The organism is Ralstonia mannitolilytica (assembly GCF_905397375.1).
Classification (GTDB): domain Bacteria; phylum Pseudomonadota; class Gammaproteobacteria; order Burkholderiales; family Burkholderiaceae; genus Ralstonia; species Ralstonia mannitolilytica.
Genome location: NZ_CAJPVG010000001.1, coordinates 229,642 through 286,078, shown reverse-complemented (window position 1 = coordinate 286,078; position 56,437 = coordinate 229,642). Strand labels below are relative to the sequence as shown.

The window sequence follows — 56,437 nt, the reverse complement described above, 5'->3', positions numbered from 1 at the left end:
GAACGATGACCGCCATCAGATCGGAACCGTGACGCCGGCGTATTGGGACAACCGCATCGAGGTGAACCTGCGCCACCAGTTTTTCTGCGCGCAAGCCGTGTTGCCCAGCATGAAGAAGCAGGGGCGCGGCGTGATCCTGAACCTCGGGTCGATCTCGTGGCACCTCGCCCAGCCGGACCTCGCCATCTACATGACGGCCAAGGCCGGCATTGAAGGCCTGACGCGCGGCCTGGCGCGCGATCTTGGCGGGTTCGGCATTCGCGTCAATTGCATCGTGCCCGGCGCGGTGCGCACGCCGCGTCAGATGGCGCTTTGGCAATCCCCCGAAAGCGAGGCCAAGCTGCTGGGCGAGCAATGCCTGCATGAACGCGTCGAGCCGGAACACGTGGCGCGCATGGCGCTGTTTCTTGCATCGGACGATGCCGCGCGCTGCACGGCACGCGAGTACTTTGTCGATGCCGGGTGGTACGGCGGATGATGGCGCCCATCATTCCGGAATGCGTCTGGCGCGTCGGTGCCACGCTGGGGGAAGGCGCGGTGTGGCACGCCGCGTCGCGCTGCGTGGTCTTTGTCGATATCAAGGGCAGACGGCTCTACCGATATGACACCGATACCGATGTGCGCCGCAGCTGGGTCGCGCCCGGCCAGATCGGCTTTGCGCTGCCCTGCGTTGACGGCAGTTGGGTCTGCGGCGTGCAGGGCGGTCTCTACCGGTTCGATTTCGCAAGCGGTACCTTCAGCCGCATGCTGCCCGTCGAAACCGATCGGCCGGGAAACCGCCTGAACGACGGCTATGTCGATCGCACCGGGGCGCTGTGGTTCGGCTCGATGGACGATGGGGAGCGCGAAGCGAGCGGGCAGCTCTACCGCGTCGGTCGGGATGGCCGGTTGAGCGTGCGCGATTCAGGCTACGTCATCACGAATGGCCCGACCGCGAGCCCGGACGGCCGCACGCTGTATCACACCGATACCTTGCAGCGCGTGGTCTACGCCTTCGACCTCGGGGACGACGGCAGCCTGGAACGCAAGCGCGTCTTCACCGCCATCGACGGCACCGGCTACCCCGACGGCATGGCTGTCGATGAAGAAGGGTGCGTGTGGATCGCGTTGTTTGGCGGAGGCCGGATCGAGCGGTTCTCACCCGACGGCCGATGCGTCGGGCGCGTCGCCTTTCCGTGTTCCAACATCACCAAGCTCGCGTTCGGCGGCGATGATTTGCAGACCGTCTATGCCACCACCGCACGAAAGGGGCTGACGTACGAGGCGTTGCAGAAGGAGCCGCTTGCCGGCGGCTTGTTTATGTTTCGCGCGCCGGTCAAGGGGCTGCCATCCACGGAATGTGCCGTGGACGTTTCCGCAGCGAAGCCCGATCAATCCTGACGGACGAGCCCGCGTGCCGCCAGGTTGCGATACAGGGCGCGGACACCGAACGTCCACGGTGCGATCTCCGTGGACAGGCGCACCGTGTTGACCAGTGCGCCGAGGGGCGGGGCGCTGATCGTCACGCGGTCGCCGAGGTGGTGCGTAAAGCCGGCGCCCGGCGCGTCGCGGTCCTTGATCGGCGAGAACATCGTGCCGAGGAACAGCATGAAGCCGTCCGGGTATTGATGGTGCGGACCACAGGTTTGCGCGACGAGGTCGAGCGGGTCACGGCTGATCTCGCTCATATGGCTCACGCCGTCGAGCACGAAGCCGTCGTCGGCGCCCTCAACGCGCAGCGATACCTGCGTCGTACGAATCGTGTCGATCGTGAAGTGCTCGTCAAACAGGCGCACAAACGGGCCGATGGCGCAGGAGCCGTTGTTGTCCTTGCATTTGCCCAGCAGCAGCGCCGAGCGCCCCTCGATGTCACGCAGGTTCACGTCGTTACCCAGCGCCGCTCCCACGACATGCCCGGCGCTGCTGACCGCCAGCACGATCTCCGGCTCCGGGTTGTTCCACCGCGAGGCCGGATGCAGCCCGACGTCGGCGCCGAACCCGACTGCCGACATCGGCTGCGATTTGGAAAACACTTCCGCATCGGGGCCGATACCGACTTCCATGTATTGCGACCACGCGCCACGGCGCTGCAGTTCTTCCTTGAGCCGCATGGCCGCATCGGAGCCGGGCTTGATCTTCGAGAGGTCGGAGCCCACCACGCCGACAATGGATTCGCGCACGCCGCGCGCCTTGGCCGGGTCGCCGCCGGCCTGTTCTTCGATCACACGTTCGATCAGGCTGACGGCGAACGTCACGCCGCACGCCTTGATCGCCTGCAAGTCATTCGGGGCGAGCAGGGTGGGCGTGTTGCTTGCACGATCGGCGGCCAAGGAACGTTCGACGAGCGCTTCGACGCGGCCCAGGTCTTCCCCGGGTGCCTGCCGGGCGATGGCCAGTGCGTCAGGATGCTCGAACAGATCCGACACGGTCGGCACCGCTTCCGTGATGTCGAAAACGACACCGTTGCGTACCACCACGACGGATGGCCCCTCGCCGTTGGCCGTTGTGCGCCACACTCGTCCGACGAGCGTTGCATGCTCAAGATCGTGCGGCAAGTAGTTGGCGATGTCGGTCATGTGCACTCCGTGAGTAGGACACCCCTGTTGCGAGGGAACCCGCGTGATCGTAGAGACGGCGATGCAGGGTGTCCAACAGCGTGACGCAATTTCCAACCTGTTGGACAATCTAGACACGCATGAACAAGGCAGGTTTCCAGTGAAGACAGACTATGAGGTGCCAGCGCTCAAGCGCATTCATGACGTGCTGGAGATACTCTGTGCGGCGACGTCCCCTGTGCGGCCGGCTGCGTTGGCGCAGGCGACGGGCATGTCCAGAAGCACGTTGTACCTGCTGCTGGAGTCGCTTGAAAAGCGCCGCTGGATCGAGAAGCGGGCCGACGGCTACCTGATCGGCTTGACGCTGTTTGAGCTGGGCAACGCCTATTTCCGCCACGACAGCTTGCTGGCCGCGTTCCGGCGCGAATCCGCCGCCTTCGTTGCCACGCACAACGAAGTCGTGCAGCTTGCTGTGCTCGACGGCACGGAGGTCGTCTATATCGCGCGGGAGGATGCGCCGCGGCCCGTCCGCCTGGTATCGGATGTCGGCCTGCGCCTGCCGGCCCATTGCTGCGCGCTCGGCAAAGCGCTGCTGGCGAGCCTCGATGACGAAGCGGTGTGTGCGCTGCTGCCGGCGCGTCTTGCCGCCATGACGGAGCGCACCACCACGCGCCGCGCCGATTTGCTCGATGAGCTTGAGCGCATTCGCGTGCGGGGCCTGGCGACGGAGCGCGAGGAGGTGGTGGCGGGGCTGGCCTGCTTTGCGGCGTTTGTAGGTGTGACGCCGCTCGGCAAGCGCGTTGCGGTGAGTTCCAGCGTGCCCGTCAGCCGACTGGACGCCCGCCGGGAGAGGCGCCTTGTCGTCGGTGTTGCAGGCATGGCGGACCGCATCGGCCGCGCGCTCGCGCAGGCATAGCGGCGGGCTGCTGCGTGGCCGGTTCCGCTATGATCGCCACTCCTCTTTTTTCTTTCCTCTTTTCCTTTGGCGCGTAGGCGTTTCTCATGACCACCGGCACCACTCCTCCTCGCATGGCCGATGTTGCGCGCGTTGCCGGCGTGTCGAAGATGACCGTGTCACGGGTGCTGGCAGGCGGCAGCGTGTCGCCCGAAACCCGCGCGCGCGTGCAGGAGGCCATCGACGCGCTCGGCTACGTTGCCACGGCCGCAGCCGGGATGCTGTCCAGCGGCCGATCGGAATTCGTCGCCGCCCTGGTGCCTTCGCTGGCCAGTTCCAACTTTGCCGATACCGTGCGCGGGCTGAGCGATGCGCTTGCGCCGCATGGTCTGCAACTGCTGCTGGGTGATACCGACTACCACCTCGATCAGGAGGAGGCGCTGGTGAAGTCGCTGCTGCGCCATCAGCCGCGTGGCATTGCCTTGACCGGTCGCCACCACAGTGCCGGCACGCGGGCGTTGCTGGAGCGCGCCGGCATCCCGATCGTCGAGATGTGGGATCTGCCTCAGCGCCCGATCGACAGGGCGGTTGGGTTCTCGAACGCCAAGGCGTCGCTCGCGATGGTGCATCACCTGCACAAACGGGGCTACCGACGCATCGGCTTCCTGTGCGGCGCCAGCGAACTGGACCGGCGCGGCACCGACCGCATGCGTGGATACGTCAGCGGAATCAAGGCGCTTGGCCTGGGCGAGCCGCGCGTGATCCGCCTGGGCGAATCGCCCATCACCATGAGCCACGGCGGCCCCGCGATGGCCGCTTTGCTGCAAGCGTGGCCCGATACCGATGCCGTGATGTGCGTGAGCGACATGTCCGCATTCGGCGCCATCATGGAATGCCACCGGCGCGGCATGTCCGTGCCCGGCGACATTGCCGTTGCGGGCTTCGGCAACTTTGAAGTCGCGTGGTGCTGCCATCCGACCATCACGACGATTTCCGTCGATGCCTATGGCATCGGCCTGCGCACGGGCGAGGTCTTGCTTGATGCGCTCGGCGTTGGCGAGGCCACGGGCGCCCCCAAGCTCTCGCACATCGACTTCAGCGTGGTCGAACGCGAGAGCGCATAGCGGGCGGCCTCATGCGCAGCGTCAATGCGAGTGCCGTGGATTGCCGCGCGTCTCGATCACGTTCAGATACAGGGTTGCCGGCTCCAGGCATCCGCCCGTCGAAAGCTGCCCGACAAACTGCCGATAGATTTCCTGCCAAGGCGTTTGCGATTGCGGCACGCTGAACGTGGCGGTCTCACGCCGGCGCTCAAGCTCTTCCGCGTCCACCAAGACATCGACCTTGCGGGCGTTGAGGTCCACACGGATGCGATCGCCCGTGCGCAGGAGCGCCAGGCCGCCACCCGCGGCCGCCTCGGGCGACATGTTCAAGATGGACGGACTCGCCGAGGTGCCGCTCTGCCGGCCATCGCCCATGCACGGCAGCGATTCGATCCCCTGCTTGACCAGCGCCGCCGGCGGCGCCATGTTGACGACCTCCGCGCTGCCCGGATAACCGACCGTTCCGCAGCCGCGGATGACGAGGATGCAGCGCTCGTCGATCGCCAGCGCCGGATCGTTGATGCGGGCGTGATAGTCCTCTGGGCCATCGAAGACGATCGCGCGCGTCTCGAAAACATTCTCCGCGCCCGGTTCGCTCAGGTAGGTCTGCCGGAATGCCTCGCCCACCACCGACATCTTCATGATGGCGCTGTCAAAGAAATTGCCCGACAGCACGATGAAGCCCGCACGATGCTTGAGCGGCGCGTCCACAGGGAAGATGACATCGCGGTCGGCGTCGGGCGCGGCATCCGCAATCGCGCCGATCGTGCGGCCAGACACGGTGCGGCAATCGCGCCGCAGCAACCCGCCCGCGTCCAACTGGCGCAGCACGGCGGGCACGCCGCCCGAACGGTGGAAGCTCTCCCCCAGATATTCGCCGGCCGGCATGCAGTTCACCAGTAGCGGCACCGATTCTCCGTGGCGCTGCCAGTCTTCGAGGCTGAGTTCCACGCCCATGTGGCGCGCGATTGCGATGAGGTGCGGCGGGCAGTTGGTCGACGCGCCAAGCGCCGAAGCCACCATGATGGCGTTCTCGAATGCCGCGCGCGTCATGATCGTCGAGGGGCGGATGTCTTCACGCACGAGGTCGACGATGCGCTTGCCGGTGGCATAGGCCATCTGCCCGCGCTCGCGATACGCCGCCGGAATGCTCGCGCACCCGGGCAGCGACATGCCCAGCGCTTCGGCCAGGCTGTTCATCGACAGCGCCGTGCCCATCGTGTTGCAGTGGCCGATCGACGGCGACGAGGCGGTGGTCAGCTCCATGAAGCCTTCGTAGTCGATGTCGCCGGCAGCCAGCCGGTTGCGCGCATGCCAGATGACGGTGCCGGAGCCGACCCGCTTGCCTTCGTGCCAGCCGTCCAGCATCGGCCCGCCAGACAGGACGATGGCCGGCAGGTCCACCGTGGCGGCGGCCATCAGGCAGGCGGGCGTGGTCTTGTCGCAGCCGGTGGTCAGCACAACGCCGTCGAGCGGGAAGCCGTGGAGGATCTCGACCAGACCGAGATACGCGAGATTGCGATCGAGCGCAGCAGTCGGGCGGCGACTCTGCTCGGCCAGCGGGTGAACCGGAAACTCCATCGGAATGCCGCCCGCGTCGCGTATGCCGGCCTTCACACGCTGCGCCAGCTCGATGTGGTGCCGGTTGCACGGCGCCAGATCGCTGCCCGTCTGCGCGATCCCGACGATCGGCCGGCCTGACTGCAACTCTTCGCGCGTCAGGCCGTAGTTCATGAAGCGTTCTACGTAGAGCGCGGTCATGTCGGCGTGGCTCGGGTCGTCGAACCACAGCTGGCTGCGCAGTCTGCGTGGAGCTTGGGTGGGCATGGTGTCTCCGTCGTTGTGTGGCCGGGCTTCCCTCTGCGGGGGTGTTGGCGTGGCGATACACCAGCGTCCGCCGCTTGATTGGTACCGGTAACAACGAATGGTAGACCGGGATCACGACGCAGGCAATCAGCGGCGGGACCCCATTACCGCAGAGGGTGGCGCCGCAGTGCTCTCGGTGCCCGCTGCACCCGTTACGCTGCCTGCTGCGCCACGTCGTTCCTCAGCAGCCCGCGTGTGCGCTGGTTGGCCGAGGCTTACTTGCTGAGTTCGTGCCCGATGACGGCACCCGCGGCCGCACCGCCGATCGTGCCCGCCGGGCTGTGCGTCAGCTCATGGCCGGCCACGCCGCCTGCCACCGCACCGCCCGCCGTACAGCCGGTCAGCGTGGGCGCGAGCACGGCCAGGGCGCACACCAGTGCTGTTTTCCATGTCTTCATGATGCCCTCCGGAGAAGCCGGCCAGATGCAGCAGCCGGCATATCCGCAGGCGAGCAAAGCGCGTGCCGCCCTCACATGAACAGCGGCGACAGCGACAGGTGCGACAGGGCGATCACGATCACCTGCGCAATCACCAGCAGGATCAGCGGCGAGAGATCGAGCCCGCCCAGCGGCGGCACCACGCGGCGGATCGGGCGCAGCAGCGGATCGACCAGCGTGTTGAGGACGGCGCCCATGGGAGAGTGCGGCCCAACCCAGGACAGCACGGCCGAAGCGATCGTCACCCACACCAGCACGTTGAAGGCCCACTTGAGCACCGTGAAGAGCGCCGCCACAAAGCCCATCGGCAGAAACGCCATCGGGCTCAGGCCCACCGAGGCCAGCAGCAGAAGCAGATACACCAGCGCCGTGGCATAGGCGGCCACCAGGCACGACCAGTCGATGTAGCCAGTGGCGGGAATCACCCGGCGCAGCGGATGCACGAGCCACCCCGTCAACTGGAAGATGGCTTGCGACAGCGGATTGCGCGGCGACAGCCGCACCGCCTGCGTCCAGGCGCGCAGCAGCAGCGCCGCGCCAAAGAGCGTGAAGATCGTGTCGAGCAGAAAACGCGTGATATCGCCGAACATGCGTCCGGATCTCCTATGGTCAGGTGGGCCAAAGCGTGAGGCAAAGGTGGCGCCCCGGGGGCGCGGTATTGTCGCACGGGATCTTTGCGGAACGCCCGTGCCGACACCCGCGTCATGATCGCCTTGCTGCCCATCCTCCGGACGCGAATGCCGGCGCGGCGGCCGGCCCTTCTGAGACAGCCCTGTCCGGTGCCGCCTGCAGAGCGGGCCTGCGCCGGCGAGCCTTGATGGCGTCCGGCACGGATGCTCGACCTGTGCCGGCCCGCTCGGCTGCGCCTTGACGACTTCCTGACCGACGTCGTTGCTGCGTGGCGGCCGCGCTTACAAGCCCGCCACCGGGAAGCTCGCCTGCCAGACCGCGCCCTGTACGTTCACCGCTTTCGGGATCAGCTTCTGCTGCAGGAACAGGTCGGCGATCTGCTGCTGTGACGCCACGATCTGCGGGGTGACCGGCGTTACGCCATAGGGCACGCGCCGCAGCCACGTTTCCACCACGGGTTGCTCGATGCCCAGCTTCGGCGAGAGCAGCGCTGCCGCTTCCTGGGTGTGCTGGTTCACCCACAGGCCCGAGGTGCGCAACTGCGCCAGGATGGCATTCACGGCGCGCGGATGCGTCTTCACGAAGTCCGGGGTGGCCTCGTAGAAGTTGAACACCGGCAACTCGCTGAAATCGCCCAGCGTGCGCGTCTTCAATGCCTTTTGCGCCAGCGCGTAATACGGATCCCACACCACCCACGCGTCGACGGCGCCGCTTTCGAAGGCGGCACGTGCCTCGGCCGGCGGCAGATAGATCGGCTGCACGTCCTGTACCGTCAGGTTCGCGCGCTTGAGCAACTGCACGAGCAGGTAGTGCGAGCTTGAGCCCTTCTGCAGCGCAATGCGCTTGCCCTTCAGGTCCGCCACGCTGCGCGCGGGTGAGCCGTCGAGCACGAACAGCGCCTCGTTCGTCTTGCCGCCGGGCTCGGCCCCCACGTAGACGAGGCGCGCACCTGCCGCCTGCGCAAACACGGCCGGTGGAGCGCCGGTATAGCCGAAGTCGATGCTTCCCGTGTTGAGTGCCTCCAACAGTTGCGGCCCGGCGGGAAATTCTTTCCACTCGACCTTGTAGCCGAGTTCGGCCAACGGTTTGTCGAGCGAGCCCTGCGCCTTGAGCACGGCGAGCAGGCCTGCCTTCTGAAAGCCGATGCGGACCGTTCCAGCCGGGTCTGCGGCATGTGCGAAGCCGGCGCTCAGCGCGAGGCCGGCGCCCAGCAGTGCGGCGAGCCAGCGTCGTCGCGCAGGCGATGCAGCGGTGTGGTGCGATTGGGTTTGCATGGTTCCTCCAGCGAGTTGGGTGGCGTGCGGCCGATGCTACGGACCGCGCGCGTGCGAAGGAACGAACAAGATTGCATGTGCATAGACGCCGGCAGGGTCAGCGTTTCACGGCGGTAGCGGCAAGCTCCGCCAGATAGGCCCATGGATAGACGCCGCGCGCATGTCCATCGCTGAACACCAGTTGCACGCCGTAGCCCACGGGCTCAATGCGGGTGATGCGCACGTCGGCCGGCGCGCGGATCGGCATGCCCTGGTGGCGCTTGAACTGGCACTCGGCGCATCGGCAGGCCCGGCGCAGCGCAGTGTGGTCGAGCGCGACGGACGCCCCGGGCCAGTGCACGCGCAGGGTGTGTGTGGCAACGTCGTTGTTGATGCGTTCAGGGGCTTGCACGGGTGCCCTCGAACTGTGCCAGCGCGATGCGCACGGCTTTCACCACTTCCGGATCGCCGTCGCCTTCCGCACGGCGCAGGGCGGGCACGGCCGCGGCTGAGCCCGTTTCCCCGAGCGCAAGCGCGGCCTCCTTGCGCAGATTGCTGATCGGGTGGACGAGCAGCGCAGCGAGCGCCTCCACGGCATGCGCGGCGCGCCAGCGGCCGAGCGCGCGTGCAGCTTGCAGGCGGACTTGCCAGTAGTCATCGGTCAAGGCCTCCACCAGCGTCTGCGTGACGTGTGCGTTCGGTGCCAGCGCACGCAGCTTGCCGAGCGTGCCGGCGCTTTCCTCGCGCACGCGCCACGCGGTGTCGCGCAATGCGTCGAGCAGCGCGGGGAGGACCGATGCGTCCGCCGCAAGGCCGAGGGCGCCGACTGCGGCACGCCGTACCTCGGCGTCGTCGTCCTGGCGGGCGCGCTCGGCCAAGGCCGGCAGCGCCGCCACATGCTTGCGCCAGCCGAGCACGGCCACCGCTTCGCGGCGCACGGCGGCATCCGCGTCCTGCAAGGCTTGCAGTGCCGGCGCGTCGCTCTCGGGCACGCGCAGTTCACGAAGCCCGCGCAGGGCGGCGGCGCGCACGAACGCGCTTGCGTGGTCCACGTAAGGCAGCAGCGCGGGGGCCGAGTCCGCCGATTTCAGTTCACCGAGGCCGAGCGCCGCCGCCTCGCGCACGGCGGCATCGTCGTCTTCCAGCGCGCGGGCGAGCGCGGCGACGGTGTCCGGCCGTTCCCACGTGGCGATGATGCGCGCGGCTTCCAGCCGGACTTCGGGCGCGGGGTCGTGTGCAAGCAGCGCCGTCACCTCGGGCAGTGCGTCGGCGTCTTCCTCGTCGGCCAGTTGCAGCAGGGCGATGCGGCGTGTGGCGGCATCCGCATCGTGCAGGCGCGCCAGGATCGTTGTCGTCATCGGCGCCTCAACGCAGCAAGTAGGGGATGTCGACCTTGACCGCGCCGGTCGGACAGTCCTGCTCGCAGGGCATGCAGTACCAGCACTCGTCGAACTGCATGAAGGCCTTGCCCTTGGTCAGGTCGATGGCGAGCAGGTCGAGCGGGCAGACGTCGACGCAGACGGTGCAGCCCTTGTCGGCAATGCACCGGGCTTCGTCAATGGTGACCGGCGCGCTGCTGCGCGAGGCGATGTCGTGTGGGGTGTGGGGCATGGCGATGGCTCAGGCGGCTTGCGGAATGCGCAGGTGCGCGTACGAATCGGTGCCGTGCACGTCGACCGGGATGACGTACGGCTCGATGGCCTGCTTGCGGCTGGCCATGTGGCCGTGCGCATCCTTGTAGAGGCGCGTGTGGCAGAACCAGTTGGCGTCGTCGCGCTCGGGGTAGTCCACGCGATGGTGGTACAGGCCCCAGCGGCTTTCGGTACGAAAGAGCGACGCGCGCGCGGCCATCTCGGCGCAATCGCGGATGAAGCTGACTTCCATCGCGCGCATCAGCTCGTGCGGATTGCGTGCGTGCAGGTGCGTGATGTCTTCGGCAATTTCGTCGAAGCGCCGCAGGCCGATTTCCATCTTGCGCGTGACCTTGGGCGGCTGCAGGTAATCGTTCACCATGCGGCGCAGCTTGTATTCCACTTGCGCGGGCGCGAGGCCGTGCTCGCGTTGCAGCGGCGCAAAGATGCGCGTGCGCTCGCGTTGGATCTGCGCGTCGTCGACGCGGGCGTCGCCTTGCCGGCCGGCGATGTAGTCCGCCGCGTTCTGCCCCGCAAACCAGCCGTACGTGAAGGCGCCGAGCATGTAGTTGTGCGGCACGGCGGCCATGTCGCCCGCTGCGTAAAGGCCCGGCACGGTGGTTTCCGCGCGCGCATTCACATACACGCCAGACGCGCTGTGCCCGCTGCAGAAGCCGATTTCCGAGATGTGCATCTCTACCATCTGCGTGCGGTAGTCGGTGCCGCGCCCCGCGTGGAAGCGGCCGCGGCTCGGGCGCTCGTTGGTGTGCAGGATGGTCTCGATGGTCTGGATGGTTTCTTCGGCCAGGTGGTCGAGCTTGAGAAACACCGGCCCCTTGCCGCCTTGCAGCTCCTGGTAGAACTCCCACATCATCTGGCCACTCCAGTAGTCGCACTGGATGAAGCGCTCGCCGCGCGCGTTGGCGGTGTAGCCGCCCAGCGGGCCGGTCACATACGCACAGGCGGGGCCGTTGTAGTCCTTGATGAGTGGGTTGATCTGGAAGCATTCCAGGTTGGAAAGCTCCGCGCCCGCGTGATACGCCATCGCGTAGCCATCGCCCGCGTTGGTGGGGTTTTCGTATGTGCCCATCAGGTAGCCGGAAGCCGGCAGGCCAAGCCGCCCGGCGGCGCCGCAGCTCAGCACCACGGCCTTCGCGCGCACCACGAGAAAATCCGCCGTGCGGCAATCGAAGCCGAGCACGCCGCAGGCGGCCCCATCGGCATCCGTCAGCACGCGCGTGACGACGATGCGGTTCGTGATCTCCACCCGCGCACGCTTGAGCTGCCGATACAGGACCTTCTTGATGTCGTGCCCCTCGGGCATCGGCAGCACGTAGCTGCCCATATGGTGGACCTTCTTGACGGCGTAGTCGCCGGTCTCGTCCTTCTCGAACTTCACGCCCCAGCGGTCAAGCTGCTCGATGGTGGCGAAGCTGTGCTGCGCATAGGCATACACGGCCGACTGATCGACGATGCCGTCATTGGCCAGCGTGATCTCGCGCGTGTATTGCTCCGGCGTGGCATGCCCGGGAATGACGGCGTTGTTCAGCCCGTCCATGCCCATGGAGATCGCGCCGCTGCGTTTCACGTGCGCCTTGTCGATCAGCAGCACACGCAGCGCGGGGTTGCGTTCTTTTGCCTTGATGGCCGCCATCGGGCCGGCCGTGCCGCCGCCCACGACGACGAGGTCGTACTCCAGTTCCAACGTGTTCATACGGTGCCTTGCAGAGAAAAGACCGATTGCGCCGATGCGGCCACCTGCCGGTCCAGCCGAAGCCGGTACTGGAAGGCGTCGCCACGGAAGCTGAGGCGTTCATAGTCGATGGGCGTGCCATGCGCGTCGTGCGTCAGGCGCTCCACGCGCAGCAGCGGCGCACCGGCGCCCGTGTCGAGCGCGCAGGCGGTCGCGTGGTCGGCGAGCGCCGCATCGATGGCCAGCGTGGCATGCCCGAGCGCCACGCCCGCGTCCTGCTCCAGCACGAGAAACACGTCGCGCGTCACCAGGTCGGCCCTGGCGACGATGCGGCCGAGCGCTTCAGGCAGCCACGTCACCTCGAGCGACACCGGCGCTTGATCCAGCAGCCGCACGCGGTGCAATTCGGTGACGGGCGCGCCGGGTGCGAGGCGCAGCGCCTGCGCGACGTCGGCGGGGGCCGGCACCGTCTGCAGCTTCAGCACGCGGTTGCGGATCGCATGGCCCTGCGCGGACATCGCCTCGGCAAAGCCCTGCAGCGCCGTCACGTTCTGGAACGCCTTGGGCTGGCTCACGAACGTGCCCTTGCCATGGCGGCGGTAGATCAGTCCTTCGTTCTGCAGGTCGGCCAGGGCCTGCCGCACGGTGATGCGGCTGGCGCCAAACTGCGCACCGAGCGCCGCCTCTGAGGGCAGCAGGGATGCCGGCGCGTACAGGCCGCTGACAATGCCCTCGCGCAGCGCGCCCTTGATCCGCTCATAGAGCGGCGGGGCCGGCAGGCGAGGGGAGGATGGGGATGTCGTCATCGGGGGCGAACTCGTTATGACAAGTGGGTGCGCCCAGTCTAAAAAGCCGGCGTTGGCAGGGGAACGAAGCTTTTTCGATATGGTTCTGCGGTTTTTGCGAGCGAAACCCTGCCGGGTTTTGTGCGTTGCACGATGCTGCAGTCGGGCAATCGATATCAAAACCGATATCCGTCGTGCCAGAAAAAAGCATTAGACGGTTATGTCTCGCTGTCCATAACATGGCTCAGCACGAACGGCAGCAACGCAGGCAGGGTTGCCGCTGAAAAAACAAACGTGCGCAGCCGCAGGCAGTGACGGGCTGCTTCCACCATAAGAGGAGAGACGCAATGGCAACAACGCGCGCTGATCGCGCCCGACGTACCGTGTTGACCTTTCTCGCCACGGCCGGCGTGCTGTTGGCAACCGGCGCCGGGTCTGCAGCCCACGCGGCGGACAAGGCCTTCACCATGGGCTTTGCCCAGGTGGGTGCCGAGAGCGAATGGCGCACCGCCAATTCGGAGTCGATCAAATCCGCCGCCAAGGCGAACGGCGTGACCCTGAAGTTCTCTGACGCGCAGCAGAAGCAGGAAAACCAGATCAAGGCGATCCGCTCGTACATCGCGCAGAAGGTGGACGTGATCGCGTTCTCGCCGGTCGTGGAATCGGGCTGGGACACCGTGCTGCAGGAAGCCAAGGCCGCCAAGATCCCGGTCATCCTGACCGACCGCGGCATCGACAGCAAAGACCCGTCGCTCTACACCACGTTCATCGGCTCGGATTTCGTGGAGGAAGGCCGTAAGGCCGGCCGCTGGCTGCTGGAGAACTACAAGGGCAAGGGCGACGTGAACATCGTCGAGTTGCAGGGCACCGTCGGCTCGGCGCCGGCCATCGACCGCAAGCGCGGCTTCGAAGAGATCATCAAGGCCGACCCGCGCTACAAGATCATCCGCTCGCAAACCGGTGATTTCACCCGCGCGAAGGGCAAGGAGGTGATGGAAGCCTTCCTCAAGGCCGAGGGCAAGAAGATCAACGTGCTGTTTGCACACAACGACGACATGGCGATCGGCGCCATCCAGGCGATTGAAGAGGCAGGCCTGAAGCCGGGCAAGGACATCACCATCATTTCCATCGACGGCGTGAAGGGCGCGTTCGAAGCCATGATGGCCGGCAAGCTGAACGTGACGGTGGAATGCAGCCCGCTGCTCGGGCCGCAGTTGATGGAAACCGCGCACGCCGTGCTGGCGGGTAAGCCGGTGCCCAAGCGCATCGTCACCAAGGAAGGCATCTTCCCGATGGAAGTGGCGGCCAAGGAGTTTCCGAACCGCAAGTACTGAGGCTGCGCGGGTTCGCAAGCCCTTTGCTGAACAGGCGCAACCGGCACGGTGGAGGCCTTCCGCCATGCCGGTTGCGCCACGTTAACAGGTGACACCCATGCCGGACCACGTTGACCAAACCGCCGCGCACGATGCACGCGGCGCGCTGCTGCACATGCGCGGCATCTCCAAGAACTTTCCCGGCGTGCAGGCGCTGGCCGGAGTCGATTTCCGCCTGTTTCCCGGCGAGGTGCATGCCCTGATGGGGCAGAACGGCGCCGGCAAATCGACGCTCATCAAGGTGCTGACCGGCGTGGAGGCGCCGGATGCGGGCGAGATTCTGCTCGGCGGTCAGCCCATCGCGCCGGGCTCGCCGCTGGAAGCGCAGAAGCTGGGCATCAGCACGGTGTACCAGGAGGTAAACCTCTGCCCGAACCTCACGGTGGCGGAGAACATCCACATCGGCCGCTTTCCCATGCGCCTGGGCAGCATCGACTGGCGCGCCACGAACCGCGCTGCCCAGGCGCTGCTGGCCGACCTGAACATCCACATCGACGTCACCCTGCCGCTGTCGCTGTACCCGGTGGCCATCCAGCAGATGGTGGCGATTGCGCGGGCGCTCTCCACCGAAGCGCGCATCCTCATCCTCGACGAACCGACCTCCAGCCTGGACGACGACGAAGTCGCGCGCCTGTTTGCCGCCATTCGCACGCTCAAGGCACGCGGCATGGCCGTGCTGTTCGTCACGCATTTCCTGGAGCAGACGTACGCCATTTCGGACCGCATTACCGTGCTGCGAAATGGCCGGCTGGAAGGCGAGTACGCCGCGCGTGACCTGCCGCAACTGCAACTGATCAACAAGATGGTCGGGCGCGACATCGACGCCAGCCGCTTCGCGCGTACCGAGGTGCCGCCCGTGGACGACACGGCGCCAGCATTCTTGAGCGCGCGCGGCATGGGCCGCCGCGGCGTCGTGCAGCCGCTCGACCTGGATGTGCGCCCGGGCCAGGTGCTGGGTCTGGGCGGGCTGCTCGGCTCGGGCCGCACCGAGACCGCGCGCCTGCTGTTCGGCGTAGACCGCAACGATGCAGGCTCGATCAACGTGCAAGGGCAGTCCCGCCAGTTCAGCTCGCCGCGTGACGCGATCCGCCAAGGCATCGGCTTCTGCCCGGAAGACCGCAAGACCGAAGGCATCATTGCCGAGCTGTCGATCCGCGAGAACATCATCCTCGCGCTGCAGGCCAAGCGCGGCCTGTTCCGCTATCTGCCCAGGAAGCGCCAGCGCGAGATTGCGGACCAGTACATCGCCCAGCTCGGCATCAGGACGCCGGATGCGGAGAAGCCCATCGGCCAGCTCTCGGGCGGCAACCAGCAGAAAGCCGTGCTCGCACGCTGGCTGGCGACCGACCCGGCCATGCTGATCCTGGACGAGCCGACCCGTGGCATCGACATTGCCGCCAAGCTCGACATCATGGACCTCGTGACCGCGCAGTGCCGCAAGGGCATGGCGATCCTGTTCATCTCCAGCGAACTGCCCGAGGTGCTGCGCGTGAGCCACCGCCTGGCGATCCTGCGGGACCGCAAGAAAGTGGGCGAGCTGGCAGGCGAAGACATGACCGAAGACAACCTGTGCCACGTGATTGCCGGCGGTGAGCTGCCCGCCAAGGCACCGCCCAGCGCGTCTGCCACCACCGGAGGCGCAGCATGACGCAACGCTCCCGCATGCACGCGCTCGCCGGCCACCGGCTGTTCTGGCCCTGCGTGACGCTGATCCTGCTGTGCGTGCTGAACACGTGGTTCAACCCGCATTTCTTTCACCTTGAGATCCGCGGCGGGCACCTGTACGGCAGCGTGATCGACATCCTCAACCGCGCGGCACCGCTGATGCTCGTGTCGCTGGGCATGACGCTGGTGATTGCCGTGGGTGGCATCGACATTTCGGTCGGTGCGGTGGTCGCCATCTCGGGCGCGATTGCGGCATCGCTCATCGGCGGTACGCTCGTCGTCCAGAACGGCATGCCGGTGTATGTGACCAAGGTGCCGCTGATGCTCGCGCTGCTGGCCGCGGTGGGCGCCGCGCTGGTGTGCGGGCTGTGGAACGGCATGCTGGTGGCCGGCGCCGGCATGCAGCCCATCATCGCCACGCTGATTCTGATGGTGGCCGGGCGGGGCGTGGCGCAGCTCATCACCGGCGGGCAGATCATCACCGTCTACTACGAGCCGTTCTTCTTCGTGGGCAATGGCTACCTGTTCGGGCTGCCGTTCGGCCTGTACATCGCCGGCGCCGTGCTGTGCCTGCTTTTGCTGCTGATGCATCGCACGGCGTTGGGCCTGTTCATCGAAGCGGTTGGCATCAACCCCGTGGCGGCGCGGCTTGCGGGGCTGAACACCAAGGCGCTGCTGTTCGGCATCTACGGGTTCTGCGGTGCCATGGCCGGCGTGGCAGGGCTCATCATCTGTTCCAACGTGAAGAGCGCCGATGGCAACAACGCGGGCCTGCTGCTCGAGCTGGACGCCATCCTGGCCGTCACGCTGGGTGGCACGTCGCTCGCGGGCGGCAAGTTCAGCCTGTGGGGCAGCGTGGTCGGGGCGCTCATCATTCAAACGCTCACGTATGCGATCTACTCGATGGGCGTGCCGCCGGAGGTCAACCTGGTGGTGAAGGCCGTGGTGGTGTTTGCCGTGTGCCTGGCGCAATCGGCGGCATTCCGGGCGATGGTGTTTCAACGCCGCGTGGGGGCGCAGTCATGAGAATCAATCCACGGCGCTTGCCGTTCTATGTGACGTTGTTCCTGTTCGCGCTGCTGTTCGGTTTCGGGTCTGTCACGTACACCGGGTTCTTCAGCGTGCAGGTGTTCCTGAACCTGTTCATCGACAACGCCTTCCTGATCGTCGTGGCCATCGGCATGACGTTCGTCATCCTGTCGGGCGGCATCGACTTGTCGGTGGGGGCGGTGGTGGCGCTCACCACGATGATCTCCGCCGCGCTGGTCGAGCACCATGGCTGGTCGATCGGTGCCGTGGTGCCGCTGGTGCTGGTCGCAGGGACGCTGTTCGGCCTGATGATGGGCGTGCTGATCCAGGTGTTCCGCATCCAGCCGTTCATCGTCACGCTGGGCGGCATGTTCCTGGCGCGCGGGCTGTGCTACCTCATCAGCATTGATTCGATCAGCATTACGAACCCCACCTACACCGCGCTCTCGCAGCACAAGATTTTCGTGGGCGGCGGCAACTACGTGTCGCCCAGCGTGGTGACTGCGCTGGCGGTGTTTGCGGCTGCCGTGTGGCTTGCGCACTGCAGCCGCTTTGGCCGCACGGTGTATGCGCTGGGCGGCAACGAGCGCTCGGCCTTGCTGATGGGCCTGCCGGTCGCGCGTACGCGCATCCTCGTCTATGGGCTCAGCGGGTTCTGTTCGGCACTGGGTGGGGTGCTGGTGACGTTCTACATGCTCTCGGGCTACGGGTTGCATGCGCAGGGCATGGAGCTGGATGCCATTGCGGCCACGGTGGTGGGTGGCACGCTGCTGACCGGCGGCGTGGGGCTGATCAGCGGCAGCGTCGTCGGCGTGCTGCTGTTGGGGGTCATCCAATCGCTGATTACGTTTGACGGCACGCTCAGTTCGTGGTGGGCGCGCATTGCCATCGGCGTGCTGCTGTGCATGTTCTGCCTGATGCAGCGCTTCCTGGGCCGTGCGCAGCGGGGCACCGCGCTGCCGCCCGCCGGCCCGCACAGGCCGGCGCATCGCTCCGATGAGGCCCGCAAGGACGCGCCCGCACCTGCTGTCCTGATGCAGTCGCACGCCATCCCCCCCGTTCAACTAGCGCGGCGGACGCCGCGCAATCGCCGCCGCAGACCTAGATGGTGCCCTGCGCCGCTGGCATTGACGGCTCCGGTCACGTGCCGCTTGCACATCTGCGTGGGTCCATCATGGATGAGGCATTGCGCGGCATGGGTTTTGGCCCCAATCTGGGGTCCGAAGCCATCCGGCCGCTCCATAGGCGTCTGGACGCAACCGATCCTGCTATCTTCAGGCGCCCGGATGCAGCCGGCCATCCCGACGTCCGCACAAGGAGACACCACGTGACCGTTCACCTCGATCTGGACGCCTACTTCCACCGCATCCGCTGGGGCGGCCACACGCGCCCGACCTACGAGACGCTCGCGCAACTGGTGCGCGCGCACATGCGGTACATCCCGTTCGAGAATCTCGACGTGCTGCTGGGGCGGGGCATCCGGATCGACCTCGAAAGCGTGCAGGACAAGCTCGTGCGCGCGCGTCGCGGCGGCTACTGCTTCGAACATGCGACGCTGTTTGCGGCCGTGCTCGAGCGCCTCGGTTTCCAACCGGTGCGCCATTCGTCGCGCGTGATCCTGTTGTCGCCGCGCGCGGAGGCGCCGCGCACGCACATGTTCCTGACGGTTCCGCTGCCCGAAGGCACCTTTGTCGTCGACCCCGGCTTTGGGGCGCTGGCGCCGCGCGTGCCGGTACCGCTCGTCGACGGCCAGGAAGCCAGCATCGATGGCGAGCGGCACTGGATGGTGCGCGACGAAGGCCGCTGGATACTTCGCGCGCAGGTGCGCAGCGATACGCCGGTCGATGCCTGGGTGACCACGCTCGAAGAGGACTACCCCATCGACTTCGAGATGGCGAACCATTACACGTCCACGTATCCGGCCTCGCCGTTCAAGAACCGCATCCTGATGCGCTCGCTGACCGATGAAGGCCGCGTGACGGTGATGAACCGCGACGCCACCATCTGGCGCGCAGACACGCCGCACCGGTTCGAGCTGGAAGACCGCCGCGCGCTGCGTGGCCTGCTGGTGGAGTATTTCGGCATCGATCTTCCGGAAGTCGAGCACATGCGCGTGCCCGGCATTCCGGAATGGGCCTGAGCTGCCGCCTAGCCGTTGCGGAACAGGAAGCTGTAACCGTTGAGCGCCGGCACGCCACCCAGGTGCGCATACAAGACGCGCGAGCCCGCCGGGATCTCGCCACGGCGGATCAGGTCGATCATGCCCTGCATCGATTTGCCCTCGTACACCGGGTCCGTCAGCATGCCTTCCGCGCGGGCGCACAGGCGGATTGCGTCGAGCGTCTCCTGCGACGGCACGCCGTATTCCGGATACGCGTAGCGTGTGTCGAGCACCACGTCGGCGTCTGTCATGTCGCGGCCGAGGTCGACCTTGTCGGCAGTGTTGCGCGCAATGCGCAGGATCTGCTCGCGCGTCTGCTCCGGCTTGGCCGAGGCATCGATGCCGATCACGCGGTCGGCGCGCCCATCCGCCGCGAAGCCCACCACCATGCCGGCCTGCGTGCTGCCCGTGACCGAGCACACGATGATGTAGTCGAACCGGAAGCCAAGCGCCTTCTCCTGCTCGCGCACTTCCTCCGCAAAGCCAACAAAGCCGAGCCCGCCGAGCGGATGATCTGATGCGCCGGCCGGGATCGCATACGGCTTGCCGCCCGCGCGGCGCACGTCTTCGAGCGCCTGCTCCCAGCTCTGTTTGAACTCGATGCCGAAGCCCGCATCGACGAGGCGCACATCCGCCCCCATGATGCGCGACATCTGGATGTTGCCCACGCGGTCATACACGCTGTCGAACCAGTTCACCCAGTTCTCTTGCACCGTCACGCAGCGCAGGCCGAGGTGCGCGGCCACCGCCGCCACCTGCCGCGTGTGGTTCGACTGGATGCCGCCGATGGTGACCAGCGTGTCGCAACCCTGTGCCAGCGCCTCGGGGATCAGGTATTCCAGCTTGCGCGTCTTGTTGCCGCCGAAGGCGAGGCCGCTGTTGCAGTCTTCCCGCTTGGCGTAGATCTCCACCTTGCCGCCCAGCTGGGCTGACAGGCGCGGCAACGCCTGGATGGGCGTCGGGCCGAACGTGAGCGGATGGCGGGGAAAGCGTTGCAGATTCATGCGCGGACTCCGGTGGAATGGATGCCCCCATGCTAGGGAAGAACGCGAGAAACAGGGTTGTGAAGATTCACGCCATGGCGCATCATGGCACGCAGAATTGGGTACGCTGGTATCTGAAATTGTGTTCAGGCGATCTTTATGGCAACAAAATTGCGTGCAGGACCGAAAGCGGCATCGGGTTCCGCCAAGTCCGCCGCCGCAGTAGCGCCCGAGCTGGATCGCACGGACAAGGCCATCCTGCGCGCCTTGCAGAAAGACGCGTCCATCAGCAACGTCATGCTGGCCAGGCGCGTGAACCTGAGCCCCGCTGCGTGCCTGCGCCGCGTGGAGCGGCTCAAGGCCGCGGGCGTCATCCGTGGGATGGTGGCGCTGCTCGATCCGAAGGCGCTGGGGGCAGGCACGGTGGTACTGATCGGCGTGGTGCTTGACCGCTCCACGCCGGAGTCCTTCGCTGCTTTTGAAAAGGCCGCGCAGACCATCTCCGGCTGCATGGAGTGCCACCTGGTGACGGGGGAGTTCGACTACTTCCTGCTGATCCGCACGCGCGATTCCGAGAGTTTTACGCGGCTGCACGCGGAGCAGCTGCTGTATTTGCCGGGTGTGCGCCAGGTGCGGTCGTTTATGGGGTTGCGGGAGGTGGTGAGCCGGACGGAGGTGGTGGTGTGAGCGCCTGCACCGCCCGTACCCGATTCAGCGTGTGAATCGGCCAACCGGGTGGTCGCTGCCTTGCTGTCCACATCCGGGCAGGCTGCCCCGTGGCCTCGCCACTACCCGCGCATGCGCAGCAGATCGGCGTACGAGATCAGCTTGCGCTTGCCGGGGCTCAGTGCCTTGCGCTTGGGCCGGACCGGCTTCTTGCGTTCGAATTGCGCTGCGGCGCGTGCGTCTTCCTGCGCGTGGATGCTGGCCGCCTTGGTTTCGGCCTTCAGGCGATCGGCCTCCAGCCTCGCAGCCACGCGTTCTTCGCGGGCCACGTCTTGCGCGGCAGACAGGATCTCGGCCCTCAGTTCATCGCGCCGTTGCTTGGCAGCCGCGCGGGCTGCCTGCAGTTGCGCCTTCTTCTGCCGCAGCCATTCCTGCCGGCTCACGGGCGCAGGGCGCGCTTCTGCCGGCACGCTCAGGCGCAGGGCGCGGCTGGCCGCGGCCTTGTCGATGCGCACCGTGCGCCACGGGTTGTGCTTGGTATCACTCATGTCCGTCGCGTGCCTCGACAGTGCATCAGTGGGGATGGATCTCTGGGCATCATCCCGCCAAACCTACCATAGGACTTCGCGTTGCGCTGCCCTCCGCCGTCATGTCATGCGGGCGTCACGCAGCCGCGTCAGGCACCCGAGGTGCGACCCCGGTGCCGAATACGCAACCCAATTGCGCCGCCGTTGGCGCAAAATAGCGGTTTGGGCGCGGCTGCGCCCCCCCTTGCACACCTTGGAGACGGTATGAACAACGTTGCCGAATCGGCCCTTTCGATCGAGAAAAACCCGAACTGTGTTTCGCCGGATGCGCGCGCGAGCCTGCTGGAGAATCCGGCCTTTGGCCGCGTGTTCACAGACCACATGGCCACCATCCGCTACACCGAGGGCAAGGGCTGGCACGATGCCAAGATCGGCGCGCGCGGCCCGATCCCGTGCGATCCGTCCACGCTGGTCCTGCACTACGCGCAGGAAATCTTCGAAGGCATGAAGGCCTACCGGCTGCCGGATGGCGGCGGCGCGCTGTTCCGCCCGGAAGCCAACGCTCGCCGTTTCCAGAACTCGGCCAAGCGCCTGGCGATGCCTTCGCTGCCCGAAGACCTGTTCCTGCAAGCCGTGCGCGAACTGGTGAAGCTCGATCGCGACTGGATTCCGTCGGGCGAGGGCTCGGCGCTGTACCTGCGGCCGTTCATGATCGCGACCGAAGTCGTGCTGGGCGTGAAGCCGTCGGCGGAATACCTGTTCTGCGTGATCGCATGCCCGGTCGGCGCGTACTTCAAGGGCGGCGCATCGGGTGCGGTCACGATCTGGGTGTCGGACAACTACACGCGTGCCGCGCCCGGCGGCACGGGCGATGCGAAGTGCGGCGGCAACTATGCAGCGAGCCTCGTCGCGCAGGCCGAAGCCGCGCGCGAAGGCTGCGACCAGGTGGTCTTCCTCGATGCCGTGGAACGCAAGTGGATCGAGGAACTCGGCGGCATGAACGTGTTCTTCGTGTTTGACGATGGTTCGCTGCAGACGCCGCCGCTCACCGGCACGATCCTGCCGGGCATCACGCGCGATTCGCTGATCACGCTGGCGCGCGGCATGGGCCTGACCGTGCGCGAAGCGCCGTACTCCATCGACCAATGGCAGGCCGACGCCCAGAGCGGCCGCCTGCGCGAAGCCTTCGCCTGCGGCACCGCGGCGGTGGTCACGCCCATCGGCAAGGTCAAGGGCCGCAAGCACAACTTCACGATCGGCAACGGCGGGGCCGGCGAGTTGACGAGCAAGCTGAAGGCCGCGCTGGTCGACCTGCAGAATGGCCGCGCGCCGGACCCGCATGGCTGGATGGATCGTCTGTTCTGAACGGGATGGCGCTGCGCAACGATGACGGAGTCGCTGTCTCTCGATGCCGCTGAGGTGTGGGTCGACACACCCGACGGCCGCCTGTATGCCAAGCAGTGGGGCGACGTCACTGACGACGCAGCCCCGCCGCCCATCGTGCTGCTGCACGATTCGCTCGGCTGTGTCGAACTGTGGCGCGATTTTCCGCAGCGCCTGGCGCTGGCCACCGGACATGCGGTGATTGCGTATGACCGGCTCGGCTTCGGCCGTTCCGATGCGTTTGCCGGCCGGCTTGGCGCCGGCTTCATCGGCGACGAAGCGCGCGGCGGTTTTGCCGCGCTCATCGACCAGCTTGGCGTGCAGCGTTTCATCGTCTTTGGCCACAGCGTGGGCGGCGGCATGGCGGTGTCGGTCGCTGCGGCCTATCCCGATCGTTGCGTGGGGCTGGTCACCGAATCGGCGCAGGCCTTTGTCGAAGAACGCACGTGCGAAGGCATCCGCGTGGCACAGGCGCAATTTGCGGCCCCGGGCCAGATGGCGCGCCTGGAGAAGTATCACGGCGACAAGGCCGAATGGGTGCTGGACGCGTGGGTCAGCACGTGGCTGTCGCCGGCGTTTGCGTCGTGGTGCCTGGACGATGCGCTGCTCGGGGTGCGCTGCCCCGTGCTGGCGCTGCATGGCACGGAAGACGAGTACGGCTCCACCGCGCAGCCCGAGCGCATCGTCACGCTGGCCGGCGCGCCCGCCACACTGAAACTGCTGCCGCGTTGCGGTCATGTGCCGCATCGCGAGCAGGAAGCAGCGGTGCTGGAAGCCGTCAGCAGCTTTCTCGCCGAGCGCGTGTAACGCACGCCATTTCCTGCGCGGTTGCTCTCCTGCGGCGCACCAAAAACGAACGACCGTCAGAAAACCCGCAGTTTCAAGCACCACCGCTTCCCCAGCCGGCATGCGGCCGGCCGGCGGCCTTTTCGTTTGGAAGGCTGTGCCTAGATCCGGACGTTGGAGCGTTCTTCTTGCGCGCCTATAAAACAGGCGTCGGGCACGACCCCGGCGGCGCACGCATGTGTGCACACAAGCCAAGCCATCAAGCGGGGCAACCAGGAGGAAGACAATGGCAACACCCGGCATGGCCGCGTCCCTCGAATGGACCGACGGCAAGCGCTATCTGTGGATGCTCGGCGCACTGACCATCACGCTGCCCATCGTTGCGGCCGTCTCGGCGCTGGCAACGGGGTGGCATCCGCTGTGGTGGGCCGGGCCGTTCATCGTCTTCACGATCATCCCGCTGCTCGATTTCCTGATCGGTGACGACCCGGACAACCCGCCGGAAGACGTCGTCCCGGCGCTGGAGCAGCAGCGCTACTACCGCCGCATCGTCTACCTGGCCACGACCGTGCTCTACGTGAGCTTTGCCGTGGCGATGTGGGTGCTGCGCACGTACGAGCTCACCTGGTACGACTACATCGCGTTCGCGTTTTCGGTGGGTGTGGTGACGGGCATCTCGATCAATACCGCGCACGAGCTGGGTCACAAGACCGACCGCTTCGAGCGCTGGCTGGCGAAGATCACGCTCGCGCCCGTGGCCTACGGGCACTTCTATGTCGAGCACAACCGCGGGCACCACGTGCGCGTGGCGACGCCGGCCGATCCGGCAAGCGCGCGCTATGGCGAATCGTTCTGGGAATTTCTGCCGCGTACGGTGGTGGGCAGCGTCAAATCGGCATGGGCACTGGAGAAACGTCGGCTGGAGCAGCATGGCCACTCGGTGTGGTCGTGGCGTAACGATGTGCTCAACGCCTGGGCGATGACGGCGCTGCTGTGGGGCGTGTGCATCGCGTTCGTGGGCGTCAAGGTGGTGCCGTTCCTGATCATCCAGGCGATCTACGGGGCGTCGTTGCTGGAGGTGGTGAACTACCTGGAGCACTACGGCCTGTGCCGCCAGCAGTTGCCCAGCGGCCGCTACGAGCGGTGCACGCCGCAGCATTCCTGGAACAGCAACCATGTCGTGACGAACCTGTTCCTGTATCAACTGCAGCGGCATGCCGATCACCACGCCAACCCGACGCGCTCATTCCAGGCGCTGCGGCACTTCGAGCATTCGCCGCAACTGCCAGCCGGCTATGCCGCGATGATCCTGATCGCCTATGTGCCGCCGCTGTGGTTCCGGGTGATGAACCCGCGCGTGGTGGCGCACTACAACGGCAACATGTCGCTGGCGAACATCAAGCCGTCGATCCGCGACAAGGTGCTGGCGCAGTATCCGGCACGCGCATAAGCGCCGTCGCGGCGCGCTGGCCGCGCCGCCTCGCAGCGTCTATCCTTTGCAGCAACCGGGCACGCCCCGGCTCGAGAGGGAGGGCGCCATGGACATCCGCGCCGGCGGCATCGTATTCGCATGGACATGCTGCGCGGTGGCCGCGCACGCCGACGACACCTTGCAGAATCGCGGCAACGATCCGTTCTTCCAGATATCGTCTGGCGTGGCCAACTGCCCGGAACCGGCCGGCCCGCGCATCACCGAGGCGGAATGGAAGCGTGATTCCCACCACCGCATCGAGCACGGCAACCATTGCTGGATCGAGGGCCGCTGCCGCCTGCCCAACGCCTTTGCCTACGACGACGAGATTGCCGAGACGGCCAAGCGGCGCCTGCAATGGATATCAGCCAATGTGCCGGGCTGGCGGCAGCACACCACGTTATGGGTGACGGTCTGGCAACGCTGGGTGCTGGTGCAGGGCTGCGTGGCACCGGGGTATTCGCTGGCGCCGTTCATGGCGGCGTTGCGCGAGGTGCCCGATGTCGAGCGCTTCATCAACGAGACGACGGCGCATCCTGGGCGCGGCGTGCCGTATGCGCTGTTCCGAAGCGGGACGCCCGCCTCGGGCAGCGCGAAGGCGCCTGGGCCGCCGCCCGCGAAGCCCTCAGCCGGAAGCGCTATGCAAACCACCCCAGCGCCAGCGCCAGCGCCGCCACGGCCGGCACGGTCTGCACCAGGAGAATCCGGCGGTTGACCGTGATGGCGCCCCAGACGCCCGCCACGGCCACGCACAGCAGCCCGAACACTGCGAACGATGCATTGACGGCCGGGTCCGGCGCCACCAGCCCGATGACCAGCGCCGCCACAAGGAAGCCGTTGTACAGGCCCTGGTTGGACGCCATCGCCGCCGTCTCTGCCGCCTTCTCCGGCGTGATGCCGAACACCTTGGGGCCGCGCGTCTTCCACAGCACCATTTCCAGCACGACGATGTAGACGTGGATCAGCAGGACCACGAGGTAGGCGATCAGGGCAAGCGTTTTCATCATGACGGGCAGTGTGGATGGCGGATCACGCATCATAAAAGGTTGCCCCGATGACTTCTACGGCCGGGCGCTGAAAACTTCATCGTGACGGGCTATCCTGTGCGTTTTCTCTGCACGCGTTTCAAAGAGGAGCCATCGCATGACCGCAACGCAAGGATCCATGATTTCGTTCAAGCGCCCGGACGGGCAGGATGTCCAGGGCTACCTGGCCAAGCCGGCCAAGGCGGAGGGCGCCCCGGGCATCGTCGTCATCCAGGAGTGGTGGGGCCTGAACGACCAGATTCGCGGCGTGGCCGACCGCCTTGCGCGTGCCGGTTACGTGGCGCTGGTGCCCGATCTCTACCGCGGCAAGATGACGGTGGAGGAAGAAGAAGCCCACCACCTGATGACCAACCTCAACTTTGGCGACGCGGCCACGCAGGATGTGCGCGGCGCCGTGCAATACCTCAAGCAGACCTGCGCACGCGTCGGCGTGACGGGCTACTGCATGGGCGGCGCGCTGACGCTCCTGACGCTGAGCAACGTGCCGGAGGCGGACGCCGGCGTGGTGTGGTACGGCTATCCTCCGCTCGAATACATCGACGCCTCGAAGATCAAGGTGCCGGTGCAGGGCCACTGGGGCACGCAGGACACGGCCTTCAAGATCGAAGGCGTCGATGCGTTGGAAAAGAAGCTCGTCGATGCCGGCGTCGATGTCGATTTCCATCGTTATCTCGCGCATCACGCATTCGCCAATGAAACGGCCGTGGGCGAAAACCGCATCGCCATCACGCAATACGACCCGGTGTGGGCGCAACACGCCTGGGACCGCGCGCTGACGTTCTTCGGCCGCACGCTCTGGTAAGCCCACACAGGACGGCGGGTTTGGCGGTACGGCGCGATCACGAAATGCTGCAATTTCGCATGTGGGCTGCGCTGTTGCCGCCGCTATAATTCACGGCGCTGCCGCAACAACGGCAGCTGGGTTTAGCAGCCTATTCTTACCGTATGGCCGGACGGCCGCCTTGTGCGGCTTTTTTACGTCCGTGCTCGCGCACGCTTGTACTTTGGCGGGCCGGGCAGGGGACCTTCGGGTCGCCGGCGTCCTACGGGCCGGTCTGCTAACCCTGTCGTCGGGCCCGCCACCCTCGTTTAGCAGCGACTAGTCGGGCCTTTTGCAATCCGTAGGAGGCTCCATGACTGTTGTATTCAGCGGGCGTCGCCCCGCGTCTTTTCCCTCTCCACCTTGGCTGTGCCCCGCTCCATTGCGATTCGGGAGCCGCCAATGACACTCACCAAACGCCGCGTCTACCTTGATGGTGCGCTGGAAGCGCGAGCCTTCCTCTGCCGAACGCAGGCCTACGTGCTCGAGTTCGGGCAGCATCGGCCACGTCTCTTGCGGCAGCAACTGATGGAGTACACGGGGGGCGCATATCCGCCCGCATTTGCGCGCGGGTTTGTCGACATGATCGGCGCATACGTGTCGCTGGCACTTGAGCGTAGCGATATCGATCCGGCCACGTGGGAATTGATGGCCGAGGTCGAGCGGTTGCCTTAGAAGCCCAGCGGCAGCGCCGCAATCAGCCGCCCAGAATGCGCCGCGCCGCGCGATCCCCCCACCACGCCGCTTCTTCAAAAACCGAATAGCCGGACAGGTCCGCATGCGCGTAGTGGATCGGCCCGGCGCTTTCACGCAAGCGCGCAATGCCGGGTCGGGAGAGGAAGCCGGGTGTGGGAATCGCCATCGCATGGCCGCGTAGCGTCAGGTCGGCCCGGCGGATCTGCGTGCGCAGGCGGATGCCGTACACGGTATCCAGATCGGCCAGCGCGCGATCGAGCAGCGCTTGCGGCGATGCCTTCAGCAGCCATTCACGCGCGGCCTTCGGCGTCATGTCCGACAGCGCCACGTAGGCGGTGAACACGCTCTGCGCAGGCGGCCCGACGCGAATGTCCTGGTGATTGGCCACCACATAACCCAACCCCGTACCGCGATACACCACGTTGTCCCACGCCAGCGGCGTGTCGTCGTGTTCGGGCGGGAAGCCGTCGATGAGCAGGTTGGCAAGCAGCCACGGCGCGGTTTCGGGCCACTCGGCGGCGGGCACATCAAAGCCGTCGACGATGTGTTTGGCAACGTGCAGCGGCATCGCGCTGACCACGTGATCGGCCAGCAGCCGAACGACGCGGCCATCCGCTTGCAGCACATCGGCCAAGACGCGGGCGCCGGCCTCGGTTGTGGTGCCGATGCGCGCGACGCTGCCCGGCAGCAGGCGGCCGGGTTCATTCAGGCCGGCGGCTTCGAACAGCCGCTCCGCCATCCAGTCCAGGCCCTCTGGCCACGTGAGCACGGTGCCTTGTTCGGCATTGCTGGCCATGCCGCCTCGGCTGGCGAAATAGGCAATGCCGGCCCAGGCGGAAACGTGATCGGCGGTGACGCCGTAATCGTCGCGGCAGCAGTAGTCGGCATACCAGTGCAGCGTGGCGGCGCGGTAGCCCTCGCGGTGCAGCCAGTCGCGGAAGGTGAGTGCGTCGAGCGCGCGCCACGCCGGGTCTGCGGACGAGAGCGCGGTCGGCACGACAAAGACGCGGCGGCCGTCGGCGCCGATGGTCTGGCGCAGCCGGTCGATGTGGGCGAAGAACCGTGTGTGCTCGGCGCGTTCCGCTTCGGTAATGCCTTCACGCGGCACGAAACCGTCTTGCCAGCGATTGCCGAGCCACAGGCGTTCATCGGGCGCGTGAACGAGCACGCGTTCGTCGTACGTCGGGCGCAGGGCAAACGGGTCGCGCTCGATCACGCCAAAGTCGGCCAGCATCTCGCGCACGTGCGTCGATTCCATCGACGGCAGCGGCAGGTAATGCGCACCGGTCGGGAAGCGCTGCGTACCGAAGGCGCCGCCAGCGGCATTGCCATAGCGCTCCGGGCCTTCTACGACCACCGCGTCGCGCCGGCCGCTTTTTGCGAGTCGCCAAGCACAGCTCAATCCGCCGATGCCGCTGCCGCAAATGGCAACGCCCACGCGCCGCGTTTCCGATGGTGTCGGCAGCGCGCGCAGGCCGCGCAGCCGATGGCCCGCAGCCTGGCCGGGCATGCGCACGTTGGGCGTGATTTCGGTAAAGGCGCGAAAGCCTGCCCACGAACCGGCACCCGCCGCAGCCACACCGGCCGCAGCTGCACCCACAAGAAAGCTGCGTCGCGTTGCCATCAGCGCAGCACGCCGTGCCAGTCTTCTTCGAAATACCGCACCAGCGATTGGTTGTTCAGCCGGTTCGGTTCCACCTGCGGGTGCGGCATGTCGGGCGCGAAGCTGAACATCTGGTGCGTGGTGTCGGCGTCCAGGAAGCGCGTCGGCACGCGGTACGACGTAGGCGGTTTGAAATCCGCGCGGCCCGGTGCGGCCAGGATGAAGCCCCATTCGCCAAACGACGGCACCAGCGCGTGGTAGGGCCACGTGCGATAGCCGGCTTCCTTCAGCGTCGCATCCACACACCAGTACGAACGCGGCGCGAAATAGGGCGACGTGGCCTGAATGACGACCAGGCCTGTATCCGCCACATGGCGCGACAGCAACCGGTAGAACGGCACCGAATACAGCTTGCCGATGCTGAAGTTGGACGGGTCCGGAAAATCGACGATGGCCACGTCGAACATGTCGGTGGCCGTCTGCATCCATTGCGCTGCATCGGCGTTGACCACGGTCACGCGCGGGTCGCTGAACGCATGCTGATTGAGCGCGACCAGTGCCTCGGCGTGCGAGAACAGGTTCGTCATGCGCGGGTCCAGGTCGACCAGCGTGACGTGCTCGATTTGCGGGTACTTCAGGATCTGCCGCAGCGCGAGGCCGTCGCCGCCGCCCAGCACCAGCACGCGCCGCGCACCGCGCACCGATTCCAGGGCGGGCAGCACCAGCGCTTCGTGATAGCGGTATTCGTCGCGTGAGGAAAACTGCAGGTTGCCGTTGATGTACAGGCGCAGGTCGTCTTTCCAGCGCGTCACCACCAGCCGTTGATACGGCGAGGAAATCGCGTGGATGATCTCGTCGCCGAAGAGCGCGCGTTCCGACCAATGCGTGAGTTTGTCCGATGCGCCAAAGCCCGCAAGCAATGCCGCTGTCACTGCGCCGGCGCGCCACGCCATCGCCGTGCGCATGCGCGCCGTGAGCGCCAGCTCGGTGCGGAAGTGCCACAGGGTCCAGACCGCAATCGCCGTATTGAACAGGCCGAAGAGGAAGCCGGTACGCACCAGCCCCAGGCGCGGCGCCAGCACCAGCGGAAACAACAGCGACACCGCCAGCGCACCGAGGTAGTCGAACGTCAGCACGCGGCTGACGAGATCGGAAAACTTGGCCTGCCGGCGATGCAGCATGCGCATCACCAGCGGGATCTCCATGCCGACCAGCACGCCGATCACCGTGACCAGCGCGTACAGCACCAGCCGGAACGGCGCCGATTCCAGCGCAAACAACGCAAACAGCGCAGCAGCGGACACGCCGCCAAACAGACCGACCAGCAATTCCAGATCGACAAAGCGGGCGAGCAGCGCGTCGTCGGCCACGTAGCGCGAGAGCCATGAGCCGATGCCCATGGCAAACAGATAGGCGCCGATGATGGAAGAGAACTGCAGAATGGAATCGCCCAGCAGATACGAAGCCAATGCCCCGGCAATCAATTCGTACGCCAGCCCGCACGAGGCCACCACGAAGACGGCGAGGACCAGCAGGGCATTGCCGCGGCCGGCTGGCTGCTTGGGTTCGTATGTGGCGTCAGGCTGCGGCGTCGACATGCTGCGAAGATGGAAAATGAACGGGCGTTAACAAACGGCGGATGCCAAGGCGAGCGCGATTGTGCCGCCTTTTTTCCCGGCCTGCGAGCCGACCGGTGCAGGGCCGCATCGGGGGGTACGCAAGCGGCGCATCAGCCGCTATAGTGGCGCCACCCAAGTACTGCACGGCCCCTTTCCATGCCTGACATGACCGCTTCCGTGATCGCCTATGCCTCGCACCTGCTGGCGGGCGCCGTGGTGTTTTCCGGCTTCTTCTTCGTCTACCTGCGCCTGACGCCGTATGACGAGTTCAAGCTGATCCGCGAAGGCAATATCGCCGCGGCGCTGTCGCTGGCCGGGGCGTTGCTCGGCTTCGTGCTGACCATCGCGTCGAGCATCACGCATGCCGATGGCCTGGTGCCGTTCCTGTTCTGGGCGGTGATGGCGTCGGTGGTGCAGCTGATCGTCTTCCTGGTGCTCACGCGTCTGATGCCGGACTACCGGCTGCAGATCGAGCACAACAACATCGCCGCCGGTATGCTGTTTGGCGTGAGCGCGCTGGCCGTTGGCGTGATCAACGCGGCATGCCTGTCGTGACCTTGTCCTGATTGTTCCTGCCCCGCGAATCATCGCGAAGGAGTTTGCTGTGAGCCTGTCCAGTTTCATCAAGAAGCAGTTCATCGACATCCTGCAATGGACGGAAAGCGAAGACGGCGTGCTCGCCTGGCGCTATCCGATGCAGGACATGGAAATCCAGAACGGCGGCACCCTGGTCGTGCGCGACTCGCAGATGGCGATGTTCGTCAACGAAGGCCAGATCGCCGACGTATTCAGCGCGGGCACCTTCAAGCTGACCACGCAGACGCTGCCCGTTCTCACGTATCTCAAGAACTGGGACAAGCTGTTCGAGTCCCCCTTCAAGTCCGACGTCTACTTCTTCAGCACCCGCCAGCAGCTCGGCCGCCGCTGGGGCACGCCGCAGCCCGTGACGGTGCGCGACAAGGATTTCGGCATGATCCGCTTGCGCGCGTTTGGCGTGTACGCCTACCACGTGGCCGACCCGAAGCTGTTCTATCAGCAGGTGAGCGGCACGCGCGACATCTACACCGTGGATGAAGTCGAGGCGCAACTTGCCCCCGTCATCATGGGTGCGATGGCCACGGCGTTTGGCGAATCCGGTGTGCCGTTCCTGGACCTGGCCGCCAACCAGATGCTGATGTCGAACAAGGTGCGCGAGGCGCTGCTGCCGCAGTTCACGCAGTACGGCCTGGCGCTCGACAGCTTCCAGGTGTCCAGCGTCACGCTGCCGGACGAACTGCAGGCCGCGCTGGACCGCCGCATCAGCATGGACATGACCGGCGACATGCAGCGCTTCACGCAATACCAGACGGCCGAATCGCTGCCGCTGGCGGCACGCAACGAGGGCGGCATCGCGGGCACGGGCGCCGGCCTGGCAGCCGGCTTGGCGATGGGCCAGGCGATGGCCGACAGCCTGCGCACGGCGGTGCAGGGCAACGCCGGCGGTGCGGTGGCTCAACCTGCCGCTGCCGCCGCACCCGCGGCTCCTGCAGCGGATGACCCCACCGCGCGCCTGGCCAAGCTCAAGGAACTGCTCGACAAGGGCCTCATCACGCAGGCCGACTTTGACGCCGGCAAGGCTGCTGTGCTCAAGGCGCTGACCGGAGGCTGAGCCCCGGCCCCGCTGATCGGATGACCGGGCGGCATCGCAAGCCGCCCGTTTTTCTGCGCAATCTTTTGCGCAATCGAACGACCTGACCATGTTTCATGCCAACTGCCCGGCGTGTGGCGCGCCGGTGGAACTGAAGTCTGCCGCGGCCGTCATGGCGGTGTGCAGCTTCTGCAAAAGCACGCTCCTGCGCGACGGCGAGACGCTTTCCGACATCGGCAAGATGTCTGCCGTGCTCGAGGACTACGCACGCGTGCAGATCGGCACCACCGGGCGCTACAAGAACAAGGCGTTCACCGTCGTCGGCCGCATCCAGCTGCGCTACGACGCGGGCTTCTGGAACGAGTGGTATGTACTGTTCGACGACGGCACCGACGGCTGGCTGGCCGAAGCGTCCGGGCAGATCACGATGACGTTCGCGCGCGGCACGCCCGCCAATGCGGTCGCCTTCGAGGCGCTGCGTCCGGGGCAGCTGTACGACGCCGAGGGCAAGCAGTACGTGTTGTCCGATGTGCGTGAAGCCGATTGCACCGGGGGCCAGGGCGAATTGCCGTTGCGCGTGGGCGAAGGCTGGCATGCACGCGTGGCCGATGGCCGCAGAGAAGACGCTTTCATCACGCTGGACTACTCCGACGGTACGGCGCCAACGCTCTACGTGGGTGAAGCCACCACGCTCGAGGTGCTCAAGTGCCAGCTTCTGCGCACCGACGCCGAGATCAAGGAAACCGCGGGCCGCGTCCCGGGCAAGCTCACGAATCTCGATTGCCCGCAGTGCGGCACGTCGATCCCGTTCAGCCCCGGCGTGACCGGCCATGTGCTCTGCCCCGGCTGCGGCGCGGCCATCGATGCGGCCACGCCGCGCGGCGACATCATTGCGCGCGCGCGCTCGGTGCCGCAGGTCGCCACCACGCTCGAGCTGGGCGACAAGGCGCTCATCGACGGCCTGCAGTGGCAGGTGATCGGCGTGATGCGTCGCACGGTCGTCGACGGCGGCGGCGAATGGTTTGAATATCTGCTGTACACGCCCAAGCGCGGTTTCAGCTGGATGATCGAAGCCGATGACGGCTGGTTCCGCGCCAACGTGCTCGACCGCTGGCCCACCCAGCGCGACGGCCGCACCGCGGTGCTCGACGGCAAGGTCTACGCCCGCGATGAGGATTACACCTCGCGCGTGACGTATGCCGCTGGCGCCTTCAACTGGCGTGTCCGATCGGGTGACCAGACGCGCGTAGTCGAATACACCGCAGGCGAGGAAAGCCTCGCGGCGGAGAGCGACGCGCATGAGCTGACGTGGTCCAAGAGCACGCCGGTCAGCGCCGCGCAGATCAAGGCGTGGTTCGGCAAGGTGGTCGCCGAGCCCGACAAGGCATCGTCGTCGAACTACATGACGGTGGCGGTGGTCGCGTGCGTGCTGCTTGGTCTGCTGAACCTCGTGCCGTTTTTCATGGCGCCGGGTTCGGTGTTCGGTATCACGTTCTTCGCGGCGCTGCTGTTGCTGGTGCCGGCGTGGCTGGTCGCCAAGATTGGGGGCGGGGAATGAAGAACTGGTTCGTTCTCTATGCCGTGGCCGTGGTGATCGGCGCGACGTATATGGACTGGAAGGCCGGCTTTGCCGCGCCGCGCACGCCGTCGTACGGCAGCAGTAGCACGGGCGGGTCGTCCTATTGGGGCGGTTCTTCGGGCGGTAGCGGCTATGGCGGCGGTTTCAGCGGGGGCCACAAGTGACGCGGACCGACGCAGCGCTGTCTGCGGAGGAGGCCTCCGCCGCCGTGGGCGAGCATCTTCTGCTCGATCTTTACGGCGTGGCACCGGCGCTGCTGCGCGATGCGGCGGCGCTCGAAACCGCGCTGCGCGATGCGGCCGATGCGCTCGGCGCGACCATCCTGCATGCGCACCTGCATCGCTTCGATTCCGTGCGCACGGGTTTGCCCGTCGGCGAGCAGGGCGGCGTGACAGGCGTGTTGCTGCTCGCTGAGTCGCACCTTTCGATTCACACCTGGCCCGAGCACGGCTTTGCCGCCATCGACGCATTCATGTGCGGCACCGGCACGACGCATGCCGCGCGCGCGGTGTTCGAGCGCGCGTTGGCACCGCAACGGGTTGATGTGCGCATCGTTCGTCGCGGGACAGCGCCCGCGTCAAACTGAGTTACACCGGCTGGCCGTCGAATATCACGCGATTGCGCCCCAGCCGTTTGGCCGCCAGCAGGGCGGCATCGGCACGCATGATGAGGTCTGCGGGCGTGCACGCGTTCTTCCCCGGCTCGCAGCTTGCCAGACCCACGCTGATGGTGCAGCGGATGTTGGCTTCTGGCGTGGCGATCTCCAGCGATTCCACCGCGCTGCGAAGTCGTTCGGCAATGCCGGCGGCCTGCAGTGTGGTCGTATCCGGCAGCACCACCAGGAATTCCTCGCCGCCGTAGCGGCCCACCGCGTCGGCGGGGCGCGAATTCACGCGCATGGCGCGTGCGATCTCAACCAGGACGGCATCGCCGGCGGGGTGGCCGTAGGTATCGTTCACGCGCTTGAAGTGGTCCACATCCACCACCAGCAAGGAAAGCGGTTGCCCGTGCAGCATGGCGTGGCCGCATTCGCGCGTGAGCAGCTCCATCGCAGCGCGCCGGTTCCAGATGCTCAGCATCGGGTCGGTCAGGCTCTCGTGGCGTGCCACCTGCAGCTCGGTCAGGATGGAGCGCTGCGTTTCGCTCAGCTCGCGCTCGCGAAAACCCGATTCCACCCAGCTGGCCAGGTCATTGAGCAGTTCCCGCTCGGCCTGTTCAAATGGCCGCGGCTTCTGGTCGATCACGCAGAGCGTACCGACGGCATAGCCGGCCAGATTCTTGACCGGCCGCCCCGCATAGAAGCGGATATGCGGCGCGCCGGTCACGAGCGGGTTGTCGGCAAAGCGCGGGTCGGCCTGGGTGTCGGGAATGACCAGCATCTGCTCTTCGGCCACGGCATGGCCGCAGAACGAGATGTCGCGCGGCGTCTCACGCACGCTCAGGCCGATGCACGATTTGAACCATTGACGCTGGGCGTCGATGAGCGACACGAGCACGATCGGGGCGTCAAACACGCGCTTGGTCGTGCGCGTGACGCGGTCGAACAACTCCTCGTCGGGTGTAGAGAGCAGCAGCATGTCTTGCAGCGAGGCAAGACGTTCGGGTTCGTTCTTCGGGATGGGAGCGGGTTTCATGCGCAAGGGGCGCCGGCCGGGCCGGCGCGCTTGAAACGGGCAATGGAAAAGGAGGAAGGATACGCCACGCGTCGCAGGCTGTGGGCCCGTGTCGGATGATTTAGCGGCCCACCATGTTCTCTGGCCGCACCCACGCATCGAACTGCTCGGGCGTGACATAGCCGAGCGCCAGGGCGGCTTCGCGCAGGCTGGTGCCTTCCTTGTGCGCCTTCTTGGCGATCTGCGCCGATTTGTCGTAGCCGATATGCGGGTTGAGCGCCGTCACCAGCATCAGGGAGCGCTGCACCAGCTCGTCGATACGGTCGCGGTTCGGTTCGATGCCCACGGCGCAGTGGTCATTGAAGCTGCGCATACCGTCGGCCAGCAGGCGCACGCTATGCAGGAAGTTGTAGGCGATCATCGGGCGGAACACGTTCAGCTCGAAGTTGCCCGAGGCGCCACCGACGTTGATGGCGACATCGTTGCCGAACACCTGCGCGCACAGCATCGTCAACGCTTCGCTCTGCGTGGGGTTGACCTTGCCCGGCATGATGGAGGAGCCCGGCTCGTTCTCGGGGATGGAAAGTTCGCCCAGGCCGCTGCGCGGGCCGCTGGCCAACCACCGGACATCGTTGGCGATCTTGGTGAGGCTGGCGGCCAGCGTCTTCAGCGCACCGTGCGCGAATACGAGGCCGTCGGCCGACGCCATGGTCTCGAACTTGTTTGGCGACGTGACGAACGGCAGGCCGGTCAGTTGCGCCAGCTCTTCGGCCACCTGCTCTGCATAGCCGGCCGGCGCGTTCAGGCCGGTACCCACAGCCGTGCCGCCCAGTGCCAGCTCGCACAGGTGCGGCAGCGTGGCGTTCAGGTGCGTTTCGTTGTGCTGCAACTGGGCCACATAACCGGAGAATTCCTGCCCGAGCGTCAGCGGCGTGGCGTCCTGCAGGTGCGTGCGGCCGATCTTGATGATGTCGTCGAAATCCGCCGCCTTCCGGGCGAGCGTTTCACGCAGCGTGCGCAGCGACGGGATCAGGTGATGCGTGATGGCCGTCACGGCGGCCACATGCATTGCGGTCGGGAACACGTCATTCGACGACTGGCTGCGGTTCACGTCATCGTTCGGGTGAACGAGGCGGGCTTCGCCGCGCTCGCCGCCGAGCAGTTCGCTGGCGCGGTTGGCGAGCACCTCGTTCATGTTCATGTTGGTCTGCGTGCCCGAACCGGTTTGCCACACCACGAGGGGAAACTCGTTCGGGTGCTTGCCGGCAATGACTTCGTCGGCAGCGGCAATGATGGCGTTGGCCTTGTCGGCGGGCAGCAGCCCGAGGCGCTGGTTGACGGCCGCGCTGGCACGTTTGATGCGAGCAAGCGCGTCGATCAGTTCGCGCGGCATGCGGTCGCCCGCGATGTCGAAGTTCTGCAGCGAGCGCTGTGTCTGGGCGCCCCACAGGTGATCGGCCGGGACTTCAATCGGGCCAAAGGTGTCGCGTTCGGTTCGGGTGGTCATGGCAAGGAGGAAGGTGACTGGGACGAACGCTCCAGTATAGGCAGGCTCCAGAGCCCTTGTTGGCGACAGGGCGGATGGACGAGGGGTCGCGCCGGCCGGGAACATCGTTTGCGGGCGCATCCCAGGCGCGCCACAATGGCGGTTGCGCCGCACGTACCGACCCGCCCATGTCCACTTCCGTTTCCGTCGACAAGTCGCTTCAACCGCTGCTCTGGCTGGTGGCCATCGGGCTGTTCATGCAGACGCTGGATTCCACCATCGTCAACACGGCGCTGCCCGCCATGGCGCGCAGTCTGTCGGAAAGCCCGCTGAAGATGCAGTCGGTCATCATCGCCTACACGCTGACGACCGCCATGCTGATGCCCGCGTCGGGCTGGCTGGCCGACCGGTTCGGCACGCGCCGCATGTTCTTCGTGGCCATCTTCCTGTTCACGATCGGGTCATTGCTGTGCGCCGAGTCGCGCAGCCTGACCATGCTGATTGCTTCGCGCGTGGTGCAGGGCGTGGGCGGTGCGCTGCTGATGCCGGTCGGGCGGCTGACGGTGCTGCGCGTGGTGCCGCGCGAGCAGTTTCTGCCCGCCATGAGCTTCGTCACGATCCCGGGGCTGATCGGCCCGCTGATCGGCCCGACGCTCGGCGGCTGGCTGGTGCAGGCCGTGTCGTGGCACTGGATCTTCCTCATCAACATACCGGTCGGGGTGGTGGGCGCGCTGGTCACGCTCAAGGTGATGCCGGACGTGCGGGCCGACGACGACAGCCGCTTCGATTGGTCGGGCTACCTGATGCTGGCCTTCGGCATGGCGGCGGTGTCGTTCTCGCTCGACGGGCTGTCGGAGCTGGGCTTCCAGCATGCCACGGTGCTGGTGCTGCTGATCTTCGGGCTGGCGGCGCTCACGGCGTACTGGCTGCACGCTGGGCGTGTGGTGGGGCCGCTGTTTCCGCGCACGCTGTTCGGGATCCCGAGTTTTTCCATCGGCATCCTGGGCAACCTGTTTGCGCGCATCGGCAGCGGCGGCATGCCGTTCCTGATCCCGCTGCTGCTGCAGGTGAGCCTGGGGTATTCGCCGTTGCAGGCGGGCCTGATGATGGTGCCTGTGGCTGCGGCCGGCATGGCGGCCAAGCCCCTGGGTACCTGGGCGATCAAGCATTACGGCTATCGCCGCATGCTGTTTGCCAACACGCTCATGGTCGGCCTGATGATGGCCAGCTTTGCATTGATGACGCCGGACAAGCCGCTGTGGCTGCGCATCGTCCAGCTGGCACTGTTCGGCACGTTCAACTCGATGCAGTTCACCGCCATGAACACGCTCACGCTCAAGGACCTGAACGGGCCGCTGGCGAGCGCGGGCAACAGCATGCTGTCCATGGTGATGATGCTGTCGATGAGCCTCGGGGTGGCGGCGGCGGGCGCGCTGCTCACGGGTTTTACCGATTTCACGGCCGGGCCGGAAGGACACGACACACTGGCCGCTTTCCACAAGACCTTCCTGTGCGTGGGCGTGATGACGGCGGCGGCCGCGTGGATCTTCGCGCAGCTCTCGCGCTTCGAGTCCACGCAGGTGGTCAAGCGGCCCGAGATCGTCGACTGAGGCAGGCCGCCTACTTCTGCCAGTAGCCGCGCATCTTCTTGGTCAGGTCTACCTTGGCGGCGGCGCGGGCTTCGGCTGCCGGATCGGCGCCGGGCTCCGGTTCCGGCCAGGCGCAGGCTTCGAACAGCGGCAGCAGCGCCGGCGGAATGAAGCGCGTGCGCGACGCGTAGATGTGCCGATCGCCATTGGGTGTTTGCTGCGTCACGTAGAAGCGCTGCGGTACGAGGATGTCGAGATGCTCGCGCGCCCGCGTCATCGCCACATAGAGCAGGCGGCGCTCTTCCTCCAGCTCTTCGTGCGAGCCGGCGCCCAGGTCGGCGGGCATGCAGCCGTCCACGGCGTTCAGCACATACACCGCCTTCCATTCCTGGCCCTTCGACGAGTGGATCGTCGACAGGATCAGGTAGTCCTCGTCGCGGTACGGTTCGCCCGATTCATCGCTGGTCAGTTCGGGAGGGTCGAGGGTCATCTCGGTCAGGAAGCGTTCGCGCGTGGCGTACGTGGCGGCCATGCGCGCGAGCTGGTCCAGGTCGCCCTGGCGCACGGCGGCATCGTCGTGCAGGCGTTCCATGTGCGGGGCGTACCACGCGCCGACGGCTTCGAGTTCGCTGGCCCAGGCCAGGCTGTCCTTGGGCGCGCGCAGGGTCTGCATCAGCGCCATGAGCGTGGCCCAGTCGCCGGCGAGGCGTGCGGGCGGTTCGTAGGCCAGGAGCGCGGCAATGGGGTCCACCGCTTCGGCCATCGCATCGAGCACGCGCGCGGCCGTGGCGGGGCCGGCGCCCGGCAGCAGTTGGATCACGCGAAAGCCGGCGATGCGGTTGCGCGGGTTCTCGGCCCAGCGCAGCACCGAGAGCACGTCCTTCACATGCGCCGCCTCCAGAAACTTCAGGCCGCCGTATTTCACGAACGGGATGTTGCGGCGCGTGAGTTCGATCTCGAGCGGCGCGCTGTGGCTCGCGGTGCGGAACAGCACGGCCTGCGATTTCAGCGTCAGCCCGCCTTCCCGGTGACGCAGCACCTGCTCGGCCACGCAGCGCGCCTGTTCGGCCTCGTCGCGCACCGAGATCAGCCGCGGCCGATGCGTCGACGCCCGATCGGTCCAAAGCGTCTTGGCAAAGCGTTCGGTGGCAAAGCGCATCACACCATTGGATGCGTCCAGGATCGGCTGGGTCGAGCGGTAATTGCGCTCCAGCAGCACCGTGCGCGCCGGGCGCGAAAAATGGCGCGGGAAGTCGAGGATGTTGCGCACCGTGGCCGCGCGAAATGCGTAGATCGATTGCGCATCGTCGCCCACCACCGTCACGCCGCGGCCGTCCGGGCGCAGCGCCCGCAGGATGGACGACTGCAGCCGGTTCGTGTCCTGGTATTCGTCGACGAGGATGTGGTCGAAGCGCGCACCGATCTCGGCAGCAAGGTCCGCGTCGGACACCATCGCGTGCCAGTAGAGCAGCAGGTCGTCGTAGTCGAGCACGTGCTGGGCCTGCTTGGCCTCGACATATGCGTCGAAGAGCGTGCGCAGCTGCGCCTCCCACATCGCGCACCACGGAAAGTGGTGTTTGAGCACGGCGTTCAGCGGGCTTTCGGCGTTGATGGCGCGCGAGTAGATGGCCAGGCACGTCTGCTTGAGCGGGAAGCGGCGCTCCTTGGTCGACAGGTTCAGCTCGTGGCGCACGACGTTGAGCAGGTCGGCCGAGTCGCTGCGATCGTGGATGGTGAAATCGGGTGCCAGGCCGACGCGCTCGGCGTATTCGCGCAGCAGGCGCGCGCCGATGCCGTGGAAGGTGCCAGCCCACGGCAGGGTCGTCTGGTAGGAGGCGCCCGCCGCGTTGAGCCCGCCGTTGGTGCGTTCACCGTGCATGGCGCGGGCGAGCAGATGGCCCGCGCGGCTGGAGAACTCGCTCGCCGCCCGGCGCGAGAACGTCAGCAGCAGGATGCGTTGCGGATCCGCCCCGTTGGCCACGAGATGTGCCACGCGCCAGCCGAGCGTGTGGGTCTTGCCCGAGCCTGCACCGGCCAATACGAGCAGCGGGCCGGTCTCTGCCGCGTCTGGCCCCGAAATGCCGAACTCGACCACCTGGCGCTGCTGGTCGTTCAGTTGGGCCAGATAGCCCGGCGTGGCCGGGGCGCTGGTGGTGTCAGGGGCGGGGGAGGCGGCAAGCACGGTGGGGCGTCACAAAAAATAACTGTATGAATATACAGCACTGCGCGCGCCGCCCAGCGAAAGCCCGCGTCAGATGCCCTTGCGCAGCTTCTTCGCCACGTCTTGCGGTGCGGTGTGCTGGTTCACGGCGTCGACCAGCTCGGCCAGGAACCACGGCAGGACGAGCCTGGTCTCGGGATCGCTCACGCCGATGGTCAATGGTGCGCGCGGTGCCTGTTGCGCACGCTGAGCAGGCTGCGCCGGCTGGCTTTGGGCCAGCATCGCCTGCAAATCCGACTCGCGGAAGGTGTGGGGCGATGTGGTCAGCGCCGACGCGCTCGTGGCAGCCGCCATCAGCATCGGGGCCACAGGAAGGTGTTTGACGAGGTTGGCAGGCATTCTGGCCTCCGCAGTAAGAAACGGTTGGAAGGGGGCGGCGAGTGAGCGCCGAGCGCAATCGCCGGCTGCGATGATGCTTCGGTCGGGTACTGCGGTGGCTGACAGTTCCATTGCGGTCAGCGAAGCGTAAAGATCGCGCGCCTTGCGGCCAACGATCAGCTGCCCCGGGGCTGCAGCGCAATCACCGCCATCCCCACCAACGCAATGGCCGCGCCGACGATGTCCCAACGCGTGAGCGTGACGCCATCGACCGCGCGCAGCCAGACCAGCGCCACGGCAATGTACACACCGCCGTAGGCGGCATACGTGCGGCCGGCTGCCGTCGGGTGCAGCGTCAGCAGCCACGCAAACAGCGCCAGCGACGCGGCTGCGGGCAGCAGCCACCACATCGGCTTGCCCTGGCGCAGGACCAGCCATGGCAGGTAGCAGCCGACGATTTCCGCCACGGCGGTGGCGGCAAACAGCACAGCAATGCGAAGCAGTTCCAAAACAAGCCCCGGGGCGATCCGATATCAGACCGCCGATTGTGGCATGGCAGCATGCGCCTGCAGCAGGGCTTCCACCTCGGCTTGCGTGCCGGCATAGGCGCCTGCGCGCGAAGCCGTCAAGGCCGCCGCAGCCGCAGCCTGGCGCAGATGCGTCTGCACGGGCGCGTCGGGGCAGCGCAGCAGGCTGGCGAGCCAGCCGCCCATGGCGGCATCGCCGCATCCGACCGTGTCGACCACCGGCACGGTGAACGCCTCCTGCGCGATGCGGACATCGCCGTGGCCGTGTTGCACCCACACCATGCCCTTCGCGCCGAGCGTGAGCAGGATGTCGGCTTGCGGCGCAAGCGCACGCAGCACGCTGAGCGGATCGGCATGGCTGGGAAACAGCTGGTGCAAATCCTCGTCCGATACCTTGATGACCGACGCAATGGCTGCCATGCGCCGGAGCAGCGGTGCATAGTGCGCAGCGGCCATCGTCACGCGCCAGTTGGGATCGAAGGTGATGCGCGTGCCGTGCGCCGCCAGCGTTTCGGCCAGTGCCACGAGGCGGCTGCCCAGCGGTTCGCGCGCCAGACTGATGCAGCCGAAATGCGCGACCTCCACGGCGGCCTGCCAGCCGGCCGGCAGGGCCTGCACATCGAAATGCAGGTCTGCGCTGTCGTCGCCCACGAAGAAGTAGTGCGGTGGCTGCGTGGAGGTGACCATCGCCAGCAGCGGGGCGCGGTCCACGCGCTGCAGGAAGCGCAGGTCGAGCCCGGCGGCTCGCGAATCGGAGAACAGCGCATCGCCGAATACGTCGTTGCTGATGGCGCCTGCGTAGCCGGTGGGCGCGCCCGGGCGTGCCGCCACCCGCGCGACGTTCCAGCATGCGCCGCCGGGCCGGGCAAGCCACTGGCCGTTGCCTTGATGCAGAAAGTCGGTCAGCGCCTCGCCAAAGACGACGAGGCGGGGCAGCGGTTGGGCGGGCGACGCGGGGGCGGTCATGCAGGCAAGGGCAGGGCAGCGGTTTGTGGAGCGGGCGCGGTGGCCGGCGGCGATGCGCGTCGATACAGCGCGCGGAATGCCGACAGCCGCTGCGCAAGGCGCGCATGGCGCGCGGCGTCGGGCCGATACGTGGCCAGCACGGGCGGCTTGGCGCAGACGGTGGCTTCAATGCCGCCATCGGCCATCCAGCCCAGGCGGGCGGCGCCGAGCGCCCCGCCTGCTTCGCTGCCCACGTGCGTTGTCAGTTCGGTACTGAGCGTGTCGGCCAGCAGTTGCGCCCAGAACGGGCTGCGCGAGCCACCGCCCACAAATGACAGCGATGCGACCTGCGTGCCGGCCGCGCGCAATGCATCCAGGCCGTCGGCCATGCCGAAGGCCACGCCTTCGATCACGGCGTAGCCGAGCGCGGCGCGGTCGCTGGCGTGCGTGAGGTTGTGGAAATGCCCCTGCGCGAGTGCATCGTTGTGCGGCGTGCGCTCGCCCGACAGGTAAGGCAGGAAGAACGGCGCGGATTCGCGCGCGGGTTCGGGCAGCGCGGCAATCTCTTCGAGCAGCGTGGCTTCGTGCACGCTGGTCAGCCGGCAGAACCAGCGCAGGCAGCTTGCGGCGGAAAGCATCACGCTCATCTGGTGCCAGCGTTCGGGCAGCGCGTGACAGAAGGCATGGACGGCCTGTGCGGGGTTGGGGTGGAAGCGGTCGTTGACCACGAAGATCACACCCGACGTGCCCAGCGACAGGAAGCCGTCGCCCGGCTGCGTCGCGCCGATGCCCACGGCGCTGGCCGCGCCGTCGCCACCGCCGCCGGCCACGATGACGTCAGGCGCCAGGCCCCACGCATCGGCCACCTCGGGCAGCAACGTGCCACTGGCGGCGCTGCCTTCCACGAGCCGCGGCATGTGCCGGCGCGACAGCCCCGTCGCGGCCAGCAGTTCGTCAGACCAGGTGCGCCGCGCCACGTCCAGCCACAGCGTGCCGCCGGCATCCGACGGGTCTGACGCGCGCTCGCCCGTCAGGCGCAGGCGCAGATAGTCCTTGGGCAACAGCACGCAGTCGATGGCGTCGAAGACCGCCGGCTCATGACGCGCGCTCCACAGCAGCTTGGGCGCAGTGAACCCGGGCATCGCCAGGTTGCCGGCAATGGCGTGCAGGCTGGGCACGCGGCGTGTCAGCTCGAGACATTCGGCGGTGCTGCGCGTGTCGTTCCACAGGATGGCCGGCCGCAAGACGCGGTTGCGCGCATCGAGCAGCACGGCACCGTGCATCTGGCCCGACAGCCCGATGGCGCGCGTGGCGGCAAACGCACGCGGCGCCACGCTGCGCAATTTGCCGATGGCCGCGCACGTGGCCTGCCACCAGTCGTCAGGCGATTGCTCTGCCCAGCCCACCTGCGGCCGCGACACGGTCAGCGCTTCGCCGGCCGTGCCGACGATGCTGCCCGCTGCGTCCAGCAGCAGCACTTTGACTTCGGAGGTGCCGAGATCGATGCCGAGGTACATGGGGCCGCCGGGTCCGGTTGTGTGAGGCGTCGATTGTCGCGCGTATCCGTTCGTCGTCAACCGGCGGTGGCAGCCTGCTCGATCCCGAGCCACGCGCGCACACGCCCCACCGCATCGCGGACGAGGCCTGTGAGCGGTGGCGTTCCAGCGAGGCTGCCCCACAGTGCGGCGTTCTGGCAGTACACGGCGACGGGGTCGGGCGCATCGAGCATGGCGCGGGCGGCGGCAGGGTCGAACTGGCCGTCCTGGTAGGCATACGGCAGCGCACCGGCGCCCCATCGCTCCAGAAACACGAAGAACAGCGCCGGCAGCATCGCCGTGGCGAGCGGCGCATGACCGCGCGCGAGCGACTCCACCAGCGTCGGCGTGATGAAGCCGGGAATCTTCGAGAAGCCGTCGGCCGCCACACGCTGGTTCGTGTCGCCGATGTGCGGATTGGCAAAGCGGTCGAGCACGGTGTCGCGGTAGGCAGCCAGGTCGACGGGGCTCGGTGTCAGGCAGGGGATGACGTCGTGCGTGACGTAGTCCCACGCCATGCGGCGGATGGACGGTACGGCCACGCTTTCGTCGATGGTGCGCAGGCCCAGCAGCGTGCCGGCCCACGCGATGCAGCTATGGCTGGCGTTGAGCACGCGGATCTTCGCCTCCTCATACGGCAGCACGGTGCTCACGAACTTCACCCCCACGCGTTCCAGCGCGGGCCGGCCAGCGCGGAAATCGTCCTCGACCACCCATTGCACGAAGGTCTCGGCCATGACGGGGCACCGGTCTTGCCAGCCGGTGTGCGCGGCCACGCGCTCGCGCAGGATATCGGTCGGGCGTGGGGTGATCCGGTCGACCATGGTATTGGGCGTGCTGGCGTGGGTGTCCAGCCATGCAACGAGATCGTCGTCGCCGTGCAGCGTGAGGAACTGGCGCAGGCCGTGCGCGACGCGCTCGCCGTTGTGGCGCAGGTTGTCGCAGTTGAGCAGGGTGACCGGTGCGCCGCCGCGGCGCATGCGCTGGCGCAGCACGCGTGCGAGCGCGCCGTACAGCGTGCAGGCGCCGCCGCGCAGGTCAGTCGCAATGTCGGGCTGCGTGGTGTCGAGCTGGTGCTGCTGGTCGAGGTAGTAGCCGCCTTCCGTGACTGTGAAGGAGATCACGCGTGTCTCGGGCGCGCCCCCGATTTCGCACACCGCAGCGAGGTCGGCATCCCAGGGCACGATGGTATCGATGGACGTGATGCGCTCGTACGCGCGATGGCCGGCGGTGTCCACCGTCTCCAGCGTGTAAGCGCCGTGCTGCGCGGCCAGGTCGTGCAGCAGCGTTGCGGCATCGTTGCGGATGTTGGCCAGGGCAAGACGCCATGGGGCATCCCCGGCCTCGCGCAGGCGATGCAGGTACCACGCCTGATGCGCGCGATGGAACGAGCCGGCCCCCAGGTGCAGCCAGGTGGAAGAAGCGTTGGAAGAAGGCATGAGCGTGGGCGTGGAGCGTTGCAGGTCAGGCGGCCAGTTGGGTTTGCAGGCGCGGCAGCGCGCGGCCCTCGGCATCGAACAGATGGCAGTGCGCGGCATCCGCAGCCACGCTGATGGCGCTGCCGTGCGCCAGCCTGGTCGACTCCGGCACGCGCAGCACGAGGCCGTCGGGCGCGGCCTCGCAGTCGGCATGCAGGTACGCCACATCGCCCAGGGATTCGATGTGCGTGACCGACGCCCGCATCGCGCCGGCCGCATCAAGATGCAGATGCTCCGGCCGAACGCCCAGCGTGACGGCATCGCCCGCGCGCAACGCGCCTGGCGACACCGCCACACGCTGCTGGCCGCCCGCAAGCGCCACGTCCACGCCCGACGCATCGGCACGCACGACGCTGCCGCGCAGGAAGTTCATCTTTGGCGAGCCGATGAAGCCCGCGACGAACTCGCTGGCCGGATGGTGATAGAGGGTCTGCGGCGAGCCGACCTGCTCGATACGGCCATCGCGCAGCACGACGATCTTGTCGGCCAGCGTCATGGCTTCGACCTGGTCGTGCGTGACGTAGATCATGGTCGTCTTGAGCGCATCGTGCAGGCGCGCAAACTCCAGGCGCATCTTCACGCGCAGCGCGGCATCGAGGTTGGAGAGCGGCTCGTCGAACAGGAAGACCTTGGGCTCTCGCGTGATGGCCCGGCCGATGGCAACGCGCTGGCGCTGACCCCCGGAGAGCTGCCGTGGCTTGCGATCGAGCAGCGCGTCGATGTGCAGTACCTCGGCGGCGCGGCGCACGGCGGCGTCGATGGCCTCGCGCTTCATCCCCGAGAGCTTCAGACCGAAGGCCATGTTGTCGTACACGCTCATGTGCGGATACAGCGCGTACGACTGAAACACCATCGCAATGCCGCGCTTGGCCGGTACCACGTCGTTGACGCGCGTATCGCCGATCAGCAGGTCGCCGCCGTCGATGTCCTCCAGGCCGGCAATCGTGCGCAGCAGGGTGGACTTGCCGCAGCCCGAGGGCCCGACGAAGACGACGAATTCACCGTCGGCAATGTCGAGGTTGATGTTGTGCAGGACGGTGTTCTGTTCGTAGCGCTTTTGCAGATTGCGCAGAGTGAGGCTGGCCATGGGGCGTCTCCTTGGGCGTACTCGATCTTCGATCTTCGGTATGCGATATGTGGCTCAGGCGGGCGTGGCGAGTGTCGACGTCAGGGCGTCGGCCAGGGCGCGCATGTCGGTAAAGACGTAGCGTGCGCCCGCGGCCAGCAGGCGCTGCGTGGCAACGGCCGGCGCGTGTGCAACGCCGGCAAAGCCGAACACCGTCAGGCCGGCGGCGCGGGCGGCGCGCACCCCGGTGTCGCTGTCTTCGATGGCCAGGCAATGCACGGGTGCTGCACCGAGGCCTGCGCACGCCGCGAGGTACACGTCCGGCGCCGGCTTGGGTTGGGGCATTTCGTAGGCGCTGTAGATGTGCTCGCCGAACACGTCGCGCAGGCCGGCGCGCACGAGGCTGGCTTCAATGCGCGGGCGGCTGCTGTTGCTTGCCACTGCCTTGGGCTGCGGCACGGTGGCGAGCAGCTTGGCGATGCCAGGCACCGGCTGCGATTGCGTGGCGCAGTCGTGCTCGACGTCTGCAAGGACGCTTGCCAGCTCAGCATCCGAGAGCCTCAGGCCGATGCTGCCTTGCAGCTCGTCGAGCAGTGCCACCGTGTTCATGCCCAGGCGCGGTTCGAGCATCTCCTCGAGCGCGGCCGGCGAGAGGTGCGGCACGTGCGGACCGAGCGTGCGGATCAGCGCGCGCAGCGCCACGGATTCGCTGTCGATCAGCACACCGTCGCAGTCGCAGATCAGGTAGGCGGGGGCGCGCACGTCGGTCTGCGTCATCGTCACTTCACGGCTCCGAACGTCAGGCCACGCACGAGTTGTCGCTGCGCCAGCCAGCCCAGCACGAGGATCGGCGCAATCGCCAGCACAGACGCGGCGGAGAGCTTGGCCCAGAACAGGCCTTCAGGGTTCGAGTACGACGCGATGAACACGGTGAGCGGCGCCGCGTCGATGCTGGTCAGGTTCAGGCTCCAGAAGGCTTCGTTCCACGACAGGATCAGCAAAAGCAGCGCGGTGGAGGCGAGCCCCGGCAGCATCGTCGGCAGCAGCACGTAGACGAGTTCCTGCCAGAGGTTGGCGCCGTCCATGCGCGCGGCCTCGAGAATCTCGCGCGGCACGTCGTTGCAGTAGGTGAAGACCATCCAGACGGCAATCGGCAGGTTGGCGAGCGTGTAGACAATGACGAGCGCCGTGATGGAATCTAGCAGCCCCGCCGTCTTTGCCAGTAGGTACACCGGCAGCAGTACGCCCACGGCCGGCATCATCTTGGTGGAGAGCATCCACAGCAGCACCTGCTGCGTGCGCCTGTTCGGGAAGAACGCCATCGCATAGCCCGCCGGGATGGCAATCGCCAGGGCCAGCAGCGTGGAGATGGCCGATACCGCCAGCGAGTTGCCGAGGAAGCTCGGGTAGTGCGCGCGCTCCAGCACCTCGCGGAAGCTGTCGAGCGTGGGCGTGAACAACAGCGTGGGCGTATAGGCGTCCTGCTCGGTCTTGAAGGCCGTCAGCGCTGCCCAGGCGATAGGGAAGAACAGCGCCAGGGCGATCGTCCAAGCCAGTACGCCAGCCAGCCGGGTGCGCCAGGTGGAAGTCAGCGTGCTCATTGCTCGTGCACTCCTTTCAGGTTGCGGGCCAGCATGCGCACGAGGAAGAACGCCACGACGTTTGCCAGCACCACGGCCACGATGCCGCCGGCCGACGCGATGCCGATGTCGAACTGCTGCAGGCCGAGGCTGTAGACGAAGTACGCAAGGTTGGTGGTGGCGGTGCCGGGGCCGCCTGCTGTGGTGGTGTGGATCTCGGCAAAGATGGAGAGCAGGAAGATGGTCTCGATCATCACGACCACGGCAATCGCACGCTTGAGGTGCGGCAGCACGATGTGCCAGAAGATGCGCACGGGGCTCGCGCCGTCGAGCTGCGCGGCTTCCTTCTGCTCTGGATCGAGCGATTGCAGCGCCGTCAGCAGGATCAGGAACGCAAACGGCGTCCACTGCCACGCCACGATGATGATGATCGAGAGCATCGGATGCGTCGCCAGCCAGTCCACCGGCTCGGCGCCGAACAGCCGCGCCACCCAGGCGGCCAGGCCGTACACCGGGTGCAGCATCATGTTCTTCCAGATGAGCGCCGCCACGGTCGGCATGACGAAGAACGGGCTGATGGCGAGAATGCGGGCCACACCGCGCCCCGCAAATGGTTGATCGAACAGCACCGCCAGCAACGTGCCCGCCACCACACTGATGACCAGCACCGACCCGATCAGCACCAGCGTGTTGGTGATGGCGGGCCAGAAGGCGGGGTCTTCGACCAGGAAGCGGTAGTTGTCGAGCCCTGCCAGGCCGGTCTGGTCGGGGTTGAGCAGGTTGTAGCGGCTGACGGAGAAATACAGCGTCATCGCCAGCGGCACGATCATCCACAGCAGCAGCACCAGCACCGATGGCGAGACCAGCAGCGTCGGCAGCCAGCGCCGCGTGCGCTGCGGCTGTGCCGGCGCCGACACCGGTGACGGCGTGCCGCCGACGCCGTTCACGTGCGATTCCAATGCGTGTTCCATGAGACCTCCGGGCGCAGCCGCCGCTGCATTACTTCAGATAGCCGCCTTGGCGCATGGCGCGCTGCGCCTGCGATTGCGACGTCCGCAGCGCATCCTCCACGGTCGTCTTGCCGGCGAGCGCGCCCGCAATCGCCTGCCCCACCACCGTGCCCAGCGACTGGAACTCCGGAATGGTCACGAACTGCACGCCGGTGTACGGAACCTTCTGCGCGGATGGATCGTTCGGGTTGGCCGTCTCGATGGCGTGGCGCACGAAGCCTGAGAACGGCGCGGCCTTCTGGTAAGCCGGGTCGTCATACGTCGATGCGCGCGTGCCGGGCGGCACCTCGCCCCAGCCCTGTGCCTTGGCGACCGCGCGGATGTAGTCCTTCGAAGTCGCCCACGCCGCGAACGTCTTGGCGGCTTCGGGTGATTTCGACGACTTGGGCACCGCCAGCGCCCAGATCCACAGCCAGTGCGAGCCCTTCGGCGTGCTGGCGATCGGCGCGTTGGCAAAGCCCACCTTGTCGGCGACCTTGGAATCCTTCGCGCTGCTGACCATGCCGGCCGCGACGGTGGCGTCGATCCACATGCCGCACTTGCCGCCCGAGAACAGCACGAGGTTTTCGTTGAAGCCGTTGCTGCTGGCGCCGGGCGGGCCGTATTTCTTCAGCAGGTCGACATAGGTGTTGACCGCCTGCTTCCACTGCGGCGTGTCGATGGTCGGCTGCCACTTCTCGTCGAACCAGCGGCCGCCGAACGTATTGACCATGGTGGACACGAGGGCGATGTTCTCGCCCCAGCCCGCGCGCCCGCGCAGGCAGATGCCGTAGACGCCCCTGGCCGGGTCATGCAGCTTGGCGGCAAATCTGGCGATGTCGTCATACGTCGGCTGCTCGGGCATCTTCAGGCCGGCGGCGTTGAAGAGGTCACGCCGGTAGTACGTCATCGAACTTTCGGCATAGAACGGCACGGCGTACAGCTTGCCGTCTTGCGACAGGCCCTCGCGCACGGTGGGCAGCAGGTCGGTCGTGTCGTAGCCGGCGGGCATGTCCAGCGGGACGAGCCAGCCCTTCTTTGCCCACAGCGGCGCTTCGTAGCCGCCGATCGTCATCAGATCGAACTGGCCGCTGCCCGTCGCGATGTCGGTGGTCACGCGCTGGCGCAGCACGCCTTCTTCGAGCGTGACCCAGCGCAGCTTGATGTCGGGGTGGGCCTGCTCGAACTGGCTGGAGAGCTTTTGCAGCACGATCATGTCGGGGTTGTTGATCGTGGCGATCGTGAGCGTGGTGGGCGCGGCGTGCACCGCGGCTGCACAGAACGTGTGGAATGCGGGGAGGGCCGCGAAGACAGCCAGCCTGAAGACATGAGATGGGCGGGCCATCCCGCGCAAGAACGTGCGGAACATGCAGTCGTCTCCTTTTTGGAATGTGGCGATGCGGCCGCATCGCCTGGACAAGAGGTCTGAATTGAGCAATTGTCCTTGTTGTGAGCAAATAATCGGATGCGGTATCGCACTTGTCAAGCAAATGCTCGTTCGTGGAGCAAAAGCGCGATACAGTACACCGTATCGCCAAGGTTCTAGCCAGAGGAGACGCTGCGTGTCCAAGCAGCAAGAGAAACGAGATCAGGCCGCTCGCGCGGCGTGGCTGTACTACGTGGGCAACCACACGCAGCAGGACATCGCCGAGCAACTCGGGGTGTCGCGCCAGATCGCCCAGCGGTTGATCGCCTACGCGGTGGAGCATGGGCTGGTGAAGGTCCGCGTGACGCACCCTGTGTCAGCGTGCCTGGAACTGGCGGAAAGCCTGCGCAGCCGCTTCCGGCTGGAGGCCTGCCACGTGGTGCCGACCGCCGCCGACAGCGCGGAAGCGGTACAGCGCATGATTGCCGTGGCGGCTGCCGAGACCATGGAGCGCCACCTGCTGGCCGAGGCGCCGCGCGTGGTCAGCGTCGGCTCGGGACGCACGTTGCGCGCCGCCATCGATCAGCTGCCGGATCTCGACCGCCCGCAGCACCGCATCGTCTCGATGGTGGGGGCGATTGCCGCGGACGGCTCGTCCAATCGTTACGACGTCGCGCTGGCTGCCGCTGAGAAAACCCGCAGCCGCTACTACCTGCTGCCCGCGCCGCTGGTGGCCGACAGTGCGGAAGACACGCGCCAGTGGTGCCAGCACCGCCTCTACGGCGTGGTCGCAGACCTGGCCGCGCAGGCGGATGTCACCTTCATCGGCGTCGGCACGATCGGGCCGGGGTGCGCATTGCAGGTCGACGGCTTCATCACTGCGCAAGACGTCGACGACCTGCTCGCGCACGGTGCCGCTGGCGAACTGATCGGCCGGCCGATCGATGCGCAAGGGCGCCTGCTCGACCTGCCGCTGCAAACGCGCATCACGAGCTTGCCGCTGCAGCCGATGCCCGCGCACCCGGTGATCGCCATGGCGGGGGGCGTTGCCAAGGCGGGCGCGATTGCGGCCGCCCTGCGCGGCGGGTGGCTGACTGGCCTGGTGACCGACGAAGCTTGCGCGCAGCGGATTCTTGAACTGGATTGAACCCGTACCCGCGCAGACCTTTCAGCGCGTTGGCGGCGGCAGCACGGGCGTGACCGTAAACCCGCGTGCCGCCAGCAGTGCCGGAATGCCCTTGGGGCCGATCATGTGCAGGGCCCCGACGGCGCCGAACACCCGCTGGCCGCTGGCGTGCACCTTGGCGATGTTCTCGGCCATGGCGCGGTTGCGGTTCGTGACCAGGCGCTGGAACGCGCGCTTGTCGGAGCGCGTTTTCAGGCAGTCGCACCACTGCGGATAGCGCTCGAGCGTACCGATGTCGCTGTCGGCCCATGCGTTGGCGAGCGTCAACGTCTGCGTGCGCGCCTCGCCCGATTCAATCGCGTCGAGCACCGTATCGAACTGCTGTGCGAGCTCGTTTTTCGGCACGATTTCGTTGAGCACGCGCACCTGCTGGGCGAGGGTTTCGAGTGGCACGACGGGCAGGCGCCGGCTTTTTGCGTAGGTGGTCAGGAAGAGGTCGATGCCGAAATCCGGATACAGGCCATCGGTTCGGACGCCCAGCACCGCCAGCGATGCCAGCTGCATGGTCGGCTGGAACTTGCGGATCTGCGTGAGGGCCGTGTCGGGCAGGCATGCGGCGGCGAGCAGCTTGTTGAAGCGTTCTCCGCGGCGCCCCGCAAGGAGTTGCCGGTCTTCGCTCGTATTGCGCGCGGCGGGCGCCTTGCCGGCGGTGTCCTTGTTGAGCAGGTCGAGTTCCAGCGCGACGGCGTCCACCTGCTGGAGCGCCTCCCGGATGGCGGGGCCGGGCAGCATCCAGTCTGCGCGCGCGACGTGGATGGTGCCGTAGAGCCACGATGTGTGGCCGTTCCTTTCAATGCGCCAGAGCAGTCCGTGGTCGGTGGCGCGCTGGGCGGCGGCGGCCCAGCCGTCCTGGGGGATGAAGCTCGAGGCGGGCGGCGGGCAGTGTGCGGCGGCGGATGCCGGTGCATCCTGCGCGGCTGCGCTGCCGATGCCCGTCAGCAGGCAGAACGCGGCCGCGAGCGCGCGCCATGTGGTGCGGTTGCGTGGCATGTGGCGGCTCCCCGAAATGTTGTTGTGGTGGTCGTTGCAGTGTAGCGGGCGGGGGCGATCGTTCAATCGTCGCGACGGTCGACCTACTCGCTCAAGCGCGGCGGCACGGCGTGTGCGGCGCGTGTCTCGCGAAACCACAGCGCCAGGCTTTCGTCTTCGAGCGCATAGGCGCCGCGCGATTCCTTCCAGATGAGGTTCTTGTCGCGCAACGCATCGAGCGCGGCCTGCACCGTCGCGGTCGAGAACTCGCTGTGGCCCAGCTTTGCGGCATACGCCTTCATCGATTCTTCGGAGAACGGCGAATAGCCCGGCCCGCGCTCGATCAGCACGGCCAGCACGGCGCGCTGGATCTCGGTCAGCGCAGCGTAATCGCTTTCGATCTCGCCCCAGATGCGGTCCCGGATGCCCTGGGCGCCTCGCTTGAGCAGCTCGCCCAGGTTGGCCGCCTCGCCGAGCTCGAGCGCAATTTCGCTGACGATGCCCTTGAGCATCTCGGGCCGGTGTCCGACCAGCTGGAAGGCGGCGAACATGTCGTCTTCCTTGAACTGGTTGTTGGGCGCGAGGTGCTGGTTGACCCACGCGGTGTACGCCGACACATACGGCCGCCCCAGCAGCGGGAAATTCGTCACGCGCGAGCCGAAGAACGGCTGCGTGCGGTTGAGCAGCAGGTTGGCCAGCTTGTCACGGTTCGACCCCGTAAAGACGAGGAACAGGCGCGGCTCCGCCACCCCCTGGTTCATCTGGTCGCGCGCGGCCTTGAGCGCGAACATGGCATTGGTGCCCGCCTCGGTGGACAGCGCGTGCTGCGCCTCGTCGATGATCAGCACGATGGGCCGGCGCGCTGCCTTGTACAGCACATCGAGCGCATCGGCCAGCGTGATTCCCGGCGGCAGGCCGATCTTGCCGAGGTTGAACGTGAAGGTGCGCAGCACGTCTACCTTTTCCATGCCGGCCTGCTTGGCGAGCTTGGCGATGGGCCCGTCGAACTCGGCCAGCTTCGATTTGATGGCGTCGGCAATGAGCAGGCCCGGGTCGCGGGCGCGGTCGGCCCACAAATCGACGTAGATGGCGATCCACTTGCGGCGCTCGACCTCGGGCACCAGGTCTTCGCGCAGGAACGTGCTTTTGCCGGTGCGCCGGGGCGCAGCCAAGAATAGGCCGGAGCGCGCGTCGGCCAGGCCCTTGCCTTCCAGGCTGTCGCACAGCGTGTTGGCAAGGTCCTGGCGGTGGAAGTTGAAGCGGCCGGTGTCGGTGTCTGAATCCATCGGGTGCCCCGTTTTAGACCTGATTATGTAAGTCGGTATAAATTATAGTCAATCCAATAATTAAGGCTAATTCAGTCGGCTTGCCGGGAAAACACGCGTTGCGCGGCAGGACGTCGCAGGACAAACGTGAATTGTTGTGCAGCGCTATACTCGCCGGATTCCCTCGCCATCCCCATGCTCCATCGCCGCTGGCTCTTCCTCGTCTGGCTTGCGACCGTACTGAACGTACTGTCGCCGGTGCTCGCGTCTGCCCGCGCGGCGCAGACCGGCACGCTCGCCGTCGAGCTTTGCAGCGCCACGGCTGCGCATGGCAGCACGGTCGAGATTGCCGTCGACCTGCCAGGCGATGGCGCCCGCGCCGACGACGCTGCCGCGCACCACGGCGTGGCGCATTGCCTGTATTGCCCGGGCTTTGCCGCCGGGTTTGCGCTGGCGGCCGCGCCGGCGCTGGATGTTCCTACCGCGCATTTCGTCTATCGCGTGCGGCAGCCGGCCAGCCCGGCACCCGTGTACGCGCGCAGTGCGCTGCGCGTAGCCGATTCGCGCGCGCCTCCGCTGTCTTCGCCGTTGTCGAACTGACGCGCCCGCGGGAGTGAGTCTCGCGGCGCCTGTGCGCCTGGCCCACGCATGGCCGGCGCCATCGCAACCCCGGAGACCACCCCGATGTCATCCTACAAGCGCATTGCCGCCGCGCGGCCCCGGCGCACGCTGGCGTGCCGTGCAGCGCTGGCCCTGAGCGCAGCGGCGCCGCTGTCCGCCTTTGCCGCGGACGAGGCGACGCCCGCGCCCGCGACGCAGGAACTCGCGCCCACCGTCGTGCGCGCCAGCACCGCCCGCGCGCCCTTTGCCCCCAGCACGCCGGCCGTCGTGCAGAGCGTCACGGCCGATCAACTGGCCGACCGCAACGTCGTCACCACCGAAGACGCCGTCAAATACCAGCCCAACGTGATGGTGCGCCGCCGCTTCATTGGCGACCGCAACTCCATCTTCGCGGGGCGCGATTTCAACGAGTTGCAGAGCGCGCGCGGCCTGCTGTACGCCGACGGCATCCTGCTCTCGAACCTGCTGGGCTCGGGCTACAGCTATCCGCCGCGCTGGTCGATGATCGGGCCGGACGACCTGGCGCGGGTCGACATCCTGTACGGGCCGTTCTCGGCGCTGCTGCCCGGCAATTCGATGGGCACGACCATCGCGCTGACGCTGCGCCGCCCCGAGACCTTCGAGGCCGCCGCCCAGACGCAGGTGATGAGCCAGCACTACAACGATGCGTACGGTTTCTCGCGCACCGTCACCGGCAACCACGAGAGCGCGTCGCTGGGCGACCGCATCGGCAGGTTCTGGTATGCGGTGTCGGTGGACCGGCTCGAGAACGACAGCCAGCCGATGCAGTACGCCACGCCCAATTCCGCGTTCAATGCGTCGGCGGGCGTGCCGGTGCCTGTCACGGGCGCCATGACGGACCGCGGCCCCAACGGCCAGCCGCGTGTGATTCTCGGCCCGCAGATGCTCGAGCGCACACAGCAACTGCAGGAAACGGTGCGCCTCGGCTATGTCTTCAGCGACAGCCTCGAAGCGTCGTTCATGCTCGGCCACTGGGAGAACCACTTCAGCGACCAGGCCGTCAGCTTCCTTCGCGATGCCGCCGGCAATCCGGTCACCGGCGGCAATGTGCTGATCAACGGCACGCGCTACACCATTGCGCAGAACGCCTTCGCCCCGCAGAACGGCGACCAGGAAAACTGGCTCTACGGGCTGGGTGTGAAGGGCAGGCTCGGCGGCTGGAAGATCGACACCAATGCGTCGGCCTACAACGTCACGCGCGACATCCTGCGGGCGTCCAACACGGCGGCGGGCGGCGGGCCCGGCACGGTGTTCTACGGCGACGGCACGGGCTGGTCCAACCTCGACGTCAAGGCCACGTCGCCCATGGTGGCGGGCCATACGTTCACGACCGGCTACCACTACGACCAGTACCACCTGCGCAACCAGACCTTCAATGCGACGAACTGGTCGGCCGAAACGGTGTCCACGCTGAAATCCGGCTACCAGGGCGATACCCAGACGCAGGCCGTCTTCCTGCAGGACGCCTGGGCCTTTGCGCCGCGCTGGCTCGCCACGCTGGGCCTGCGCTACGAGAACTGGCGCGCCTACAACGGCCAGCTCGGCAACGGCAGCACCACGCTCGGCTATGCCAGCCGCACCGAAGACGCGTTCTCGCCCAAGGCGGCCCTCCAATGGCAGGCCACGCAAGACACGCTGCTGCGGCTCTCATACGGCCGGGCGGTGCGTTTCCCGACGGTCGCCGAGCTGTTCCAGGGCACCATCAGCGGCAACACCATCGTCAACAACGACCCGAACCTCAAGCCCGAACGCGCGAACGACTTCGACTTCACCGTCGAGCAGGCCGTGCCGTACGGCATGC

General features: G+C 66.9%; 53 protein-coding genes and 2 pseudogenes (2 of these 55 running past the window's edge). 25 read left to right on the top strand and 30 right to left on the bottom strand.

Annotated elements, in window-relative coordinates:
• Positions 1-478, top strand: partial view of a D-xylose 1-dehydrogenase gene (xylB, locus tag KHN96_RS01220; protein WP_045219706.1) — the 3' portion only. 290 nt of this gene lie to the left of the window's left edge; only the last 478 of its 768 coding nucleotides appear in the window; its start codon lies beyond the left edge, outside the window; the stop codon is at positions 476-478.
• Positions 475-1,380 (top strand): SMP-30/gluconolactonase/LRE family protein, encoded by a 906-nt coding sequence (locus KHN96_RS01215; protein WP_062738886.1) that lies wholly within the window; start codon positions 475-477, stop codon positions 1,378-1,380. Before xylB (KHN96_RS01220) ends, KHN96_RS01215 begins: the two co-directional genes overlap by 4 nt.
• On the opposite strand, the gene KHN96_RS01210 is transcribed toward KHN96_RS01215, so the two are convergent.
• Entirely contained in the window at positions 1,371-2,555 is a 1,185-nt protein-coding gene (locus tag KHN96_RS01210) for a fumarylacetoacetate hydrolase family protein (RefSeq protein WP_062738887.1), read from the bottom strand. The genes KHN96_RS01215 and KHN96_RS01210 overlap by 10 nt on opposite strands.
• 139 nt (positions 2,556-2,694) lie before the next feature.
• On the opposite strand from KHN96_RS01210, the gene KHN96_RS01205 reads away from it, so the two are divergent.
• Entirely contained in the window at positions 2,695-3,450 is a 756-nt protein-coding gene (locus tag KHN96_RS01205) for an IclR family transcriptional regulator (protein WP_062738888.1), read from the top strand.
• 86 nt (positions 3,451-3,536) lie between these two features.
• Positions 3,537-4,553, top strand: coding sequence for a LacI family DNA-binding transcriptional regulator (locus KHN96_RS01200; protein WP_082062924.1), 1,017 nt, complete (start codon positions 3,537-3,539; stop codon positions 4,551-4,553).
• Positions 4,554-4,574: 21 nt separating this feature from the next.
• Here the strand turns inward: KHN96_RS01200 and KHN96_RS01195 are convergent, their stop codons facing one another.
• The 9 genes from KHN96_RS01195 to KHN96_RS01155 all read right to left on the bottom strand — a co-directional run bounded on the left by KHN96_RS01195 (position 4,575) and on the right by KHN96_RS01155 (position 12,848).
• The gene (locus tag KHN96_RS01195; RefSeq protein ID WP_062738890.1) at positions 4,575-6,359 is read right to left on the bottom strand and encodes an IlvD/Edd family dehydratase; all 1,785 of its coding nucleotides are present in this window, start codon (positions 6,357-6,359) and stop codon (positions 4,575-4,577) included.
• 254 nt (positions 6,360-6,613) lie between these two features.
• Positions 6,614-6,796, bottom strand: coding sequence for a glycine zipper 2TM domain-containing protein (locus tag KHN96_RS01190; RefSeq protein ID WP_045219711.1), 183 nt, complete (start codon positions 6,794-6,796; stop codon positions 6,614-6,616).
• Positions 6,797-6,867: 71 nt separating this feature from the next.
• Positions 6,868-7,425: a YggT family protein gene (locus KHN96_RS01185; RefSeq protein WP_045219712.1), complete on the bottom strand. Its 558-nt coding sequence runs from the start codon at positions 7,423-7,425 to the stop codon at positions 6,868-6,870.
• Positions 7,426-7,746: 321 nt separating this feature from the next.
• On the bottom strand, positions 7,747-8,739 hold the full coding sequence (locus KHN96_RS01180) for a sulfonate ABC transporter substrate-binding protein (RefSeq protein WP_045219713.1): 993 nt from the start codon (positions 8,737-8,739) through the stop codon (positions 7,747-7,749).
• A 97-nt stretch (positions 8,740-8,836) separates the two neighbouring features.
• The gene (locus KHN96_RS01175; RefSeq protein ID WP_062738891.1) at positions 8,837-9,130 is read right to left on the bottom strand and encodes a DUF971 domain-containing protein; all 294 of its coding nucleotides are present in this window, start codon (positions 9,128-9,130) and stop codon (positions 8,837-8,839) included.
• Entirely contained in the window at positions 9,117-10,076 is a 960-nt protein-coding gene (locus KHN96_RS01170) for a HEAT repeat domain-containing protein (protein ID WP_062738892.1), read from the bottom strand. Before KHN96_RS01170 ends, KHN96_RS01175 begins: the two co-directional genes overlap by 14 nt.
• A 7-nt stretch (positions 10,077-10,083) precedes the next feature.
• Entirely contained in the window at positions 10,084-10,329 is a 246-nt protein-coding gene (locus KHN96_RS01165) for a 4Fe-4S dicluster domain-containing protein (RefSeq protein WP_045219716.1), read from the bottom strand.
• Between the two features lie 9 nt (positions 10,330-10,338).
• The gene (locus KHN96_RS01160; protein WP_062738893.1) at positions 10,339-12,063 is read right to left on the bottom strand and encodes a fumarate reductase/succinate dehydrogenase flavoprotein subunit; all 1,725 of its coding nucleotides are present in this window, start codon (positions 12,061-12,063) and stop codon (positions 10,339-10,341) included.
• Complete coding sequence (locus tag KHN96_RS01155; RefSeq protein WP_062738894.1) at positions 12,060-12,848, bottom strand: GntR family transcriptional regulator; 789 nt, start codon at positions 12,846-12,848, stop codon at positions 12,060-12,062. Before KHN96_RS01155 ends, KHN96_RS01160 begins: the two co-directional genes overlap by 4 nt.
• Positions 12,849-13,174: 326 nt before the next feature.
• Between KHN96_RS01155 and KHN96_RS01150 the strand changes: the two genes are divergently transcribed.
• From KHN96_RS01150 to KHN96_RS01130, 5 genes and pseudogenes are all read left to right on the top strand, one after another.
• A complete protein-coding gene (locus KHN96_RS01150) occupies positions 13,175-14,161 on the top strand; it encodes an ABC transporter substrate-binding protein (RefSeq protein WP_062738895.1) in 987 nt (328 codons plus the stop codon).
• Between the two features lie 97 nt (positions 14,162-14,258).
• Positions 14,259-15,848, top strand: coding sequence for a sugar ABC transporter ATP-binding protein (locus KHN96_RS01145; RefSeq protein WP_062738896.1), 1,590 nt, complete (start codon positions 14,259-14,261; stop codon positions 15,846-15,848).
• Positions 15,845-16,891, top strand: a complete 1,047-nt coding sequence (locus KHN96_RS01140) for an ABC transporter permease (protein WP_082062925.1) — start codon at positions 15,845-15,847, stop codon at positions 16,889-16,891. The genes KHN96_RS01145 and KHN96_RS01140 overlap by 4 nt, the downstream gene beginning before the upstream one ends.
• A pseudogene (gene yjfF / locus KHN96_RS01135) lies at positions 16,888-17,952 on the top strand (galactofuranose ABC transporter, permease protein YjfF); the annotation flags it as partial. The gene KHN96_RS01140 and the pseudogene yjfF, both read left to right, overlap by 4 nt.
• A 269-nt stretch (positions 17,953-18,221) precedes the next feature.
• Entirely contained in the window at positions 18,222-19,034 is an 813-nt protein-coding gene (locus KHN96_RS01130) for an arylamine N-acetyltransferase family protein (protein WP_045219722.1), read from the top strand.
• An 8-nt stretch (positions 19,035-19,042) separates the two neighbouring features.
• Here the strand turns inward: KHN96_RS01130 and KHN96_RS01125 are convergent, their stop codons facing one another.
• The gene (locus tag KHN96_RS01125) at positions 19,043-20,059 is read right to left on the bottom strand and encodes a 1-aminocyclopropane-1-carboxylate deaminase (RefSeq protein WP_045219723.1); all 1,017 of its coding nucleotides are present in this window, start codon (positions 20,057-20,059) and stop codon (positions 19,043-19,045) included.
• Between the two features lie 138 nt (positions 20,060-20,197).
• Here KHN96_RS01125 and KHN96_RS01120 point away from each other — a divergent pair, with 138 nt between their 5' ends.
• Positions 20,198-20,725, top strand: a complete 528-nt coding sequence (locus KHN96_RS01120) for an Lrp/AsnC family transcriptional regulator (RefSeq protein ID WP_062738897.1) — start codon at positions 20,198-20,200, stop codon at positions 20,723-20,725.
• A 101-nt stretch (positions 20,726-20,826) separates the two neighbouring features.
• Here the strand turns inward: KHN96_RS01120 and KHN96_RS01115 are convergent, their stop codons facing one another.
• Complete coding sequence (locus tag KHN96_RS01115; RefSeq protein WP_045219725.1) at positions 20,827-21,252, bottom strand: hypothetical protein; 426 nt, start codon at positions 21,250-21,252, stop codon at positions 20,827-20,829.
• 243 nt (positions 21,253-21,495) lie between these two features.
• Between KHN96_RS01115 and KHN96_RS01110 the strand changes: the two genes are divergently transcribed.
• From KHN96_RS01110 to KHN96_RS01095, 4 genes and pseudogenes are all read left to right on the top strand, one after another.
• A complete protein-coding gene (locus tag KHN96_RS01110) occupies positions 21,496-22,596 on the top strand; it encodes a branched-chain amino acid aminotransferase (RefSeq protein ID WP_045219726.1) in 1,101 nt (366 codons plus the stop codon).
• A gap of 21 nt (positions 22,597-22,617) precedes the next feature.
• Complete coding sequence (locus KHN96_RS01105) at positions 22,618-23,421, top strand: alpha/beta fold hydrolase (protein WP_062738898.1); 804 nt, start codon at positions 22,618-22,620, stop codon at positions 23,419-23,421.
• A 265-nt stretch (positions 23,422-23,686) separates the two neighbouring features.
• Entirely contained in the window at positions 23,687-24,850 is a 1,164-nt protein-coding gene (locus tag KHN96_RS01100) for an alkane 1-monooxygenase (RefSeq protein WP_045219728.1), read from the top strand.
• A gap of 88 nt (positions 24,851-24,938) precedes the next feature.
• Positions 24,939-25,454: pseudogene (locus KHN96_RS01095) on the top strand (BON domain-containing protein); the annotation flags it as partial.
• Positions 25,455-25,509: 55 nt separating this feature from the next.
• Here the strand turns inward: KHN96_RS01095 and KHN96_RS01090 are convergent.
• On the bottom strand, positions 25,510-25,878 hold the full coding sequence (locus KHN96_RS01090; RefSeq protein ID WP_062738964.1) for a DUF1304 domain-containing protein: 369 nt from the start codon (positions 25,876-25,878) through the stop codon (positions 25,510-25,512).
• 136 nt (positions 25,879-26,014) lie between these two features.
• Between KHN96_RS01090 and KHN96_RS01085 the strand changes: the two genes are divergently transcribed.
• Positions 26,015-26,719, top strand: a complete 705-nt coding sequence (locus KHN96_RS01085; protein WP_062738899.1) for a dienelactone hydrolase family protein — start codon at positions 26,015-26,017, stop codon at positions 26,717-26,719.
• Positions 26,720-27,139: 420 nt separating this feature from the next.
• On the top strand, positions 27,140-27,412 hold the full coding sequence (locus tag KHN96_RS01080; protein WP_062738900.1) for a hypothetical protein: 273 nt from the start codon (positions 27,140-27,142) through the stop codon (positions 27,410-27,412).
• Between the two features lie 22 nt (positions 27,413-27,434).
• Here KHN96_RS01080 and KHN96_RS01075 read toward each other — a convergent pair whose 3' ends face one another.
• Together KHN96_RS01075 and KHN96_RS01070 are read right to left on the bottom strand one after the other, a co-directional pair.
• Positions 27,435-29,057, bottom strand: a complete 1,623-nt coding sequence (locus tag KHN96_RS01075; protein WP_062738901.1) for an NAD(P)-binding protein — start codon at positions 29,055-29,057, stop codon at positions 27,435-27,437.
• Positions 29,057-30,634: a polyamine aminopropyltransferase gene (locus KHN96_RS01070; protein WP_062738902.1), complete on the bottom strand. Its 1,578-nt coding sequence runs from the start codon at positions 30,632-30,634 to the stop codon at positions 29,057-29,059. Before KHN96_RS01070 ends, KHN96_RS01075 begins: the two co-directional genes overlap by 1 nt.
• 177 nt (positions 30,635-30,811) lie before the next feature.
• Between KHN96_RS01070 and KHN96_RS01065 the strand changes: the two genes are divergently transcribed.
• The 5 genes from KHN96_RS01065 to speD all read left to right on the top strand — a co-directional run bounded on the left by KHN96_RS01065 (position 30,812) and on the right by speD (position 34,447).
• Positions 30,812-31,210: a DUF350 domain-containing protein gene (locus tag KHN96_RS01065; protein ID WP_009240530.1), complete on the top strand. Its 399-nt coding sequence runs from the start codon at positions 30,812-30,814 to the stop codon at positions 31,208-31,210.
• A 49-nt stretch (positions 31,211-31,259) separates the two neighbouring features.
• Entirely contained in the window at positions 31,260-32,303 is a 1,044-nt protein-coding gene (locus KHN96_RS01060) for an SPFH domain-containing protein (RefSeq protein ID WP_045219733.1), read from the top strand.
• 88 nt (positions 32,304-32,391) lie between these two features.
• Positions 32,392-33,840 carry a DUF4178 domain-containing protein gene (locus KHN96_RS01055; RefSeq protein ID WP_062738903.1) on the top strand — a complete coding sequence of 483 codons (1,449 nt, stop codon included), beginning with the start codon at positions 32,392-32,394 and terminating at the stop codon, positions 33,838-33,840.
• Positions 33,837-34,025 carry a hypothetical protein gene (locus tag KHN96_RS01050; protein WP_027679205.1) on the top strand — a complete coding sequence of 63 codons (189 nt, stop codon included), beginning with the start codon at positions 33,837-33,839 and terminating at the stop codon, positions 34,023-34,025. The genes KHN96_RS01055 and KHN96_RS01050 overlap by 4 nt, the downstream gene beginning before the upstream one ends.
• On the top strand, positions 34,022-34,447 hold the full coding sequence (gene speD / locus KHN96_RS01045) for an adenosylmethionine decarboxylase (protein ID WP_045219735.1): 426 nt from the start codon (positions 34,022-34,024) through the stop codon (positions 34,445-34,447). The genes KHN96_RS01050 and speD overlap by 4 nt, the downstream gene beginning before the upstream one ends.
• 1 nt (position 34,448) lies before the next feature.
• Here the strand turns inward: speD and KHN96_RS01040 are convergent, their stop codons facing one another.
• Together KHN96_RS01040 and fumC are read right to left on the bottom strand one after the other, a co-directional pair.
• The gene (locus KHN96_RS01040) at positions 34,449-35,495 is read right to left on the bottom strand and encodes a sensor domain-containing diguanylate cyclase (RefSeq protein WP_062738904.1); all 1,047 of its coding nucleotides are present in this window, start codon (positions 35,493-35,495) and stop codon (positions 34,449-34,451) included.
• A gap of 100 nt (positions 35,496-35,595) precedes the next feature.
• Positions 35,596-36,981, bottom strand: coding sequence for a class II fumarate hydratase (gene fumC / locus KHN96_RS01035; protein ID WP_062738905.1), 1,386 nt, complete (start codon positions 36,979-36,981; stop codon positions 35,596-35,598).
• A gap of 167 nt (positions 36,982-37,148) precedes the next feature.
• On the opposite strand from fumC, the gene mdtD reads away from it, so the two are divergent.
• On the top strand, positions 37,149-38,570 hold the full coding sequence (mdtD, locus tag KHN96_RS01030) for a multidrug transporter subunit MdtD (RefSeq protein ID WP_045220443.1): 1,422 nt from the start codon (positions 37,149-37,151) through the stop codon (positions 38,568-38,570).
• 10 nt (positions 38,571-38,580) lie between these two features.
• Here mdtD and KHN96_RS01025 read toward each other — a convergent pair whose 3' ends face one another.
• The 11 genes from KHN96_RS01025 to KHN96_RS00975 all read right to left on the bottom strand — a co-directional run bounded on the left by KHN96_RS01025 (position 38,581) and on the right by KHN96_RS00975 (position 50,577).
• The gene (locus tag KHN96_RS01025; RefSeq protein ID WP_062738906.1) at positions 38,581-40,731 is read right to left on the bottom strand and encodes an ATP-dependent helicase; all 2,151 of its coding nucleotides are present in this window, start codon (positions 40,729-40,731) and stop codon (positions 38,581-38,583) included.
• A gap of 69 nt (positions 40,732-40,800) precedes the next feature.
• On the bottom strand, positions 40,801-41,109 hold the full coding sequence (locus KHN96_RS01020) for a hypothetical protein (protein ID WP_062738907.1): 309 nt from the start codon (positions 41,107-41,109) through the stop codon (positions 40,801-40,803).
• 155 nt (positions 41,110-41,264) lie between these two features.
• Positions 41,265-41,597, bottom strand: coding sequence for a YnfA family protein (locus tag KHN96_RS01015; RefSeq protein ID WP_045219746.1), 333 nt, complete (start codon positions 41,595-41,597; stop codon positions 41,265-41,267).
• 24 nt (positions 41,598-41,621) lie between these two features.
• Positions 41,622-42,581 (bottom strand): carbohydrate kinase family protein, encoded by a 960-nt coding sequence (locus KHN96_RS01010; RefSeq protein ID WP_062738908.1) that lies wholly within the window; start codon positions 42,579-42,581, stop codon positions 41,622-41,624.
• Positions 42,578-44,077 (bottom strand): xylulokinase, encoded by a 1,500-nt coding sequence (gene xylB / locus KHN96_RS01005; RefSeq protein ID WP_062738909.1) that lies wholly within the window; start codon positions 44,075-44,077, stop codon positions 42,578-42,580. The genes KHN96_RS01010 and xylB (KHN96_RS01005) overlap by 4 nt, the downstream gene beginning before the upstream one ends.
• A 56-nt stretch (positions 44,078-44,133) precedes the next feature.
• Positions 44,134-45,534: a D-arabinitol 4-dehydrogenase gene (dalD, locus tag KHN96_RS01000; RefSeq protein ID WP_062738965.1), complete on the bottom strand. Its 1,401-nt coding sequence runs from the start codon at positions 45,532-45,534 to the stop codon at positions 44,134-44,136.
• 25 nt (positions 45,535-45,559) lie between these two features.
• On the bottom strand, positions 45,560-46,660 hold the full coding sequence (locus KHN96_RS00995) for an ABC transporter ATP-binding protein (protein ID WP_062738910.1): 1,101 nt from the start codon (positions 46,658-46,660) through the stop codon (positions 45,560-45,562).
• 54 nt (positions 46,661-46,714) lie between these two features.
• Positions 46,715-47,416, bottom strand: coding sequence for an HAD family hydrolase (locus KHN96_RS00990; RefSeq protein WP_045219754.1), 702 nt, complete (start codon positions 47,414-47,416; stop codon positions 46,715-46,717).
• Positions 47,417-47,418: 2 nt separating this feature from the next.
• A complete protein-coding gene (locus tag KHN96_RS00985; RefSeq protein WP_062738911.1) occupies positions 47,419-48,240 on the bottom strand; it encodes a carbohydrate ABC transporter permease in 822 nt (273 codons plus the stop codon).
• Positions 48,237-49,190, bottom strand: coding sequence for a carbohydrate ABC transporter permease (locus KHN96_RS00980; RefSeq protein WP_082062927.1), 954 nt, complete (start codon positions 49,188-49,190; stop codon positions 48,237-48,239). Before KHN96_RS00980 ends, KHN96_RS00985 begins: the two co-directional genes overlap by 4 nt.
• Before the next feature lie 28 nt (positions 49,191-49,218).
• Positions 49,219-50,577, bottom strand: coding sequence for an ABC transporter substrate-binding protein (locus tag KHN96_RS00975; protein WP_052698632.1), 1,359 nt, complete (start codon positions 50,575-50,577; stop codon positions 49,219-49,221).
• Positions 50,578-50,770: 193 nt separating this feature from the next.
• Here KHN96_RS00975 and KHN96_RS00970 point away from each other — a divergent pair, with 193 nt between their 5' ends.
• On the top strand, positions 50,771-51,721 hold the full coding sequence (locus KHN96_RS00970; protein ID WP_045219758.1) for a sugar-binding transcriptional regulator: 951 nt from the start codon (positions 50,771-50,773) through the stop codon (positions 51,719-51,721).
• A 21-nt stretch (positions 51,722-51,742) separates the two neighbouring features.
• Here KHN96_RS00970 and KHN96_RS00965 read toward each other — a convergent pair whose 3' ends face one another.
• Positions 51,743-52,750 carry a TraB/GumN family protein gene (locus tag KHN96_RS00965; RefSeq protein ID WP_115044486.1) on the bottom strand — a complete coding sequence of 336 codons (1,008 nt, stop codon included), beginning with the start codon at positions 52,748-52,750 and terminating at the stop codon, positions 51,743-51,745.
• An 83-nt stretch (positions 52,751-52,833) separates the two neighbouring features.
• Positions 52,834-54,015 (bottom strand): ATP-binding protein, encoded by a 1,182-nt coding sequence (locus KHN96_RS00960; protein ID WP_045219760.1) that lies wholly within the window; start codon positions 54,013-54,015, stop codon positions 52,834-52,836.
• A gap of 174 nt (positions 54,016-54,189) precedes the next feature.
• Here KHN96_RS00960 and KHN96_RS00955 point away from each other — a divergent pair, with 174 nt between their 5' ends.
• Together KHN96_RS00955 and KHN96_RS00950 are read left to right on the top strand one after the other, a co-directional pair.
• Positions 54,190-54,594, top strand: coding sequence for a DUF2946 family protein (locus KHN96_RS00955; protein WP_045219762.1), 405 nt, complete (start codon positions 54,190-54,192; stop codon positions 54,592-54,594).
• An 84-nt stretch (positions 54,595-54,678) separates the two neighbouring features.
• On the top strand, positions 54,679-56,437 hold the 5' portion of the coding sequence (locus KHN96_RS00950) for a TonB-dependent receptor (protein ID WP_062738913.1). The gene runs 557 nt beyond the window's last position; only the first 1,759 of its 2,316 coding nucleotides appear in the window; its start codon is at positions 54,679-54,681; its stop codon lies beyond the right edge, outside the window.

Bases quoted from the DNA above. Each gene is read 5' to 3' on its own strand.
- KHN96_RS01050 (WP_027679205.1), top strand. From the start codon at position 33,837: ATGAAGAACTGGTTCGTTCTCTATGCCGTGGCCGTGGTGATCGGCGCG.
- KHN96_RS01190 (WP_045219711.1), bottom strand. From the start codon at position 6,796: ATGAAGACATGGAAAACAGCACTGGTGTGCGCCCTGGCCGTGCTCGCG.
- KHN96_RS00980 (WP_082062927.1), bottom strand. From the start codon at position 49,190: ATGGAACACGCATTGGAATCGCACGTGAACGGCGTCGGCGGCACGCCG.
- KHN96_RS01155 (WP_062738894.1), bottom strand. From the start codon at position 12,848: ATGACGACATCCCCATCCTCCCCTCGCCTGCCGGCCCCGCCGCTCTAT.
- KHN96_RS01090 (WP_062738964.1), bottom strand. From the start codon at position 25,878: ATGATGAAAACGCTTGCCCTGATCGCCTACCTCGTGGTCCTGCTGATC.
- KHN96_RS01020 (WP_062738907.1), bottom strand. From the start codon at position 41,109: ATGCCTGCCAACCTCGTCAAACACCTTCCTGTGGCCCCGATGCTGATG.
- fumC (WP_062738905.1), bottom strand. From the start codon at position 36,981: ATGACCACCCGAACCGAACGCGACACCTTTGGCCCGATTGAAGTCCCG.
- KHN96_RS01215 (WP_062738886.1), top strand. From the start codon at position 475: ATGATGGCGCCCATCATTCCGGAATGCGTCTGGCGCGTCGGTGCCACG.
- KHN96_RS01210 (WP_062738887.1), bottom strand. From the start codon at position 2,555: ATGACCGACATCGCCAACTACTTGCCGCACGATCTTGAGCATGCAACG.
- KHN96_RS01200 (WP_082062924.1), top strand. From the start codon at position 3,537: ATGACCACCGGCACCACTCCTCCTCGCATGGCCGATGTTGCGCGCGTT.
- KHN96_RS00965 (WP_115044486.1), bottom strand. From the start codon at position 52,750: ATGCCACGCAACCGCACCACATGGCGCGCGCTCGCGGCCGCGTTCTGC.
- KHN96_RS01170 (WP_062738892.1), bottom strand. From the start codon at position 10,076: ATGACGACAACGATCCTGGCGCGCCTGCACGATGCGGATGCCGCCACA.
- KHN96_RS00990 (WP_045219754.1), bottom strand. From the start codon at position 47,416: ATGACGCAGACCGACGTGCGCGCCCCCGCCTACCTGATCTGCGACTGC.
- KHN96_RS01055 (WP_062738903.1), top strand. From the start codon at position 32,392: ATGTTTCATGCCAACTGCCCGGCGTGTGGCGCGCCGGTGGAACTGAAG.
- KHN96_RS00975 (WP_052698632.1), bottom strand. From the start codon at position 50,577: ATGTTCCGCACGTTCTTGCGCGGGATGGCCCGCCCATCTCATGTCTTC.
- KHN96_RS01065 (WP_009240530.1), top strand. From the start codon at position 30,812: ATGCCTGACATGACCGCTTCCGTGATCGCCTATGCCTCGCACCTGCTG.
- KHN96_RS01120 (WP_062738897.1), top strand. From the start codon at position 20,198: ATGGCAACAAAATTGCGTGCAGGACCGAAAGCGGCATCGGGTTCCGCC.
- KHN96_RS01150 (WP_062738895.1), top strand. From the start codon at position 13,175: ATGGCAACAACGCGCGCTGATCGCGCCCGACGTACCGTGTTGACCTTT.
- KHN96_RS00960 (WP_045219760.1), bottom strand. From the start codon at position 54,015: ATGGATTCAGACACCGACACCGGCCGCTTCAACTTCCACCGCCAGGAC.
- KHN96_RS01180 (WP_045219713.1), bottom strand. From the start codon at position 8,739: ATGCAAACCCAATCGCACCACACCGCTGCATCGCCTGCGCGACGACGC.
- KHN96_RS01105 (WP_062738898.1), top strand. From the start codon at position 22,618: ATGACGGAGTCGCTGTCTCTCGATGCCGCTGAGGTGTGGGTCGACACA.
- KHN96_RS01145 (WP_062738896.1), top strand. From the start codon at position 14,259: ATGCCGGACCACGTTGACCAAACCGCCGCGCACGATGCACGCGGCGCG.
- KHN96_RS01040 (WP_062738904.1), bottom strand. From the start codon at position 35,495: ATGAAACCCGCTCCCATCCCGAAGAACGAACCCGAACGTCTTGCCTCG.
- KHN96_RS00985 (WP_062738911.1), bottom strand. From the start codon at position 48,240: ATGAGCACGCTGACTTCCACCTGGCGCACCCGGCTGGCTGGCGTACTG.
- KHN96_RS01195 (WP_062738890.1), bottom strand. From the start codon at position 6,359: ATGCCCACCCAAGCTCCACGCAGACTGCGCAGCCAGCTGTGGTTCGAC.
- dalD (WP_062738965.1), bottom strand. From the start codon at position 45,534: ATGCCTTCTTCCAACGCTTCTTCCACCTGGCTGCACCTGGGGGCCGGC.
- KHN96_RS01160 (WP_062738893.1), bottom strand. From the start codon at position 12,063: ATGAACACGTTGGAACTGGAGTACGACCTCGTCGTCGTGGGCGGCGGC.
- KHN96_RS01115 (WP_045219725.1), bottom strand. From the start codon at position 21,252: ATGAGTGATACCAAGCACAACCCGTGGCGCACGGTGCGCATCGACAAG.
- KHN96_RS01100 (WP_045219728.1), top strand. From the start codon at position 23,687: ATGGCAACACCCGGCATGGCCGCGTCCCTCGAATGGACCGACGGCAAG.
- KHN96_RS01125 (WP_045219723.1), bottom strand. From the start codon at position 20,059: ATGAATCTGCAACGCTTTCCCCGCCATCCGCTCACGTTCGGCCCGACG.
- KHN96_RS01140 (WP_082062925.1), top strand. From the start codon at position 15,845: ATGACGCAACGCTCCCGCATGCACGCGCTCGCCGGCCACCGGCTGTTC.
- KHN96_RS00955 (WP_045219762.1), top strand. From the start codon at position 54,190: ATGCTCCATCGCCGCTGGCTCTTCCTCGTCTGGCTTGCGACCGTACTG.
- KHN96_RS01075 (WP_062738901.1), bottom strand. From the start codon at position 29,057: ATGGCAACGCGACGCAGCTTTCTTGTGGGTGCAGCTGCGGCCGGTGTG.
- KHN96_RS01070 (WP_062738902.1), bottom strand. From the start codon at position 30,634: ATGTCGACGCCGCAGCCTGACGCCACATACGAACCCAAGCAGCCAGCC.
- KHN96_RS01085 (WP_062738899.1), top strand. From the start codon at position 26,015: ATGACCGCAACGCAAGGATCCATGATTTCGTTCAAGCGCCCGGACGGG.
- KHN96_RS01010 (WP_062738908.1), bottom strand. From the start codon at position 42,581: ATGACCGCCCCCGCGTCGCCCGCCCAACCGCTGCCCCGCCTCGTCGTC.
- xylB (WP_062738909.1), bottom strand. From the start codon at position 44,077: ATGTACCTCGGCATCGATCTCGGCACCTCCGAAGTCAAAGTGCTGCTG.
- KHN96_RS01080 (WP_062738900.1), top strand. From the start codon at position 27,140: ATGACACTCACCAAACGCCGCGTCTACCTTGATGGTGCGCTGGAAGCG.
- KHN96_RS00995 (WP_062738910.1), bottom strand. From the start codon at position 46,660: ATGGCCAGCCTCACTCTGCGCAATCTGCAAAAGCGCTACGAACAGAAC.
- mdtD (WP_045220443.1), top strand. From the start codon at position 37,149: ATGTCCACTTCCGTTTCCGTCGACAAGTCGCTTCAACCGCTGCTCTGG.
- KHN96_RS01165 (WP_045219716.1), bottom strand. From the start codon at position 10,329: ATGCCCCACACCCCACACGACATCGCCTCGCGCAGCAGCGCGCCGGTC.
- KHN96_RS01185 (WP_045219712.1), bottom strand. From the start codon at position 7,425: ATGTTCGGCGATATCACGCGTTTTCTGCTCGACACGATCTTCACGCTC.
- KHN96_RS01110 (WP_045219726.1), top strand. From the start codon at position 21,496: ATGAACAACGTTGCCGAATCGGCCCTTTCGATCGAGAAAAACCCGAAC.